This is a genomic window from Streptomyces sp. NPDC006435 (assembly GCF_040612315.1).
Classification (GTDB): Bacteria; Actinomycetota; Actinomycetes; order Streptomycetales; family Streptomycetaceae; genus Streptomyces.
The window spans coordinates 1-57671 of sequence record NZ_JBEXPY010000027.1 but is presented as its reverse complement, the minus strand read 5'-3'; the positions used below and the strand labels follow the sequence as shown (position 1 = coordinate 57671).

General features: G+C 71.8%; 45 protein-coding genes (1 of these 45 running past the window's edge). 27 read left to right on the top strand and 18 right to left on the bottom strand.

Translation table 11 applies throughout. From position 1 onward, the window contains the following. On the bottom strand, positions 1 to 894 hold the 5' portion of the coding sequence (locus ABZZ04_RS24735) for an oxygenase MpaB family protein (RefSeq protein WP_356934386.1). 261 nt of this gene lie to the left of the window's left edge; only the first 894 of its 1155 coding nucleotides appear in the window; its start codon is at positions 892 to 894; its stop codon lies beyond the left edge, outside the window. Between the two features lie 653 nt (positions 895 to 1547). Between ABZZ04_RS24735 and ABZZ04_RS24730 the strand changes: the two genes are divergently transcribed. From ABZZ04_RS24730 to ABZZ04_RS24685, 10 genes are all read left to right on the top strand, one after another. Beyond that, positions 1548 to 2381: a class II glutamine amidotransferase gene (locus ABZZ04_RS24730; RefSeq protein WP_356934385.1), complete on the top strand. Its 834-nt coding sequence runs from the start codon at positions 1548 to 1550 to the stop codon at positions 2379 to 2381. 33 nt (positions 2382 to 2414) lie between these two features. Then, entirely contained in the window at positions 2415 to 3542 is a 1128-nt protein-coding gene (locus tag ABZZ04_RS24725; RefSeq protein ID WP_356934384.1) for a glutamate--cysteine ligase, read from the top strand. Positions 3543 to 3689: 147 nt separating this feature from the next. Further along, positions 3690 to 4073 (top strand): gas vesicle protein, encoded by a 384-nt coding sequence (locus tag ABZZ04_RS24720; protein WP_356934383.1) that lies wholly within the window; start codon positions 3690 to 3692, stop codon positions 4071 to 4073. An 80-nt stretch (positions 4074 to 4153) separates the two neighbouring features. Further along, positions 4154 to 4609, top strand: coding sequence for a gas vesicle structural protein GvpA (locus tag ABZZ04_RS24715; RefSeq protein WP_356934382.1), 456 nt, complete (start codon positions 4154 to 4156; stop codon positions 4607 to 4609). 3 nt (positions 4610 to 4612) lie between these two features. Next, entirely contained in the window at positions 4613 to 5326 is a 714-nt protein-coding gene (locus tag ABZZ04_RS24710) for a GvpL/GvpF family gas vesicle protein (RefSeq protein WP_356934381.1), read from the top strand. A 28-nt stretch (positions 5327 to 5354) separates the two neighbouring features. Then, positions 5355 to 5606 carry a gas vesicle protein GvpG gene (locus ABZZ04_RS24705; RefSeq protein WP_356934380.1) on the top strand — a complete coding sequence of 84 codons (252 nt, stop codon included), beginning with the start codon at positions 5355 to 5357 and terminating at the stop codon, positions 5604 to 5606. Positions 5607 to 5690: 84 nt separating this feature from the next. Further along, positions 5691 to 6116, top strand: coding sequence for a gas vesicle protein (locus ABZZ04_RS24700; protein ID WP_356934379.1), 426 nt, complete (start codon positions 5691 to 5693; stop codon positions 6114 to 6116). After that, positions 6113 to 6919 (top strand): GvpL/GvpF family gas vesicle protein, encoded by an 807-nt coding sequence (locus ABZZ04_RS24695; RefSeq protein ID WP_356934378.1) that lies wholly within the window; start codon positions 6113 to 6115, stop codon positions 6917 to 6919. Before ABZZ04_RS24700 ends, ABZZ04_RS24695 begins: the two co-directional genes overlap by 4 nt. Positions 6920 to 6924: 5 nt before the next feature. Further along, positions 6925 to 7161 (top strand): gas vesicle protein, encoded by a 237-nt coding sequence (locus ABZZ04_RS24690; RefSeq protein WP_356934455.1) that lies wholly within the window; start codon positions 6925 to 6927, stop codon positions 7159 to 7161. Positions 7162 to 7170: 9 nt separating this feature from the next. Continuing rightward, positions 7171 to 7584: a gas vesicle protein K gene (locus ABZZ04_RS24685; RefSeq protein ID WP_356934377.1), complete on the top strand. Its 414-nt coding sequence runs from the start codon at positions 7171 to 7173 to the stop codon at positions 7582 to 7584. Positions 7585 to 7733: 149 nt separating this feature from the next. Here ABZZ04_RS24685 and ABZZ04_RS24680 read toward each other — a convergent pair whose 3' ends face one another. From ABZZ04_RS24680 to ABZZ04_RS24670, 3 genes are all read right to left on the bottom strand, one after another. Then, complete coding sequence (locus ABZZ04_RS24680) at positions 7734 to 8678, bottom strand: SRPBCC family protein (protein WP_356934376.1); 945 nt, start codon at positions 8676 to 8678, stop codon at positions 7734 to 7736. Between the two features lie 6 nt (positions 8679 to 8684). After that, positions 8685 to 9338, bottom strand: coding sequence for a histone protein (locus ABZZ04_RS24675; protein ID WP_356934375.1), 654 nt, complete (start codon positions 9336 to 9338; stop codon positions 8685 to 8687). A 288-nt stretch (positions 9339 to 9626) separates the two neighbouring features. Next, entirely contained in the window at positions 9627 to 9755 is a 129-nt protein-coding gene (locus tag ABZZ04_RS24670; RefSeq protein ID WP_356934374.1) for a hypothetical protein, read from the bottom strand. A 287-nt stretch (positions 9756 to 10042) separates the two neighbouring features. Here ABZZ04_RS24670 and ABZZ04_RS24665 point away from each other — a divergent pair, with 287 nt between their 5' ends. Beyond that, a complete protein-coding gene (locus ABZZ04_RS24665; protein ID WP_356934373.1) occupies positions 10043 to 10369 on the top strand; it encodes a plasmid stabilization protein in 327 nt (108 codons plus the stop codon). Between the two features lie 139 nt (positions 10370 to 10508). Here ABZZ04_RS24665 and ABZZ04_RS24660 read toward each other — a convergent pair whose 3' ends face one another. Together ABZZ04_RS24660 and ABZZ04_RS24655 are read right to left on the bottom strand one after the other, a co-directional pair. Next, a complete protein-coding gene (locus ABZZ04_RS24660; RefSeq protein ID WP_356934372.1) occupies positions 10509 to 11693 on the bottom strand; it encodes an alcohol dehydrogenase catalytic domain-containing protein in 1185 nt (394 codons plus the stop codon). Positions 11694 to 11944: 251 nt separating this feature from the next. Further along, positions 11945 to 12892, bottom strand: a complete 948-nt coding sequence (locus ABZZ04_RS24655; protein ID WP_356934371.1) for a methionyl-tRNA formyltransferase — start codon at positions 12890 to 12892, stop codon at positions 11945 to 11947. Positions 12893 to 13139: 247 nt separating this feature from the next. Here ABZZ04_RS24655 and ABZZ04_RS24650 point away from each other — a divergent pair, with 247 nt between their 5' ends. The 8 genes from ABZZ04_RS24650 (at position 13140) to ABZZ04_RS24615 (ending at position 33396) form a co-directional block, all read left to right on the top strand. Then, positions 13140 to 14489 (top strand): lysine N(6)-hydroxylase/L-ornithine N(5)-oxygenase family protein, encoded by a 1350-nt coding sequence (locus tag ABZZ04_RS24650; RefSeq protein WP_356934370.1) that lies wholly within the window; start codon positions 13140 to 13142, stop codon positions 14487 to 14489. A 104-nt stretch (positions 14490 to 14593) separates the two neighbouring features. Then, positions 14594 to 15667 carry an iron ABC transporter permease gene (locus ABZZ04_RS24645; RefSeq protein ID WP_356934454.1) on the top strand — a complete coding sequence of 358 codons (1074 nt, stop codon included), beginning with the start codon at positions 14594 to 14596 and terminating at the stop codon, positions 15665 to 15667. After that, a complete protein-coding gene (locus ABZZ04_RS24640; protein ID WP_356934369.1) occupies positions 15664 to 16782 on the top strand; it encodes an iron chelate uptake ABC transporter family permease subunit in 1119 nt (372 codons plus the stop codon). The genes ABZZ04_RS24645 and ABZZ04_RS24640 overlap by 4 nt, the downstream gene beginning before the upstream one ends. 25 nt (positions 16783 to 16807) lie before the next feature. Then, positions 16808 to 17701, top strand: coding sequence for an ABC transporter ATP-binding protein (locus ABZZ04_RS24635; protein ID WP_356934368.1), 894 nt, complete (start codon positions 16808 to 16810; stop codon positions 17699 to 17701). Positions 17702 to 17843: 142 nt separating this feature from the next. Beyond that, a complete protein-coding gene (locus ABZZ04_RS24630) occupies positions 17844 to 18899 on the top strand; it encodes an iron-siderophore ABC transporter substrate-binding protein (RefSeq protein WP_356934367.1) in 1056 nt (351 codons plus the stop codon). Positions 18900 to 18939: 40 nt separating this feature from the next. Continuing rightward, entirely contained in the window at positions 18940 to 20727 is a 1788-nt protein-coding gene (locus tag ABZZ04_RS24625) for an ABC transporter ATP-binding protein (RefSeq protein WP_356934366.1), read from the top strand. Positions 20728 to 20783: 56 nt separating this feature from the next. Further along, positions 20784 to 31709, top strand: coding sequence for an amino acid adenylation domain-containing protein (locus tag ABZZ04_RS24620; protein ID WP_356934365.1), 10926 nt, complete (start codon positions 20784 to 20786; stop codon positions 31707 to 31709). Between the two features lies 1 nt (position 31710). Then, a complete protein-coding gene (locus tag ABZZ04_RS24615) occupies positions 31711 to 33396 on the top strand; it encodes an ABC transporter ATP-binding protein (RefSeq protein ID WP_356934364.1) in 1686 nt (561 codons plus the stop codon). A gap of 54 nt (positions 33397 to 33450) precedes the next feature. On the opposite strand, the gene ABZZ04_RS24610 is transcribed toward ABZZ04_RS24615, so the two are convergent. Next, entirely contained in the window at positions 33451 to 34542 is a 1092-nt protein-coding gene (locus tag ABZZ04_RS24610; RefSeq protein WP_356934363.1) for an alpha/beta hydrolase-fold protein, read from the bottom strand. Between the two features lie 165 nt (positions 34543 to 34707). Here ABZZ04_RS24610 and ABZZ04_RS24605 point away from each other — a divergent pair, with 165 nt between their 5' ends. Then, on the top strand, positions 34708 to 34917 hold the full coding sequence (locus ABZZ04_RS24605) for an MbtH family protein (RefSeq protein WP_356934362.1): 210 nt from the start codon (positions 34708 to 34710) through the stop codon (positions 34915 to 34917). 24 nt (positions 34918 to 34941) lie between these two features. On the opposite strand, the gene ABZZ04_RS24600 is transcribed toward ABZZ04_RS24605, so the two are convergent. Next, complete coding sequence (locus ABZZ04_RS24600) at positions 34942 to 35724, bottom strand: TioE family transcriptional regulator (RefSeq protein ID WP_356934361.1); 783 nt, start codon at positions 35722 to 35724, stop codon at positions 34942 to 34944. 58 nt (positions 35725 to 35782) lie between these two features. Between ABZZ04_RS24600 and ABZZ04_RS24595 the strand changes: the two genes are divergently transcribed. After that, entirely contained in the window at positions 35783 to 36988 is a 1206-nt protein-coding gene (locus tag ABZZ04_RS24595) for an erythromycin esterase family protein (RefSeq protein WP_356934360.1), read from the top strand. A gap of 59 nt (positions 36989 to 37047) precedes the next feature. Here ABZZ04_RS24595 and ABZZ04_RS24590 read toward each other — a convergent pair whose 3' ends face one another. The 3 genes from ABZZ04_RS24590 to ABZZ04_RS24580 form a co-directional block, all read right to left on the bottom strand. After that, complete coding sequence (locus ABZZ04_RS24590) at positions 37048 to 37407, bottom strand: peptidoglycan-binding domain-containing protein (protein ID WP_356934359.1); 360 nt, start codon at positions 37405 to 37407, stop codon at positions 37048 to 37050. A 301-nt stretch (positions 37408 to 37708) separates the two neighbouring features. Beyond that, positions 37709 to 38095, bottom strand: a complete 387-nt coding sequence (locus ABZZ04_RS24585; protein WP_356934358.1) for a VOC family protein — start codon at positions 38093 to 38095, stop codon at positions 37709 to 37711. After that, a complete protein-coding gene (locus tag ABZZ04_RS24580) occupies positions 38092 to 38385 on the bottom strand; it encodes a metalloregulator ArsR/SmtB family transcription factor (protein ID WP_356934357.1) in 294 nt (97 codons plus the stop codon). The genes ABZZ04_RS24585 and ABZZ04_RS24580 overlap by 4 nt, the downstream gene beginning before the upstream one ends. A gap of 171 nt (positions 38386 to 38556) precedes the next feature. On the opposite strand from ABZZ04_RS24580, the gene ABZZ04_RS24575 reads away from it, so the two are divergent. Next, positions 38557 to 39117, top strand: a complete 561-nt coding sequence (locus tag ABZZ04_RS24575; protein ID WP_356934356.1) for a hypothetical protein — start codon at positions 38557 to 38559, stop codon at positions 39115 to 39117. A 157-nt stretch (positions 39118 to 39274) separates the two neighbouring features. Here ABZZ04_RS24575 and ABZZ04_RS24570 read toward each other — a convergent pair whose 3' ends face one another. From ABZZ04_RS24570 to gcvPA, 5 genes are read right to left on the bottom strand one after another with little or no spacing between them, the layout of a single operon-like run. Then, complete coding sequence (locus tag ABZZ04_RS24570; protein ID WP_356934355.1) at positions 39275 to 39916, bottom strand: GntR family transcriptional regulator; 642 nt, start codon at positions 39914 to 39916, stop codon at positions 39275 to 39277. A 48-nt stretch (positions 39917 to 39964) separates the two neighbouring features. After that, on the bottom strand, positions 39965 to 40711 hold the full coding sequence (locus ABZZ04_RS24565) for an SDR family oxidoreductase (RefSeq protein ID WP_356934354.1): 747 nt from the start codon (positions 40709 to 40711) through the stop codon (positions 39965 to 39967). Between the two features lie 46 nt (positions 40712 to 40757). Next, positions 40758 to 41969, bottom strand: a complete 1212-nt coding sequence (locus ABZZ04_RS24560) for an NAD(+)/NADH kinase (RefSeq protein WP_356934353.1) — start codon at positions 41967 to 41969, stop codon at positions 40758 to 40760. Further along, positions 41966 to 43564 (bottom strand): aminomethyl-transferring glycine dehydrogenase subunit GcvPB, encoded by a 1599-nt coding sequence (gene gcvPB / locus ABZZ04_RS24555; RefSeq protein WP_356934352.1) that lies wholly within the window; start codon positions 43562 to 43564, stop codon positions 41966 to 41968. The genes ABZZ04_RS24560 and gcvPB overlap by 4 nt, the downstream gene beginning before the upstream one ends. Next, positions 43561 to 44940: an aminomethyl-transferring glycine dehydrogenase subunit GcvPA gene (gene gcvPA, locus ABZZ04_RS24550; protein ID WP_356934351.1), complete on the bottom strand. Its 1380-nt coding sequence runs from the start codon at positions 44938 to 44940 to the stop codon at positions 43561 to 43563. Before gcvPA ends, gcvPB begins: the two co-directional genes overlap by 4 nt. Before the next feature lie 226 nt (positions 44941 to 45166). On the opposite strand from gcvPA, the gene ABZZ04_RS24545 reads away from it, so the two are divergent. The 5 genes from ABZZ04_RS24545 to ABZZ04_RS24525 are packed head-to-tail and all read left to right on the top strand — an operon-like array spanning position 45167 to position 52412. Beyond that, on the top strand, positions 45167 to 46423 hold the full coding sequence (locus tag ABZZ04_RS24545) for a sugar ABC transporter substrate-binding protein (RefSeq protein WP_356934350.1): 1257 nt from the start codon (positions 45167 to 45169) through the stop codon (positions 46421 to 46423). 4 nt (positions 46424 to 46427) lie between these two features. Next, complete coding sequence (locus tag ABZZ04_RS24540) at positions 46428 to 47351, top strand: sugar ABC transporter permease (RefSeq protein ID WP_356934349.1); 924 nt, start codon at positions 46428 to 46430, stop codon at positions 47349 to 47351. Next, a complete protein-coding gene (locus tag ABZZ04_RS24535; RefSeq protein WP_356934348.1) occupies positions 47348 to 48205 on the top strand; it encodes a carbohydrate ABC transporter permease in 858 nt (285 codons plus the stop codon). The genes ABZZ04_RS24540 and ABZZ04_RS24535 overlap by 4 nt, the downstream gene beginning before the upstream one ends. Beyond that, positions 48202 to 50235 carry a beta-galactosidase gene (locus ABZZ04_RS24530; protein ID WP_356934347.1) on the top strand — a complete coding sequence of 678 codons (2034 nt, stop codon included), beginning with the start codon at positions 48202 to 48204 and terminating at the stop codon, positions 50233 to 50235. The genes ABZZ04_RS24535 and ABZZ04_RS24530 overlap by 4 nt, the downstream gene beginning before the upstream one ends. After that, positions 50232 to 52412 (top strand): trehalase family glycosidase, encoded by a 2181-nt coding sequence (locus ABZZ04_RS24525; protein ID WP_356934346.1) that lies wholly within the window; start codon positions 50232 to 50234, stop codon positions 52410 to 52412. The genes ABZZ04_RS24530 and ABZZ04_RS24525 overlap by 4 nt, the downstream gene beginning before the upstream one ends. A gap of 72 nt (positions 52413 to 52484) precedes the next feature. On the opposite strand, the gene ABZZ04_RS24520 is transcribed toward ABZZ04_RS24525, so the two are convergent. Together ABZZ04_RS24520 and ABZZ04_RS24515 are read right to left on the bottom strand one after the other, a co-directional pair. Further along, positions 52485 to 53489, bottom strand: a complete 1005-nt coding sequence (locus tag ABZZ04_RS24520; RefSeq protein WP_356934345.1) for a helix-turn-helix domain-containing protein — start codon at positions 53487 to 53489, stop codon at positions 52485 to 52487. Positions 53490 to 53702: 213 nt separating this feature from the next. Continuing rightward, positions 53703 to 57473: a S8 family peptidase gene (locus ABZZ04_RS24515; RefSeq protein ID WP_356934344.1), complete on the bottom strand. Its 3771-nt coding sequence runs from the start codon at positions 57471 to 57473 to the stop codon at positions 53703 to 53705. Positions 57474 to 57671: the final 198 nt, after the last annotated feature.

Below are 57671 nucleotides of genomic sequence, written 5' to 3'. Positions count from 1 at the left end.
GGTGAGCGCGGTGCGGACCATGGCGATGAAGGCGTCGTGGGAGGGGCCGGGCAGGAACTTCCTGTAGTACTCGACGGCCTGCTCGGTCATGAAGACGCCGTCCTCGGACTTCTGCCACTCCTTGTCGCGTTCCTGGTTCCACAGGCGCTCGACCTCGTCCGCGTCCTTGGGCAGGAGCCACTTGTCCGGGGTGCCGAGGTAGTGGCCGACGTAGTGCCAGGCGCAGATGAAACCGTGCGCGTCGTCCTTGGAGACGTCGATGCCGAGGTTGCCCATGGCCTGCAGGATCTGGGTGGAGAAGACGCAGGCGGCGCCGGTCGTGTACTTCTGCGAGACCGGCTCGCCCCACTTGGCGTAGTCCCACTTGCCGCTCTTCTTGTGCAGTTGGCGCACCGAGGCGTGCACCAGGCGCACCTTGGTGACGTTCGCGGCCAGTGTGCCGTCCGTCATGGCGCCCTTCTTGTCCATGTCGATGAACAGACGCGAGGACTGCGACAGACGGCGCCCCGGTCCCTTCACACCGCCCAGACGGCCGGTGGAGCGCAGGGTGAAAGCCCCGGTCGGGGACAGATAGGTGCCGATCAGTCCGACCGTGCCCTGGAGCATGGAGACCTCGCCGCGGTGGCGGTCGAAGAACTTCTCCGCGGCCCTGACGTCCGCCGCGGTCCAGCCGGGCGGCTCGGCCTCGGCCTTCTTCAGGAAATCGGCCAGCCTCGGGGGCAGATGGGAGTGGTCATCGCCGGGCTTGAGCGTGCCGATCGTACGGAACAGGGCGTTGACCCCGTCGACCTCGCGGTTGTCGATCAGGTCCGACACGAGCTCGTCGGCCTCCGGGTCCCCCGCCTTGTTCGCGGCCTCGAGCTCCTGGGCGACGTACTGAGCCGTCAAGGGCATGGCACTTCTCCGTTCCTCGGTCATCGGATGGTCGAACACCCGATTTCCGAAAGGGGCATGAAGATGTTCGGGCGTCTTGCGGGACACGGCGGCAGGGCGCGGCCGGTCTCGTACCGGACGTGATGCGCGCGGGCCCGGGGCCGACGGCGGACAAGCCCGACGGGGGGCGGGTCCGACAACCCGGTCGCCGGACGGGAACCGCTCGGGCAAGATCACCGCGGGCAATCCTTCCCACTGCCCTGTACGGCCACAATTCCCCGTTCGAGTTACGGAGGCGTGCGCAGGGGTTGTGCGCAGGCGCACTGCTTTTGGGGCCGAACAGTCCGGTGGGCCCCGCCGCCGGAGCGGTACCGTTCACCCGCTCCCTTCCCCGCCGATGGCCCCGTACGGGTCGACGTACTCGTCGACGAGGGCCGTGGCGCCGCCTTCGGCGGCCGGGACCGTGTGCGGGCGGGCTCCCGCGGCCCATCGCCCCTCACCGCGCCAGCCTCTCCGGCCCACCCGCGGTGGTGCCACCGGCACCCGGGGCCGCAGCCGCTCTCCCGACCGCTGCCCGGGGACGCGCGAGCGGGGCCCGGCAGCGGTCGGTACCGTGAACAGAGGGGGCGGCAATGCGCCGGAAACGTCCGTGTGCGCGGGGGAAGGGGCCGCTCATGTGCCGCTGGCTCGCCTACTCGGGACAGTCCGTGCTGCTCGGTGACCTGCTGTACAAGCCGGAGCACTCCCTCATCGACCAGAGCCTGCACGCACGCATGGGCGTCGAGACGACCAACGGCGACGGCTTCGGCATCGGCTGGTACGGGCCCCACGCCGAGACGCCCGCGGTGATCCGCGACACCGGCCCGGCCTGGAACAACCGCAACCTCCGCGAGATCGCCGCGCACGTGCGCTCGCCCCTGTTCTTCGCCCATGTGCGGGCCTCGACGGGGACGGCCGTGCAGCAGACCAACTGCCATCCCTTCCGGCACGGCCGCTGGATGTGGATGCACAACGGAGCGATCACCGACTTCTCCAGGCTGCGCCGGGATCTCGCCCTCGCCGTCGACCCCTCGCTCTTCTCCGCGCTCGAAGGCTCCACCGACTCTGAGGTGATGTTCTACCTGGCCGTCACGTTCGGGCTGGACCAGGACGCGCCCGGCGCCGTCGCCCGCATGGCGGGCTTCGTCGAGCGGGTCGGCCGGCGGGCGGGCGTGGAGCATCCGCTCCAGATGACGGTGGCGGTGGCCGACGGGGAGCGGTTGTGGACCTTCCGTTACTCCAGCAGCCGCGCCTCCAGGTCGCTCTTCTACAGCAGCCGGGTGGACAGCGTGCGGGCGCTCCACCCCGACCTGGAAGTCCTCGGGGGCGTGTCCGACGAGACGCGGCTGGTGGTTTCCGAACCATTGGGGGACCTGCCCGGCCTCTGGAACGAGGTGCCGGAGAGCAGCTACGGGGTGGTGCAGCCCGGCACCGACGAATTCCTTCCCTTCGAACCGGTGGCCGCCTGAGGGCAGGACCTGCGGCGGGGGTGATTCCGGTGGATGCTTGGAGAAGGCATCTGCGAGCGGAGGTACGGTGTCGTGCGGACCGTGGGTGTCGAGGAGGAACTCCTTCTCGTGGACGCGGAGAAGGGCGAGCCCCAGGCCCTGTCGACGGCGGTGCTGGCCAGGGCGGACTGCCGGGCCCGGGGAGATTCCGCCTTCGAATCCGAACTCCACCGCCAGCAGCTGGAGTTCGCCACGACGCCGCAGGCCTCGATGCACGACTTGACGGAGGAGATCCTCCGCTGTCGTGCGGAGGCCGCCGAACACGCCGCGGACTCGGGCGCGGCCGTGGTCGCGCTGGCCACGTCGCCGCTGCCCGTCAGCCCGTCGATCGGCCGGGGCGAGCGGTACCAGTGGCTGGAACGGAGATTCGGCCTGACCGCGCAGGAGCAGCTGACCTGCGGATGCCATGTCCATGTGGCCGTGGCCTCGGACGACGAAGGCATCGGCGTACTGGACCGGGCGCGGCCGTGGCTGTCCGTCCTGCTGGCCCTGAGCGCCAACTCACCTTTCTGGCAGGGCCGCGACAGCTCGTACAGCAGTTACCGGAGCAGGGTCTGGGACCGCTGGCCGTCGGCCGGCCCGGTGGAGACGTTCGGGACCGCCGAGCGCTACCACGCGCACGTGCGGGAACTGCTCGACACCGGGGTGCTGCGCGACAAGGGGATGGTCTACTTCGACGCACGGTTGTCGCACCACTACCCCACGGTCGAGATCAGGGTGGCCGACGTCTGCCTCGATCCGGCGGACACGGCCCTGCTCGCCTCTCTGGTCCGTGGTCTGGTGGAGACGGCGGCCCGCCAGTGGCGGGCCGGTGAACCCCCGGCCCGGTTCGGTGCCGGGCTCCTGCGGATGGCCGCCTGGCAGGCCGGCCGGTGGGGGCTGGAGGACGGCCTGCTCCACCCCCGCACCATGCGACCCCGACCCGCCCCGGAAGTGGTGGACGCCCTGTTGGAGCACGTTCGCGAGGCCCTGGACGCCCACGGGGACCTGGACCGGGTCGAAGAAGCGCTGAGATCCCTCCTGGCGCGGGGGACGGGCGCCCGGACCCAGCGCGAGCTGTTGCGCCGTACGGGCAGCCTGCGAACCACCGTCCACGAGTGCGTCGGCATCACCCGCGGGTGAGCGGGCACCACCCGGCGAGATATGTCCGGGCCCCGATTCCGCCTGCGAGCGAGACTCCGGCAAAAGGCCTATACCATGAAATAGTGCCTCGCGTTGCGACGCGGGCACCACAGGGCAACATGTCGTCTCCGCTTTCGGAGAGTAAGCATGGTCGCAGCCGAAGAAGACGAGACCGGACGTCCTCGGCGCCCCTCCGGCAAGAAGACGGGCAGGAAGGCCGGCGACGGATCCGACGAGGACCGAAAGGGCGGAACCGGACAGGCCGCCCACGGCGTTTCCGCACCACAGGCCATGCGACGCGCGGCCGAGCAGCTGCGGGGACTGCTGGGCCGGGCCCCGGAATCGGTATCGGCGGTCAGACCGACCGACGACGGCTGGCAGGCGGACATAGAAGTCCTGGAACTGGAACGCGTTCCCAGCACCACGAGCATCATGGCGAGCTACCGGGTGCTGTTGGACGAGGAAGGCGAGCTGGTGGCGTACGAACGCACTCGCCGTTACACGCGGGGACAGATTGACCGCAGCGGCTGAACACCGGATGCCGCCGGCACGTGAAGGAAGGACGAGACGGCCGTCCCGGACCGGGGCGAGCCACTGAAGGGAGGCACCCCATGACTGTGGTGCCGCAAGGCGGAGGACCCGTCGCCACGGGGGGAGGAGGCTCCGCCAACCTCTACGACATCCTCGATCTGATCCTCGACCGCGGCCTCGTCATCGATGTCTTCGTACGGGTCTCCCTGGTGGGCATCGAGATCCTCAAGATCGACGCCCGCGTCGTCGTGGCCAGTGTGGACACCTACCTGCGCTTCGCGGAGGCGTGCAACCGCCTGGACCTGGAATCGGGGCGCAAGGCGCCCTCCCAGCTGACCGACCTGGTCGGAGAAGTGACCGAGGGCGGTTCCCACGGCAAGGCGAAGGGCGCCCTGAGCGGAGCGGCCGAAGTCCTGAGCGACGCCCTCAAGGGGAGTGGGAGTGAGGACGACGAGGACGAGGAGGAGGCCGAGGAGGTCGAGGAGCGACGGGAGCGGCCGCGACGCCGGCCCGCCGCCCGGCGCCGGAAGGAGTGAGCCATGGCCGTGTACGTCTACGCCATCGTCGCCAGGACGCATCCACAACGGCTGAACGGCCTGGTAGGAGTGGGGGATCCGCCCACGACGCTCCGCACCGTGCACGAAGCGGAGCTGTCCGCGGTCGTCAGCGACGCCCCGGAGGGGCTGCGGCCCAAACGTCGTGACCTCGCCGCCCACCAGGCGGTCCAGGAACACCTGATGGCCGAGGGCACGGTTCTCCCGCTGCAGTTCGGCTTCACCACGACGGACGACGACGCGGTGCGAGCGGTGCTGGAGCAACGCACCGAGCAACTCCTCGAACGCCTCCGGGTACTGGAAGGGTGTGTCGAGTACAACCTGAAGGTCGCCCAGGACGAGGACGCGCTGCTGCGGCGGATCCTCCAGGAGTCCGAGGAGGCGCGCAGGCTCAACGAAGAGATCAGGAGCGGCCTCGGCGGTCCGCAACTACCCCTCGCACTGGGTGAGTTGGTGGCCGGGGAAGTGCGGGAAAGACAGAACCGGACGGCCGAAGCGATCGTGGAGGCGCTGGGCGGCTTTGCGCGGGAGCACAACGTGGCGCAGCCGACGGGCGACGACTTCCTCAATGTGTCCTTCCTGGTGGCCCGGGACGACGAGAAGCCCTTCCTCGCCGCCGAGCGGGGCCTCGTGGAGGAACTCGGCCCCGACCACGAGCTGCGACTGCGCGGTCCGCTGGCCGCCTACAGCTTCGTCTAGCCGCCCACAGCTTCGTCCAGGAGATGCGATGGGACTGCTCACCCAGCTCGTCACCCTTCCGCTGGCGCCCGTGCGCGGAGCGGCATGGGTGATCGAGCGCGTCGTCGACGCGGCGGAGAACGAGTACTACGACCCCGGTCCGGTCGAGCGGGAACTCGCCGGCCTCGAACGACAGCTCCTGTCGGGAGAGATCGATGAGGAAACCTTCGACCGGCGTGAGGACGAACTGCTGGACCGGCTGGACGAGATCAGGGCCCGTATCCGGGGGAGCACCGGCTGATCGCGGCCCCCACGGCCCGGAGGGAACGCGGACCGGCACGTTCGCCGACGTGCCGGAGAACCAGGGAATCGAGGTGCGGCGACCGTGAGCGAACCCGTCGCCAGGAGGCTGGGAGACCTGCCGTCCCGGACCGGCCCCTATGCCCAGCAGTCTTCGGCCAACCTCGCCGACATACTGGAACGGGTCCTGGACAAGGGTATCGTCATCGCGGGCGACATACGCATCAACCTCCTGGACATCGAACTGCTCACCATCAAGCTGCGCCTGTTGGTCGCCTCGGTGGACAAGGCCAAGGAGATGGGCATCGACTGGTGGGAGCACGACCCGTCGTTGTCCTCACGTGCCCATGACGGGTACCGCTCGCTCACCGAGGAGAACCGGCGCCTGCGCGCCGAGGTCGAGGCGCTGCGCCGGGACACGGGGGCGCTGACGGACGGGCGCGCGGAGCCCGCCGACGTGCCTTCCCGCGACGAACGGCCCGACCCGGCCGACGAACGGGACGAGCCATGACCGCCGTCGTCAGCTACGCGTACGCGGTCGCGCGGGACACCCCGGCACTGGAAGAAGCGCTGACGGGTCTCTCCGGGGTGTCCGGGGCACCGGTCCACCTGGTGCGTTCGGAATCCTGCGACGGCCTGGCGGCCGCCGTGAGCCCGGTCTCCGGAAGCGAATTCGGGGAGGACGCCCTGCGCTCGCACCTGGAGGACCTGGACTGGCTGGAAGCCACCGCCCGCGCCCACCACCGGGTGGTCGAGGCGCTCGCGGAACGGACGACCGTCCTGCCGCTCCGGCTGGTGACGGTGTACCTGGACGACGAGCGCGTGCGGTCCGTGCTGGAGGGCCGGCGCGACGCGTTCGACTCCCGGCTCGACGAACTGGCCTCCCACGCCGAGTGGGGCGTCAAGGTCTTCGTCGACGAACCCACGGACCAGCCCCCCGCCACCCGGTCGCCCGCCGGGGAACCGAGCCCCGGACGGGCCTATCTGAACCGCCGCAGGACCCAGCGGGCCGCCCGCGAGAAAATCTACCGCCACGCCGGAGAAGCAGCCGAACGCATCGAGTCCGCTGCCCGGCCCTACGCGGTCGGCCGCGTCAGGCACCGCCCGCAGCAGGGCGGCATCGCGCCCCGGACGGGGGAGAACGTCGCCAACGACGCCTACCTGGTCCCGTTGCGGCACACCGAGGAATTCCGGACCGGTGTCGCATGCGCGGCGGACGGACTCACGGGCGTGCACATCGAGATCACGGGCCCGTGGGCCCCGTACTCGTTCGCCGCCCCCGATGGCCCGGAGGACCGGGAGGAGACGCCGTGAGGTCCGTGGGCGGTCCGTCGGACCCTGCGGGTCGGGAACCGTTTCCCGAGGAACCGCTTCCCGACAGGCAGGTGGCTCTCATCGACCTGCTGGACCGGCTGCTCGGCGGAGGCGCCGTCCTCACCGGGGACATCGTGCTGTCGATCGCCGACATCGACCTCGTACGCATATCCCTGCGGACCCTGATGGTTTCCATCAGCGAGCAGAACCCCGCACCGTGGAACACCCGACCGCACCCGTAGGAGACGACGATGACCGGCGAGGAGCACCGGCCCCCCAGCCGCCTCGGCGAGATCACCGAAGCCGCCGACCGCGCACTCCGGTCCCTGCCCGCCCCGGGGGAGGGCACACCGAACGGCCTCCGGCCACCGGCCCGCAGGGTGATCGCGGACCCCGACACGGTGGAACGCGACCTCATCAAACTCGTCCTCACCCTCGTCGAGTTGCTGCGGCAGCTCATGGAGCGACAGGCCCTGCGAAGGGTCGAGGCGGGGGACCTCACGGAGGAACAGGAGGAACGGCTGGGGATGACACTGATGATCCTGTACGACCGCATGAACGAACTCTGCGCCCGGTACGACCTCTCGATGAGCGACCTCAACCTGGACCTCGGCCCGCTCGGCACCCTGTTGCCTCCCCCGAATGAGCCCCCGGGCCCCGGATGAGCCCCAGGAACGATTCTCCGAGGGCATGGACCCGGACTTCCGCCGATGGGTGAAGCGACCGCCCACCGGCGCCGCCGTGCCACTCCGGTGGTTGCGGGGGCAGCGGAGTCATGCGGGGGAGCCGGGGGCGTCCGGGCCGGACCGGCGCCTCATTCCTCCTTTTCCTCGGCTTCCTCGGAGTCGTCCTCCTCCCATTCCTCATCCGCCTCCGGCCCCTCATCCGGTTCGTCCTCCCCGCCCTCTTCGCCTTCCTCCTCGTCCTCCTCGTCCGTTTCCCCGGATTCCTCATCCTCGACAGCCTCTTCGTGGGTCCGTACGACCTCGCCGTCCCGGATCTCGCCCCGCCAGCCCTCGGGCGCCTTGTCGGTGAGGCTGACGTAGCGCTGGAAGTGCTTGAGGTCCAGCCGCAGCCGTCGGCCCTGTGCGCGCCAGAGGTTTCCCGTCTTCTCGAACAGCCCGGACGCGTAGTACTCCACGACCAGCACGATGCGGGTCAGACCGGGGGCCAGCTCGTGGAAACTCACGACGCCCCGCGTCGAGCCCTTGCTCCCCTCGGAATTCCAGACGATGCGTTCGTCGGGCACCTGTTCCCGGACGGTCGCCTTCCAGCCCCGGGTCGAGGGGCCCACCTTGACCTTCCAGTCACTTGTCGTCTCGTCGGACGCCGAGACGCTGCGCACGCCCTTGGTGAACTCGCTGAACCTTTCGTACTGCGTCCAGTGGTCGTAGGCCGTGCGCAGGGGAACACCCACGTCGATCACTTCAACCATGTTGGTGACCTTCCGGTCGCCCGGCCCGTTTCCCCCACCGTCGCCGGAGGAGCCCTTCACCTTGTCCAGGAGCTTGTCCTTGACGCCCTTCACCGTGCCGGACAGAACCGCCTTGACGGGGGAATCACCGCCGAGGAGGCCCGCTCCCACCCGGGAGAGCGATCCGCCGTTGGCCGCGACGTCGGTCAACTGGTCCGTCACGTCGAACAGCTTGTCGCTCGCCCGCTCCGCCAGGTCTCCGACCCGGGCCGTCAGGTAGTCCGTCAGCTCGTCACGGAGCCGGTCCAGCCCCGACTCCGCGGTCTCCTGCTGCCGTTGTGTCATGACTGGTCACCTTCGGTGCTCGGTGCGGGACGATGCCTTCTTCCCGGTGGAAGCCGCCTTCTTCCGCGGTGCGGTCCTCCCGGTGGTTTTCCCCTTCGCCGGGGGCTTCCCGGAAGGTGCTGTCTTCTTGGCCGCTCCCCGTTTGCGTTCGCTCGACTTCCCGGCACCCCCGCCTCCCGCGCGACCGGAGGGGGACTTCTTCGGGGCAGGGCTCCTGCTCCGTCCCGAGGAACCGCGCGAACTGCGGCTGCGCGACTTCTTCTTGTCCTCCTCGGGTTCCTCGTCCTCTTCTTCCTCCTCCTCGTCCTCCTCCGACGCGTATTCCTCCTCGTCCTTCTCGTCGCCGGTGCTCTCCAGCCGGAGGGTCCGTTCCCGGACGGAATCGGCGAGCGCGGAGAGACGGCGGTCGGCGGCCGCGGAGACGGCCTCGCGGCCGGCCGTCATCAGTTCCCCGCGCAGCTGGTCGCCCAGATCCGCGACCTGCGGAATCTCCGCGAGCTTTTTCGCGCCCTGGGTCACGAGACTCCGTGGGTCGACCCCGAGTCGGCGGCCGACCAGGTAGGACGCTGCGGTGAGGGCGAGGCGCCCTTTCTTGGTGCGCCCCAGGACATAGCCGCCCGCCACCGCTGCGGCGAGCAACAGTTTGTTTCCTTCGGTCATGGGTGATTCACCCTCTCGTGGGCATCGAGCAGGAATCGCACCGCGACGGAACCGGTTTCTCGCCGCGGGCATCGCCGCGCACTTTCCGGAGCCCTGGCCGGCCACCTCGCGCAGTGTGAAACGGACTCGTGGCCCGAAGCGACGAGCGGGCCGGATCCCCCAGGGGCCGGACGGGCCTTGTCAGGCGGTTCTTCCCACCCCGTCGGCTGTCTCCGGTCATGTGACGGAAGGGCGGTCATGGCCGGTGGGTGGGTGGTACCTGCGGCGGGGTGCGGTCGAGGACACCACTCATCCTCTTCGCCCCGCCCCGGCCCGCCCGATCCCGCCCTCGGCCTCCTTGCGCCGGTCGCCCGCCGACTTGCCTGCGGCTTCTTTCGTCTTGCCCTTGATCCTGCCCTTACCGCTTCGGTGAGTCATGACGAATCCTCCGATGGGGGATTTCGCTCTCCCTATCAAAATTAGTTCCTTCCAGGGGCATCGGCGCGGTGTGGTGGGGGCGGCGATGCCAGGGACCGCAGGGAGGGCCGGACACGCCGCGGCTCGCTCCCGGCGTTCTGCGACCACGTGATCGGCCCAACGATCGTCCTGACCAGGGCCCGAGTTCCTGTGGCGTGGCACAGGCATCACTCGTGCAATGGGAAGAGGTTTCCCCTCCCGTCGCCGCGGCCCGAATTTCGTGATCGCGGCCAGTCCCAGGAGCTGCCATGCCGGCCGGATCGAACAAAAAGCGTGAGCGTCAGTACGAGCACGTCAAGGAGAGCGCCGAAAAGCGCGGCGCCTCGAAGGAACGGGCGAAAGAGCTCGCCGCACGTGTGGTGAACAAGGAACGCGCGCGGTCGGGTGAGGCCCGCACGTCGAGCAGGACCTCCACCCGCGACCCGAAATCCTCGTCCCGGCGTGGTGGGGAACGCTCTCACAGCGGGGCCCAGGGCCCCACACGCGATCAGCTGTACGAGGAGGCGAAGAAGAAGCACATCGAAGGTCGTTCGTCCATGAACAAGCAACAACTGCGCGAAGCGCTCGGCCGCTGAATCGCTGAACCGTGGAACTCGCGGACCAGGACCAGGACCCGAGGCTGGCCGACGAGCACGGATCGGTCACATGGACCAGTCGGCTGCGGGTACACCGGTGGTTCTTCAACTCCGGGGATCGGCATCGGGCTCGTTGCGGCTACGGTCGCAACAGGGTCTTGACCATGCCGTTCTCCTTGGCCTGGAACATCGCGTATGCCTTCGGGCCGTCCGACAGCGGGAAATGGTGGGTGGCGAAGCCGTCCACGCCCAGCACGTCCGTGTCGTCGAGCAGAGGCAGGATCTCGGGCACCCAGTGCCTGACGTTGGCCTGCCCCATCCGCAGCTGGATCTGCTTGTCGAACAGGGTCAGCATCGGCAGCGGATCCGCCGCGCCCCCGTAGACCCCGGACAGCGAGACGGTGCCGCCGCGCCGCACCACGTCGATCGCGGTGTACAGGGCGGCGAGACGGTCCACACCCATGTGTTCCATGAGCCTGCGGGCGACCAGGTCCGGCAGGAGGCCGGTGGCCCACTGAGCGGTCCTCGCGAGGGGCGCACCGTGGGCCTCCATGCCGACCGCGTCGATGACGGCGTCGGTTCCCCGGCCGTGGGTGAGCTGCCGGATCGCATCGGGCAGGTCCTTGCCGCAACGGTTCACATCGAACACCTGGACCCCGTGTGCGGCGGCCCTGGCGATCCGTTCGGGCACCAGGTCGACTCCGATCACCAGCCCGGCGCCCAGATGACGGGCGACCCTGGTGGCCATGTCGCCGATCGGGCCGAGCCCCAGCACCGTGACGCTTCCGCCGGGAGGGACCGCCGCGTACCGGACGGCCTGCCAGGCCGTCGGCAGCACGTCGGACAGGTAGACGTACCGGTCGTCGGGCGGCCCCTCGGGAACCTTGATCGGCAGTGTGTTCCCGAAGGGAACGCGCAGCAGTTCCGCCTGCCCGCCGGGCACCTGTCCGTACAGCTTGGTGTAGCCGAACAGCGCGGCCCCCGTGCCCTGTTCGTGGACCTGGGTGGTCTCGCACTGCGAGTGCAGACCGCTGTCGCACATGAAGCAGGACCCGCAGGAGACGTTGAAGGGGACCACGACGCGGTCTCCCGCCCGCAACGCCGTGACGTCGCGGCCGACCTCCTCGACCACTCCCATGGGTTCGTGGCCGAGGACGTCACCCGGGTCCAGGTACGGCCCGAGCACTTCGTAGAGGTGCAGATCGGAACCGCATATCCCGGTCGAGGTGATCCGCACGACGACATCGGTGGACTCTTCGATGCGTGGGTCCGGGATGGTCTCCACCCGCACGTCCCGACGCCCCTGCCAGGTGAGTGCACGCATGCTGTCCCTCCTCGCTGCGGTGCCCGGGAGAGGCCGGGTTCTGACGCGACGGCCCCTCGTCCGGCATCGCTCTGCCGTTCCGCTCGGTACGGGCCGACTCATCCAGCGAACCAGTGACCCGGCCGTCTCGCCTCCTGTGGCGGAAACCTCCACGGGCGGCAAGGACCCGGGCGGCACTCCGGCGGCCTCCGGGACCACCGGACGGGTGGGTGGGACGTGGTCGGTCGGCTGCGTCCGCCCGGAGAGGCGTGTCAGGGGCGGCCGGTCAGGTAGCCGCCCATGGAGGTGAAGTACTCCGTCGCGGGCATCTCGCGGCCGTCCTCGGTCCGCACCCGGGTGATGGCCAGTCCGCGGTTGCGGCCGGTGCGGGCGTCGGCCCCGGCGACGATCACCACGCCGTCGCCCTCGCGGTAGAAGATCCGGCCGGGCGTACCGCCGTAGCGGTTCTGGGACACCACCGCGGCGAGGACCTCCAGCCGCCTGCCCCGGTGGTGGGTGAAGGCACTGGGGTACGGCTCGGACTGGGCCCGCACCAGGCGTTCGAGGTCCTCCGCCGGCCAGTTCCAGTCGATGCGGATGTCCTCGGCGGACCGCTTGTGGAAGAAGCTCGCCAGGGAGCGGTCCTGCGGGGTGAAATCGGTCCGGCCGGAGGCGATGAGGTCGAGCGCTCCGATGGTGACCGGGGCGATGAGCTCGACGGTCCGGTGGAAGAGGTCGGTGGCGGTGTCCGTCGGGCCGACCGGGACCGCTTCCCGGCGGACGATGTCACCGGCGTCGAGTTCGTCGTTCATCAGGTGCGCGGTGACGCCCACCTCGGTCTCGCCGTTGATCAGGGCCCAGATCAGCGGCGAGAAGCCGGCGTACTTCGGCAGCAGCGAGTCGTGGATGTTCAGCGTGCCGTGGCGGGGGAGACCGAAGACGTGCGGGGGGATCCACGTCCGCCAGTTGTTGGCCACGATGATGTCCGGATCCGCCTCCTTGAGGCGCTCGAACAGCTCGTCGTCGTCGGGACGGTTGCGGATCAGCACCGGGACGCCGTGCTCCTCGGCGAGGTCGGCGACGGAGTCGCTCCAGATCTTCTCGTACGCGTGCTCGCTCCGGGGATGCGTCACCACCAGCGCCACGTCGTGCTCGGAGTCCAGGAGGGCTCGCAGGGTGCGGTGCCCCCAGGTCTGGTAACCGAACATGACGACTCGCATGGGTTCCTCCTCGGTCAGGGACGGACCGAAGCAAGTAAAGCGAGGCTTACCTTAGTTGGCAACAGGGCAGTTTTGAGCCGAAGTTGATGACGGGTCAGCGGTCGATTGTCCCGTCGGCCCTGTCGACAGCGTCATGCAATTAGCTTAGGCTCACCTAAGTTCAAATGGGCCGCTCCGTCGGCGTGCCCGTCTCCCGCACACCTTCCTCCATGCCGGACAGGCGGCTTTCCCGAGCGATGGGAGTGACATGTCACAGGCTCTTCCCGACGACGCACCACCGGTCCACGACCTCATCGGCATCGGTTTCGGCCCCTCCAACGTGGCCATGGCGATCGCGCTCGGCGAGCACAACGCACGCGTCGGCGGGCGGGAGCCGGTCACCGCCCACTTCTTCGAACGGCAGCCGGGGTTCGGCTGGCACCGCGGCATGCTGATCGAGGACGCCACCATGCAGGTGTCCTTCCTCAAGGACCTGGTGACGCTGCGGAACCCGGCCAGCGAGTTCAGCTTCCTCTGCTACCTGCGGAGCAAGGGCCGGCTGATCGACTTCATCAACCACAAGAACCTCTTCCCGCTGCGGGTGGAGTTCCACGACTACTTCGAGTGGGCCGCGGCCAAGGTCGACGACATGGTCTCCTACGGCCGGGAGGTCGTCGCCGTCACGCCCCTCGTCCACGACGGCGTCGTGGAACACCTGGACGTGACCGTCAGGTCGGAGGAGGGACTCGAGGTCCACCGGGCCCGCAACCTCGTCATCGGCACCGGGCTGCGCCCCTTCGTGCCGGAGGGCGTGGAACGCGGCGACCGCATCTGGCACAACTCCGACCTGCTGCGGAAGATCGACGCGCTGGAGGGCACGTCGCCCTCGCGGTTCATCGTCGTGGGCGCCGGGCAGAGCGCCGCCGAGAACGTCGCCCACCTGCACCGCTGCTTCCCCCGGGCCGAGGTCTGCGCGGTCTTCTCCCGCTACGGGTACAGCCCCGCCGACGACAGCGCCTTCGCCAACCGGATCTTCGACCCGGACGCCGTCGACGACTACTTCGCCGCCCCCGAGAGCGTCAAGAAACAGCTGATGGACTATCACGGGAACACCAACTACTCCGTGGTGGACATCGATCTGATCGACGACCTGTACCGGCGGGTGTACCAGGAGAAGGTCCTCGGCACCGAGCGGCTGCGCTTCCTCAACGTGTCCCGGGTCACCGGCGTCGAGGAACGGCCCGACCACGTCCGCGCCACCGTGAAGTCCCTCGTCACGGGCGAGGAGACGCATCTGGACGCCGATGTCGTGGTGTTCGCCACCGGCTACGGTCCCGCCGACCCCCTCGGCCTCCTCGGCGAGGTCGCCGACCACTGCCTGCGCGACGAGGAGGGGCGGGTCCGGGTCGAGCGCGACTACCGCGTCGCGACGGACCCCGACCTGCGCTGCGGGATCTATCTGCAGGGCGGTACGGAGCACACGCACGGCATCACGACGTCCCTGCTGTCCAACACCGCGATACGGGTCGGCGAGATCCTGGACTCGCTGCTCGACCGGGGCGTCAAGTCCGCCTCCGACGAGGCCCGGCCGGTCGCCGACGGCGCCACCGCCCGCTAGGCCATGGCCCCGGACCCGTCGACGGCACGGACACCGCGCCCCGGGAGCGGGGCACCCGACTCCCCACGTACCACCGGTGGATCGAAGGAATGACGTACATCGACATGCGCACCACTGCGGTTGAGCGCCCGACACCCGAGGGCCCGAGGCCCGAGGGCCCGACGGAGGTCCGCCGGCGGCGGGCCGTGGGGCTGGCGGTGCTCGGGGCCGCCCTCGTCCTCGCGGCGGCGGTGTCCCTGGCCGTCGGCGCCCGCGCGCTGAGCCCCGCCGAGGTCTGGCACGGGCTGTCCGCGGACCCCGGCTCCGACCGGCAGCTCAACGAGATCGGGCTCATCGTGCAGACCGTGCGGGTGCCCCGGACGGTGCTCGCGGTCGTGGCGGGCCTCGCGCTGGGCATCGGCGGGGCGCTGATCCAGGGGCACACGCGCAACCCCATAGCCGACACGGGCCTGTTGGGGGTGAACGCCGGTGCCTCGTTCGCGGTGGTGTCGGTGATCGCGGTCTTCGGGTTCGCCGACCCGTTCCAGTACGTCTGGTTCGCCTTCGTGGGGGCGGCGGTCGCCGGGGTCGTGGTCTTCGGCCTGGCGAGCATCGGCCGGGGCGCGGGCAACCCGTTGACGCTCGCCCTGGCCGGGCAGGGGATCACGGTGTTCCTCGCGGCGATGACCACGGCGGTCGCGCTGTCCGACCAGAAGTCGCTGAACGCGCTGAGGTTCTGGAACGCGGGCTCCGTGGCCGGTGTCGGATTCGACGTCATCTGGCCGGTGACCGCCTTCGTGGCGATCGGAACGGTGTCGGCGCTGATCACCCTGCCCGCCCTCAACCTGCTCAACCTGGGCGACGACGTGGCGCGGGGGCTGGGAGTGAACATCGCGCTGAGCCGGACCGCCGGCATCGTCGCCGTCACCCTGCTGGCGGGCGCGGCCACGGCGGCGTGCGGCCCCATCGCGTTCCTCGGGCTGATGGTGGCGCATGTGGCCCGGTACCTGACCGGCCCGGACTACCGCTGGCTGGTGCCGTACGCGGGCCTGCTCGGCTCCGTCGTCCTGCTGGTCTGCGACATCGTGGGGCGCCTGGTGGTGCGGCCGGGGGAACTGGACGCGGGGGTCGTGGTCGCTCTTCTGGGTGCCCCGTTCTTCGCGGTCCTGGTGTGGCGCGGAAAGTTCAGGAACACATGAGCGGGGCGGACGTGGGATCGAGCGGGGCGGAAGCAGGTCCGAGCGGGGCCGGGACGGGACCGGGAGTGGCGCCGGGGGTGCGGATCGGCGCGGTGTCGTTCGTGTGGCGGCCCCGACTCGTCCTGGTCACGGCGGTGTTGGCGGCGGTGACCTTTCTGGTGTTCTGCCTCTCCATCGCGGTCGGGGACTTCCCCGTCGGCCTGCCCCGGGTGATCGCCACCATCCTCGGCCGGGGCGAACGGGTCGACGAGTTCGTGATCATGGATCTGCGGATGCCGCGCGCGCTGGCCGGGCTGGTCGTGGGGATCGCGCTGGGGATGTCCGGGGCGATCACGCAGTCCGTCGCGCGCAATCCGCTCGCCAGTCCGGACGTCCTGGGCATCACCGGGGGCGCGAGCGCGGTCGCGGTGTTCCTGGTGACCGCGTCGGGCGGTGCCGCCGCGGTGGTCACCGGCGCGGTGGGCCTGTCCGCGGCGGCGCTCGCGGGCGGTCTCGGCACCGGGCTGCTGGTGTACTTCCTGGCGTGGCGGCGCGGGATCGACGGCTTCCGCCTCATCCTCATCGGCATCGCGGTGAGCGCCGTGGCGCAGGCGATCACTACCTGGCTGCTGGTCTCGGCCGACATCAGGGACGTGGCCAGGGCCCAGGCATGGCTGGTGGGTTCGCTGGACGGCCGGTCGTGGGACGAGGTCCGGGTGGCGTTCTGGTGCGCGCTCGTCCTCGTGGCCGTCGTCGCCGGTGCCGCGTTCCAGTTCGGGCCGATGCACCTGGGCGACGAGATCGCAGCCGGGCTGGGCGTCCGGTACACGCGGGTGCGGGCGGTGCTGCTGCTGTGCGCGGTGCTGCTGGCCGCCGTGGCGGTGAGCGCGGCCGGCCCGGTTCCGTTCGTCGCGCTGGTGGCGCCGCAGGTGGCGATGCGGCTGGCGGGGTTCCCGACGCCACCGCTGGTGGCCTCCGGGCTGACGGGGGCGTTGCTGCTGATCGGCGCGGACCTGGTCGCGCGCACGGCGCTGCCGATCACCCTGCCGGTCGGCGTGGTCACCGCCGCGATCGGCGGCCCGTTCCTGGTCTGGCTGCTGGTGCGGGCGAATCTGAGGCGGACGGCACATGCGTAGGAGAGAACTCGAAGGAGGGAGGCCCGTGGCCACTCAGTTCATCACCGGGGCCGGGGCGGAGGACGGGACCACGGCCGGGGGCACGTCGCGGCTGGCGGCCCGGGGCGTCACGGTCGGGTACGGCGGCCGGGCGGTCATCGACGGTCTCGACGTGGCGATCCCGCCGGGGGTGGTCACCACGATCATCGGCCCCAACGGCTGCGGGAAGTCCACCCTGTTGCGCACCCTGGCACGGCTGCTCAGGCCGACCGGGGGGACGGTCGTGCTGGACGGCGAGGACATCGCCGGGCTCAGGACCAGGGACGTGGCGAAGAAGCTCGGGCTGCTGCCGCAGGCGCCCGTCGCGCCGGAGGGGCTGACGGTGGCCGACCTGGTCGCCAGGGGACGCCATCCGCACCAGAGCTGGCTGCGGCAGTGGTCGTCGGACGACGCCGGCGTCGTGGAACGCGCGCTGGCCATGACCGGGGTGTCCGAACTGGCCGGCCGTCCGGTGGACTCGCTCTCCGGCGGGCAGCGCCAGCGCGTCTGGATCTCGATGGCCCTGGCCCAGGACACCGACCTGCTGCTGCTGGACGAGCCGACCACCTATCTGGACCTGGCGCACGCCGTCGACGTGCTCGACCTGGTGGACGACCTGCACGAGGCGGGGCGCACCGTGGTCATGGTGCTGCACGACCTCAATCTGGCCGCGCGCTACAGCGACCATCTCGTCGTGATGCGGGCGGGATCGATCCTGGCGCAGGGGCACCCGCGCGAGGTGATCACCGCCGAGCTGCTGAACGAGGCGTTCGGGCTGCGCGCCGAGGTGATCGACGACCCGGTGGGCGGCCGGCCGCTCGTCGTACCGATCGGCCGCACCCACGTCCGGCCCGGCGGGCTGACCCTCGCGGGACGCGGCGACGAACCGCCGAGCCGGTGAGATCGGATGAATATGTGACTTCAACTCGGTTGAAATAAAGGTGAGTTGGGAAGTTAGGATAGGCTGGCCTCACTCATTTGGGCCAAGGTGTGACCGCCCTTGTACGGGGCGCCGTGGACAGCCCGAGAGCAAGGGGTTCTGGATGCTTCTCCATCGAACGGGGCCCATGGGGCCATGGCGGCGGACGGCGGCGGTCCTGTCCGCCGCGGTCCTCGGTCTCGGCCTCCTCGCGGGGTGCGGGTCCGGCTCGGCGGACAAGGAGGGCGACGACGCCCCGGCCGGCGCGGGCGGCACGTTCCCGGTCACCGTGGAGCACGCGTTCGGATCGACGGAGATCACCGAGGCCCCCCGAAGGGTCGTCTCCGTGGGCTACACGGACGACCAGGCCGTCCTGGCACTCGGCACCAAGCCGGTCGGCATGGTCGACCAGTACCCCAACCCGGCGGGCCGGTCCCCCGACATCAACACCCAGTGGCCCTGGGTGAAGGACAAGTGGGGCGACACCCGGCCCGAGGTCGTCATGAAGAACGGCGACCAGGGCCCCAACTACGAGAAGATCGCCGCCCTGCGGCCGGACCTGATCATCGCGGTCTACTCCGAGATCGACGAGGCCGCCTACGAGAAGCTCTCCAGGATCGCCCCGACGGTGGGCCGCACCAAGGGCGAGAAGGAACCCTTCAGCGCCCCGTGGCAGGACAACGCAGTGCACATCGCCAAGGCGCTCGGCAAGGAGGACGAGGGCACCGAACTGGTGCGGGGCATCCAGGACAAGCTCGACGCGGCCGGGAAGGCGCACCCGGAGTTCAGGGGCCGGACCGCCGTCGCGCTGTCCTGGTACAAGGACTCGCTCGCCCCGTTCACCTCCACCGACGTGCGCGGACGGCTGGTGACGGGCATCGGCTTCACCTACCGGACCGGGATCGACGAGGCCGCGGACGGCAAGTTCTTCACCGTGCTGTCCCCCGAGCGCGTCGACCTGGTCGACGCCGACCGCATCTTCGTCATCAACGACGAGGCGGACACGGCGGCGCTGAAGAAGTTCGAACTGTTCACCAACCTGCCCGCCGTCAAGAACGGCAAGGTGTCCTACCTGCTGGACAGCGAGGGACCGGCGGTCGGCGCCGCCATGTCCCAGGGAACCCTGCTGTCCCTGCCGTACGCGATCGACGAGCTCGTCGCATCGGCCGGCCGGGGATGAGGCACGAACCGCCGCGCCTGCGCCCGGGCCCGGTCGCCGCGTGAGCGCCACCGGCACCCGGGCCACCCCGGCGACCCTGCGCACGGCGACCGGGGGCGAGGCCACCCGATGGGTCGCGGCACACTGCCGCCGGACACCGTGGCTGACCGCCGCCACCCTCCTCGGCACGGTGGCCGGGGCGGCGCTCCAGGTGCTCCCGGTGCTCCTGCTGGGCCGGGTGGTCGACGGTGTGGTCGGGGGCGAACCCCGCTCGGTCCTGGTCACGATCGGGGTGTGGATGGCGGGAGCCGCACTGCTCGGCGCGGCGGCCACCGCGGCATCGACGTACCTGATCGGACGGCTGGGGGCGGACCTGCTCGCACGGCTGCGGGAGGGCGCCGTCCGCGCGGTGCTGGGAATGCCGAGCGCCCGCGTCGAACAGGTCGGCCGGGGCGACGTGCTGTCCCGGGTCGGCGACGACGTCGCCGTGCTGTCCAAGGGCATGAGGACGGCCGTCCCCACGGTGTTCTCGGCGGGAGTGCTGGTCCTCATCGCCACGGCCGGCATGTTCGGCCTGGACTGGCGGCTCGGCCTGGCCGGAGCCGGCGCGCTGCCTGCGTACGGGCTGGCCCTGCGCTGGTACCTGCCCCGGTCCGCGCCGCTCTACCGGAAGCAGCGGGTGGCCCAGGCCGACCGGGCGCAGGCACTGATCAGCGGTCTGAACGGCATCGACACGGTACGGGCCCACCGGCTGGAGGGCGCCGTCCGAGAGAAGGTCACCCACGAGTCGTGGCGGGTGCGCGAGCTCGGCATCGAGGTGTTCCGGCTCTTCGGCCGGTTCGTCGGCCGGGAGAACCGCGCCGAGTTCATCGGACTGGTCCTGATCCTCGTGGTGGGCTACGCCCTGCTGGAGGCCGACGCCGCCAGCCTGGGCGAGGTGTCGGCGGCCCCGCTGATGTTCCACCGGCTGTTCACCCCGCTGGGCGCCATCATGTTCACCTTCGACGAGGCGCAGAAGTCGGGCGCGAGCCTCACCCGGCTGGTCGGGGTGCTGGGGGAGCCCGCAGAGGAACGGCTGGTGGGCGACGGGGCCGTCGCCCCGGCGGACGCCGCACCCCACCCGGTGACGGTGGAGGGGCTGACGTTTTGCTACCCCGGCGCCGACGAACCGGTCCTGCGGGACGTGAACCTGTCCATCCCGGCCGGTGGCTCGCTCGCCCTGGTGGGGGCGACGGGCGCGGGCAAGTCGACCCTCGCCGCGCTGATCGCCGGCATCGGGACCCCGCAGGCCGGGTCGGTGCGCATCGGACCGCACGACCTCGCCGGTCTGGACGAGGCCGGGGCGCGGGCCCTGGTGAGCATCCTGACGCAGGAGACGCACGTGTTCTCGGGGCCGCTCGCCGAGGACCTGCGGCTCGCCGCGCCCGACGCGGACGACGGACGGCTGACGGAGGCGTTGCGCACGGTCGGTGCCGACCGGTGGGTCGAGCTGCTGCCCGACGGGCTGGACACCGTGGTCGGCGAGGGCGGCGAACGCCTGGACGTCACCAGGGTCGCCCAGATCGCCCTGGCCCGGCTGGTGCTGCGCCACTCGCCGGTGATGGTGCTCGACGAGTCGACCGCGGAGGCGGGCAGCGCGGGCGCCGCCGAGCTGGAACGGGCCGTTTCGGCCGCCTGCGCGGGCCGGACCACGCTGTTCGTGGCACACCGGCTGACCCAGGCGATGGCGGCGGACCGGATCGCCGTGCTGTCCGCGGGGCGCGTGGCGGAGGAGGGGACGCACGAGGAACTGGTGGCCCTGGGCGGCCAGTACGCGCGGCTGTGGCGCGCCTGGCGGGAGGGCAGTTAGGCACATCCGGGTCAGTTGGGCCAACGCGTATGCCACGGAAGGATGCTGAGTCTTCGATGAGGGAATCGGGCGCTCCCCGCGTACTTTTTTCTCCCACCCGGCTGGCGGCCCTGCGCCGGCGAACCGGCGACCACGACGACCGCACCCTCGTCGAGGCGTGCGCCGTCGCACTGGCGTACTGGGCGACCGGCCGCGGCCCCGAGGGCATGGACCTCACCCCCGGCACACCGTTCGCCGACGTCCTCGTACGGGTCGACAACGGGGGCTTAGGGAAAGGGAGCTGGGAGATCGGCCCGGACGGCCGGAGCATCCTCGTCCCCGACGGCGTCGCACCGGCCGAGGCGCAGCTCGCGCTGGACGACCTGGCCGACTTCCCGGACCGGCCCATCGGCACCGTCGGCCCGTCCAGTACGGCGGAGCGGATTGAGACCCTCGCCGGCTGGAACGACACCCGGGCCGACCGGGACCGTCCCACCGTCGTGGAGATGTTCCGCGAACAGGCCCGCGCCAGGCCCGACGCGGTCGCCGTCGTCGACGAGAAACTCACACTGACCTATCGTCAGGTCGATGAGTACTCGGCTCAGTTGGCCCACCACCTGAACGGTCTGGGGATCTCCTCCGAACAGGTCGTCGGCATTTCGCTGGACCGCTCCGCCGAGATGGTCGTCGGGCTCCTCGCCGTGCTCCGGGCGAACGGCGCGTTCGTGCCGCTCGATCCGCGCTGGCCCGCCGCGCGCCGGGCCGTCGTCATCGAGGACGCCCGGGTCGTGCTCCAGCTCAACGCCTCGGGCGGGCACGACGCGGACGAACCGGACGCCGTGGCCGTCGACCTCGACGACTGGGGATTCGCCGACCACCCCGTCGAAGGGCCCGAGGCGGCCGTCCCGGGCGCCGCGCTGGCCTATGTGATCTTCACGTCCGGATCGACCGGGCGGCCCAAGGGCGCCATGATCCGGCACGAGGCGATCAGCGAGCGCCTGCTGTGGCAGGTCCACGAGATCCTGGGCTTCGGCCACGACGACGCGTCCCTGTTCAAGGCACCGCTTTCCTTCGACATCTCCATCAACGAGATCTTCCTGCCCCTGGTGTCCGGCGGCAGACTGGTGGTCCTGCGGCCCGGCGGCGAACGCGACCCGCACCACCTGCTGAACGTGATCGCCGAACAGCGCGTCACCTTCACCTACCTGGTGTCGTCCATGCTGGACGTGCTGCTGGAGATCGCGGGCGACTCCGGCGGCCTCGACAGCCTGCGGCACGTGTGGTGCGGCGGCGAGGTGCTGACCCCGGAACTGTACGAGCGGTTCCGCACCCGCCTCGACATCCCCATGTACCACGGCTACGGACCGGCCGAGACGACCATCGGGGTCTCCCACGTCGTCTACCGGGGCGCCGCCGAACGCCTGTCGACGTCGATCGGCAGGGCCAACCCCAACACCCGGCTGTACGTGCTGGACGACGAACTCCGCCCGGTCCCGACCGGGGTCGGCGGCGAGCTCTACGTGGGCGGATTCCTCCTGGGCCGCGGATACGTCAACGCCCCCGGCCTCACGGCCTCCCGGTTCGTGGCGAACCCCTTCGCCGATGACGGGTCCCGGCTGTACCGGACCGGCGACCTGGCACGCTACGCCCCGGACGGCTCGCTGGACTTCCTCGGCCGCGCCGACAACCAGGTCAAGATCCGCGGCATGCGGCTGGAGATCGAGGACGTCGAGGCCGGTCTCGCCGAACACCCCGGCGTACGGCACACCTGCGTCGTCGCGAGGAAGAACCCGGCCGGCGGCACCCACCTGGTGGGGTACGTGATCCCGGCCACGGGCGACGAGGACCTGCGGGCCGAGGACGTCCGGGAGTGGGCCGCCCGGCACATGGTGGAGTACATGGTGCCCGCCCACCTCGTCGTGATGAAGGAGTTCCCGCTCACCGCGAACGGCAAGCTCGACCGGGCCGCGCTGCCGGAACCCGGCATCGGCACCGGCCCGTTCGCGGAGCCCGCCACCGACGAGGAACGCGCGGTGTGCGCGGCCGTCTCGGCGGTGCTGCGGCTGGAACGGGCCGGCGTCGACCAGGACTTCTTCCGGCTCGGCGGGGACAGCATCCTGGCCATCTCGCTGCTGGGCGCGCTGCGGGAGGCGGGCCTCCACGTCACCGTGCGGCAGATCTTCACCCACAGCGTCCTGGGGGCCCTGGCCGCGGTGGCGAGCCGGCAGGAAGCACCGGCCGCGGACCGCGACGACGTCGCGACCGGTCCCGTCGTGGGACCGCCCGTCGTGCAGTGGCTCGGCGGGACCACGGACGCGATCGACGGCTTCGTGCAGTCGGTCGTGCTGAACACCCCGGCGGAGCTGACCGCCGACGCCCTCGACGAGATCCTCGCCGCCGTGCTCCGGCACCACGACATGCTCCGCGCCGAACTGGTGCGCGGCGACCGCTGGGGCTTCGTCGTCCCCGAGGCCGGGCGGGCCGTCGTGGGATGGCAGGAGAGCGACCGTTCACCGCAGGAGTGCGTCGCGCTCGCCACCGAGGCGCTCGACCCGGAGAACGGCGTGATGCTGCGCGCCGTCTGGCGCCGCGGGGCGCGGCAACTGGTCCTGGTCGCACACCACGTCGTGATCGACGGCGTGTCCTGGCGGATCCTGATGGACGACCTGGCCACGGCATGGCGCCGGTACGCCGCGGGCGAACCGGTCGGACTGCCGCCCGTCGGCACGTCGTTCAGGCGCTGGACACAACTGCTGGAGCGCACGGCGTCCGCCACGGACCCCGCCCGCTTCCGGTGCTCCCTGCCGGGGACGGACGCACCGGTGGGCAGGCGCGCACCTGCCGGGACCGACACCGTGGCCAGGGAACGGACCCGGACCGTCTCCATCGGCGCCGAGGAAACGGCCGCGCTGCTGGGCACGATCCCCGCGAAGTTCCACGCGGGCGTCAACGACGTGCTGCTGACCGCGCTCGCCGTCGCCCTCGCCCGCTGGCGCCGTGACCGGGGACAGGACCAGACGTTCGCCCACATCGAACTCGAAGGACACGGCCGCGAAGGACGCTTCGTGGCGGACACCGCCGGATTCGAACCGGAACTGTCCCGGACCGTGGGCTGGTTCACCACCCTCTTCCCGGTCGTCGTGGACCCCGGAACGGCGGTCGACCTCACCTCGCCCGCCTACCTGACCGCCGCGCTCAAGGCGGTCAAGGAGGACCTCGCCCGGGTGCCGGACAACGGCATCTCCTACGGAGCCCTGCGGTACCTGACCGACAACGGGCCGACCGGCCCCGCCCCGCAGGTGCTGTTCAACTACCTGGGCCGCTTCGACGCCGGTACCGGAGGGGACTGGCAACTGGCAGGTCCCGCAGGGCAGTTGGGCGAGAAGCGCGATCCCCGGATGCGTCTGCCGCGAACCCTGGAGTTCAACGCGATCGCCGAACCCGGCGCGAGCGGCGCCCACGAGCTGGTCACCACCGTCTCCTGGCCCGACGGGTTGTTCACCGACGAGGACATCACCACCATCGGCCGGTACCTCCGGACCACCCTGACCGCCCTGGCCGCACTCGAACACGGCGGCCACTCGCCCAGCGACTTCCCCCTGGTACCGCTCACCCAGGCCGATGTCGACGAACTGGACGGCCCGGCACTGCGGGACGTCCTTCCGCTCACCCCGCTCCAGGAGGGCCTGTACTTCCACTCCGTCTTCGACGGCGACGCGACGGGCAGCTACGTCGAACAGCAGCTGCTCACGCTGGAGGGCGAGGTGGACGCCGACCGGCTCGCGGCGGCGGCGACCCGGCTGCTCGTGCTGCACCCCGACCTGGCCGCCCGGTTCACGGCCCTCGCCGACGGCCGGGTCGTCCGCGTCCTGGAGAGCGGCGCGACGGCACCCTTCACCGTGCTGGACCGCCCCCTCGCCACCGACGACGAGATCCGCGACCTCGCCGAACGGGACCGCCGCACCGGATTCGACCTGGCCACCGGGCCGCTGATGCGGTACACACTCGTACGCACCGGCTCCGGCCGCGACGTCCTGGTGCAGACCGTGCACCACATCGTCGCCGACGGCTGGTCGGTGCCGCCGATGCTCCGCACGCTGCTGGCCGAGTACCACGCGCCGGGAAGCGGCCGTCCGCGCGGCGACCACCGCGACCACGTGCGCCGCCTCGCCGCGCACGACCACGAGGAGAGCGACCGGGTGTGGCGCGGCGAACTCGCCGGCCTGCCCGGCCCCTCGCTGGTCGCCGAGGGGCACATCCCCTCCGGACGGTTCGCCGATGCCGTCGTCGAACCGTCCGGCGACATCGACGCCGCCGCCCGGTCGGCCGGCGTACCCCTGAGCGTGGCCGTGCACAGCGCGTGGGCGGTGACACTGGGCGGCGTCCTGCACCGCCGGGACGTGGTGTTCGGCTCCACGGTGTCCGGGCGCGACGCGGCGGTGCCCGGCATCGAGGACCTGGTGGGCCTGTTCATCAACACCATTCCCGTACGCGCCCGGTGGACCGACGGCACCACCGCCCGAGAACTGCTCGCCTCGGTGCGGGAGCACCAGGGCAGGGTGCTGGCGCACCAGCACGTCTCGCTGGCGAGGATCGGCCGGCAGGCCGGCACGAGTCCCCTGTTCGACACCCTGGTGGTCTTCGACGTCGCGACCGACGTGGCGGACCTGCGCGGACCCGACGACACCCTGGTCGTCACCGGCATCGCCAACGAGGGCGCCCCGCACTACCCGTTGACCCTGGTGGTGGAACGCACCCCCGACGGCCGCCCGCGCTTCAACCTGATCCACGACGGGGAACTGCTGCGCGAGGAGAGCGCCGAGGCGATCCTGCACACCTTCACCCGGACCCTCACCGGCCTGCTCGACCGGCCGGACACCCCGGTCGCCGCGGCGGCCCCCGGCCCCGTCCGGCCCCCGGCGCGGTTCGCCCCGACGACCCTGGGCGAACTGTTCGACGCCGCCGCGGACCGCGACCCGGCGGCCACCGCCGTCACCGGGTGCGCCCTCGACGGCTCCACCCGCTCCCTGACCTACGGCGAACTCGCCCGGGAGAAGGACGAGTTGGCCTCCACCCTGCGCGCGGCCGGGGCCGGTCCGGGCGAGCTGGTCGCCGTCGCCCTGCCGCGCTCCCCGGAACAGGTCGTCGCCCTGGTCGCGGTCGTCACCGCGGGCGCCGCGTACGTACCGCTGGACCCCGCGTACCCGGACGAACGCCTGGCGTACGTCCTCGCCGACACCGCCCCGCGGGTCGTGCTCGTGGACCGCGAACAGCGGGGCCGCTTCGCCCGGCTGCTCGACCGGGCGGGCGTGCCGGCCCGGCTGCTCGTCCGGGACGACGAACCGGCGCCGCCCACCACCGGACCGAAGGCCGGCCCGCACGACCCGGCGTACGTGATCCACACCTCCGGCTCCACCGGCCGACCCAAGGGCGTCGTCGTCCCGCACTCGGCCGTGGTGACCCTCCTCGCGAACACCCGGTCCGACATGGAATTCGGCCCGCACGACGTATGGGTCCAGTTCCACTCCTCCTCCTTCGACTTCGCGGTCTGGGAGCTGTGGGGCGCGCTGGCGCACGGCGGCGAACTGCTGGTGCCGGAGTACGGTCTGACCCGCTCCCCGGTCGACTTCCACAAGCTGGTCCGCGAACGCGCGGTGACCGTGCTCAACCAGACCCCGTCGGCCTTCCACCGGTTCGTCGAGGCCGACCGGCACTGCGCCGAACCGGTCACGTCCCTGCGCCGGATCGTCTTCGGCGGCGAGGCGCTGGACCCCGGACGGCTGCGCGGCTGGGTCGAGCGGTACGGCACCGCCTCGCCCCTGCTGGTCAACATGTACGGCATCACCGAGACCACCGTCCACGTCACCCACCGGGTGCTGACCGACGAGGACTTCGGGCCGGGCCGCGACGTCAGCCCGATCGGCGGCCCCCTGCCCGGCCTGGTCACCCATCTGCTCGACGACCGGCTCCGGCCGGTGCCGCCGGGCCGGGTGGGCGCCGTCTACGTCGCGGGCGACCAGGTGGCGCTCGGCTACCTGGGGCGGCCGGGACTCACCGCGGGCCGGTTCGTGGCGGACCCGTTCGCCGGCGACGGCTCCCGGATGTACCACACGGGCGACCTCGCCCGCCGCACCCTCGACGGCGAGCTGGAGTTCGCCGGCCGGGCCGACGACCAGGTGCAGCTCATGGGCTTCCGCGTCGAGCCGGGTGAGGTGGAGTCGGCGATCAGGGAACTCGACGGCGTCGTCGACGCGGCCGTCACCGTCGCGGACAGCGGCGACCACCTCGTCGCGCACGTCGTGGGCCGGGCACCCGGCGACCTCGTCGACCGGCTGTCCGCCGCGCTGCCAGCGCACCTGGTGCCGGGCCGGGTGCTGACGGTCGCCGCCCTGCCGCTGACGGTCAACGGCAAACTGGACCGCGGGGCCCTGGCCGCGAACGCCGCACGGACCGGCCCCCCGACGGCCGCGGAACCCGCCGTACGGAACGAACTCACGGGGAACGGGGGCGACTTCGCGCTCGACGCCCTGGTCGACGTCTTCGCCCGGACACTGCCCGGCGCCGCCGTGGACGCCGACACCGACTTCTTCGGCGCCGGGGGAGACAGCATCGTCGCCATCACCGTGATCAACCGGGCCAGGGCGCTCGGCCTGCCGCTCACCCCCCGGGACGTGTTCCTGCACAAGACACCACGAGCCCTCGCCGACCACCTGCGCACACACCTCCCGCGGCCCGCGGAGCCCGCACCGGCCCGCCGCGAGAACGGCCCGCTGCCGGCCACCCCGATCATCCTGCGCCAACGGGAACTGGGCGGATCACTCGCCCGGTTCGCCCAGGCCAGGGCGCTTCCGGCGGCCGAGGGCACCGGACTGGCCGACGCCCGGCGCGCCGCGAACGCCGTCGTGGCCGCGCACCCGGCCCTGCGACTGCGGCTGCGCGTCGAACACGGCGTGTGGGCCCTGAGCACCGAACCCGCCCGCGAGGCCGTCGTCGTCCCCACGGACGCCGCCGACGCCACGGCAGCGGCGAACGAGGCCGCCGACCGGCTCGACCCCGAGGCCGGGGACGTCATCGCCTTCTCCTGGCTGGAGGCGAGCCGCACCCTGGTCGTCACCGTGCACCACCTCGCCGTCGACGCGGTGTCCTGGCTGATCCTCCTCGACGACCTGGCCACGGTCATGGGCGGGGCGGACCCGGCACCGCCGACCACGCCCTACGCCGAGTACGCCGAGGCGCTGGCGGCGCGGGCCGTCCGGGAGACCGACGGCCTCGGGCACTGGATCACCACGCTCCGGGCGCCCGTGCTGCTGCCCGAGGTCCGGTGCCTGCGCGAGAGGGCGGTCGTGCTCGGCCCCGGGGCGAGCGATCGCGTGACGCGCGACGCGCCCGCAGCCCTCGGCACGGGCCTCACCGAACTGTTGTGCGGAGCGCTGCGCACCGCCCTGACACATGTTCAGCCCGTGCCCACCGACCTCGCGGTCGAACTGGAACGGCACGGCCGCGTCCCGGTCCTGGAACACCACGACTACACCCGCACCATCGGCTGGTTCACCGCCATCGCACCGGTACGGCTCACTGCGCACACCGACCCCGTCGCGGCCGCCCGCGAGGTCGCCGAACGCCTGCCGGACGAGCACGCGCACCTCGCCCACGGCCGGCTCAGGTACCTCAACCCGCAGACGGCACCCCTGCTGGCCGCCCGCCCGCAGGTGCTGTTCAACTACCTGGGCCGGGGCGGCGAGTCCCGGGCACCGCACATCACCGGCGCCGACCGGAACGACCGGTACGCCGTCGAGGTCAACGCGTGGACCGACGACACCACCGGCAGCCTGCACGCGGTCTTCACCCTCGCCGACGGAGTGCCCGACGAGATCACCGGACACTGGCTGGACGCGCTGGAACACCTCGCGGACGCCGCCGCGACGGCCGAGCGCACGGCACCGGTCACCCCGCTCCAGCGCGGTCTGTTCTTCCAGGCACAACTGACGGGCCCGGCCGGACACTACGTCGCACAGAACTGGTTCACCTTCGACCGGCTCCTGGACACCGACGCCCTGGCCGAGGCGATGGCGTACGTGATCGCACGACACCCGGCCGCGGGCGCCGGCTTCACCACCGACGACGACGGCGACCCGGTCCAGGTGCTCGGGGCGGGCCGGCGCGTCCCCGTCCGCACGGTCGCCCCGGCGACGGACGCGGAGGTCGAGGCGCTGCGCGTCCGGGACCGGGAGACGGGATTCGACCCGGCCGAGCCGCCGCTGATCCGGCTGACCGCGGTACGGCTGCCCGACGGCCGGGACGGCCTGCTGCTCAGCCACCACCTGCTGCTCTGGGACGGCTGGTCCCGCGAGATCGTGCTGCGGGACCTGTTCGAGGCGTACGAGGCCTTCGCCGCGGGCGAACCGCCGACCGCCGTCCCCGCCGTGCCGGGCTTCGAGGACTACGCCCGGGAGCTCGCCGCCAGGGACCCCGGGGCGTCGAACCGCTTCTGGGCGGAGCACCTGGCCGCGCTGCCGGGCCCGACCCTGCTCGCCGGACCGGCCCCGGCCCTCCCGGACGGACTTCCGCACGCCCTCGTGCACACCGTGTCCGCCGAACTGTCGGACCTGCTGCGGGAAGCGGCCAGGACCCACGGCGTCACCCTGAACACGGTGCTGACCGGCGCGTTCGGCCTCCTTCTCGGCGCCCGCACGGGCCGCGGCGACGCCGTGTTCGGCGTGACCGTCTCGGGCCGGGAGGGCGAGGGCCACGACGGCATCGTCGGGGTGCTGCTCAACACGGTGCCCATGTGGACCCGGGCCCGGCCCGACGACCGGGTCGGCACCTACCTGGCGGCCGTGCAGGCGGCCAGGGTCGAGGCGATGGAGCACGAACACCTGGGGCTCGGCGAGATCCAGCGGGCCGCCGGGCACGACACCCTGTTCGACAACCTGTTCGTGCTCCAGAACTTCCTGGACCTGGACGCGTTCGCCGAGATGAACACCCGGCACGGCATCACCTCGGTGACGGCCGACGACTCCACGCACTACCCGTTCACCTGGGTCGTCACGCCGGGCGACCGCCTCACGGTCAAGCTGGAACACCGCGACGACGACCACGCGGGAGCCCGCCGCCTCCTCGACGACTACCTGCGCGTGCTGGAGGACCTGGCCCGGTCGACGGGACCGGTGGGCGCGCTGCCCGGCCCGGTGCCCGCCCCCAAGCCCGCGGAACGCACGGACATCGGCACGGACACCGTCGTCGACCGCTTCGACCGGGCGGCGGACCGCGACCCCGGGCGGGTCGCGCTCGTCGCCCACGGCTCGGCCCTGACCTTCGCCGAACTCCGGGACCGCAGCCGGGCCCTGGCGGGCGTGCTCGCCCGGCGGGGCATCGGCCCCGAGAGGACCGTGGGCCTGGCGATCCCGCGCTCGCCGGACTCGATCGTGGCCCTGTTCGCCGTGCTGCGCGTCGGCGCCGCGTACGTACCGCTGGAACTGGACCACCCGGACGAACGGATCGCGACGATCGTCGCGGACGCCCGGCCCGAGACGATCCTCACCGTGAGCGCCGTGGCACCCCGGCTGAGCGGCGACCTGATCGAACTGGACCGCCCGCTGCCCGGGGCCGACCCGTACGTGACGTTCGCACCGGACGACCCGGACCGCCTGCGCCACCCCGCGTACACGATCCACACCTCCGGATCCACCGGAAGGCCCAAGGGCGTGGTGACCGAGTACGCCGGGCTCACCAACATGCTGATCAACCATCAACGGCGGATCTTCGAACCGGTCCTCGCCGAGCACGGCCACCGGGTCTTCAGGATCGCGCACACCGTGTCGTTCGCGTTCGACATGTCGTGGGAGGAACTCCTGTGGCTCGCCGACGGTCACGAGGTCCACATCTGCGACGAGGAACTGCGCCGCGACGCCCCCCGCCTGGTCGAGTACTGCCACGAGCACGGCATCGACGTCATCAACGTGACCCCCACCTACGCGCAGCAACTGGTGGCGGAGGGCCTGCTCGACGACCCGGCACGGCGGCCCGCCCTGGTGCTGCTGGGCGGCGAGGCCGTCGGCCCGGCACTGTGGCAGCGGCTCGCCGACACCGGGGGAACGGCCGGCTACAACCTCTACGGGCCCACCGAGTACACCATCAACACCCTCGGCGTCGGCACCTTCGAGTGCCAGGACCCGGTGGTGGGCGTGGCGATCGACAACACCGACGTGTACGTACTGGACCGGTGGCTGCGGCCCGTGCCCGACGACGTCCCCGGCGAGCTGTACGTGTCGGGCGTCGGCATCGCGCGCGGCTACCTCGGACAGAGCGCCCTGACCGCGCACCGCTTCGTCGCTTGCCCGTTCGGCGGACCCGGCGAACGCATGTACCGCACCGGGGACCTGGTGACCCGCCGGCCCGACGGGAACCTGACGTACCTGGGCCGCACCGACCAGCAGGTCAAGATCCGCGGACACCGGGTCGAACCCGGGGAGGTCGAGGCCGCGTTCACGGCACACCCGGCGGTGCGGTTCGCCGCCGTGGTGGCCCAGCCCGACCCGCAGGCCGACGGCGCGTACCGGCTGGCCGCCTACCTCGTGCTGGAGGACCCGGAGGGCGCGGACCTGGCCCGGGTCGCCGCCGAGGCGGGCGCCGGACTGCCGGACTTCCTGCGCCCGACACATTTCGCCAGGGTCGACGGCATCCCGCTGACCGTGAACGGGAAGGCCGACACCGGGGCGCTTCCGGAGGCCAGGCCGCTCGGCACGCTGACCACGACGGGAGAACGCGGCCCGGGGACGGAGACCGAGACCGCGGTGTGCGAGTTCTTCGCCGAGGCCCTGGACCTGGACGACGACGAGGTGAGCGCGGTGAGCGATTTCGTGTCCCTGGGCGGACACTCCATGCTGGCGGTACGGCTGACCGGGCTGCTCCGCCGGGAGTACGGTCCCGTGATCACGATCCGCGACCTGCTCACCCTGCGGACCCCCGAAGCGATTGCCCGTCACCTCGATGAGAGCTCCTGACATGCGAAATTCCCGGCCGGGAGCGGACATCCTGCGGACCGCGCTGCGCCGCAACGTCGGCGCCATGGTCCGGGGCACCGTCCTCATGGGCCTGTACCAGGCGGGGGAGACCGCCTTCCCCATCGCGCTCGGCCTGATCGTCGAGCACACCATGCGGGACCGCGGCCCGGCCGCGCTCGGCCTGTCGATCGGGGCGCTGGCCGTGATCATCACGACGGTGTCGCTGTCGTGGCGGTTCGGGATGCGCGTCCTGCAGAAGGCCAACACCACCGAGGCGCACCGGTGGCGGGTGCGGGTGGCCGCCCGGGTGCTCCAGCCGGTGGCCGGGGATACGGATCTGAAGTCCGGCGAGGTGCTGACCATCGCCACCGAGGACGCCGACCAGACCGCCGACATCATCGAGGTGGTGCCGCTGCTGGTCAGCTCCCTGGTCGCGGTGGTGGTCGCGGCGCTCGCGCTGGGACTTGCCGATGTCCGGCTCGGCCTGCTGGTGATCGTGGGGACCGTCGCGATCCTGTCGGTCCTGGCTGTGCTGTCCAGGCGGATCGGGGCCAGTACCCGCGAACAGCAGGCCCGGGTGGCGCGGGCGGGCGCCAAGGTCGCCGACCTGATCGTCGGCCTGCGCCCGCTGCACGGCTTCGGCGGCAACCACGCGGCGTTCGGGGCCTACCGGAGGGTCAGCACGGACGCGCGGCGCCAGGCGATCACCGTCGCCGGGGTGAACGGCACGTACGAGGGCACCGCGCTGGCCCTCAACGCGGTGCTCGCCGCCGCCGTGTCGCTGACGGCCGGCTGGCTGGCGTTCGGTGGCGGGATCACCGTCGGGGAACTGGTCATGGCCGTGGGCCTCGCGCAGTTCATCATCGAACCGCTGAAGATGTTCTCGGAGATGCCCAAGTACGTGATGATCGCGCGGGCCTCGGCCCAGCGGATGGCGCTGGTGCTCGACGCCCCGCCGGTGACGACCCCGGGACCGCGCCGCCCGGCGAAGGGCGGCGGCCTGACGCTCGACGGGGTCCGGTACGGGGCCCTGCGCGGGCTGGAGTTCGAGGTGGAGGCCGGTGCGTTCGTGGCGATCACCGCCTACCGGCCGCGCGAGGCGGCCGACCTCGCCTCGGTCCTCGCGGTGAACGTGCCGCCCGACGCGTACGGGGGAGCGGTGCGGCTCGGCGGGCAGTCGCTCGCGGAACTGTCGATCGAGGCGGTCCGCGAACACATGCTGGTGAACCCGTACGACGGGGAGATCTTCGCGGGCACCCTCCGCACGAACATCGACCCGTCGGGCACCGGCCGGATGGTCCCCGAGGCCATCGAGGCGTCCATGCTGACCGACGTCGTCGCCCTGCACCGCGAGGGACTCGACCACGAGGTCCGCGACCGCGGGGCGAACCTCTCCGGGGGGCAGCGTCAGCGGCTGTCCCTGGCCCGCGCCCTGGCCGCGGACGCCGAGGTGCTGGTCCTGCACGACCCGACGACCGCCGTCGACGCGGTCACCGAGCAGCTCATCGCGCGCAACGTCGCGAAGCTGCGCCGCGGCCGCACCACGGTGGTGCTCACCAGCAGTCCGGCGCTGCTGGACGCCGCCGACCGGGTTCTGGTCCTGGACGGCGGCGTCATCACCGCCGAGGACACCCACCGCAACCTCCTCGCCGGCAACGAGGAGTACTGCCTGGCCGTGGCCCGCTGAGGCGATCGGTCGGGCGGTGGGGGCGGTGCGTCCGGACGCACCGCCCCGGCCGGTTCAGGCCAGTGCCCAGGCGACATCCCTGAGCAGGGCGTGCCGCCAGCCCGCCCGGTCGTGCCCCGAGGCCGAGCGGGAGACCCGCACGGTCGCACCGGCACGTTCGGTCAGGGCCTCGGTCAGCTCGCAGTGGGGCAGCATCCGCGTCTCGTGCTCCCCCACGTCGAACGCGCACCGCAGCCCGGACAGATCGGGGCCCCGCCGCAGACGCGCGGCGACGGTGCCCCCGACCGGTCCGCCCAGGGGGTCCGCCAGGTCCACGGCGCCGGGCGTCCACCAGAAGGAGGCCGACTGACAGGCGACGCGGGAGACCAGCTCCGGGAACTCCAGCGCCGCGTACAGCGCGCTCAGCCCGCCCAGGCTCTGCCCGGCGACCACCAGCCGGTCCGGATCGGCCGGTACGCCGGACTCCGCGACCAGCGGCAGCAGTTCGTCCCGGACCGCCTCCCACAGCTCGGGCCGGCACCCGAACTCGGCCTGCCGGTCCCCGGCCGGGAGGAAGACCAGGGTGACGGGAGGCACATCACCGGCGGCGACGGCCGATTCGAAGGCGGTCATGGCCGGGTGCAGGTACAGCCAGTCGTCCCCGTCGAGCAGCAAGACCACCGGACCGCCGCCGCCCACCGGATGGACGCGCACGGTGCGCCGCCGCCCGCCGAGCCGCCCGCCGGCCCAGCGGAGCCGGGTGCGGGGGAGGGGCAGGACGTCGTCGGCGCCGACCGGGGGCCAGTGCGGCTGGGCCGGGGCGTCCGGGGTCGCGGCGATGGACCGGTCGCCGCCGGCACCGACCGGGTTGAACGGGTCGGCGTGTGCCGCGCCGTCCGCGAGGATCCGGTAGGTCACCCGCAGCCGCGCCGGCATGCGCACCAGGGCGTACCAGCAGTCCGTGGCACCCCACCGGCGCAGGGGAACCGGTGGCGACCAGCTCTCGAACTCGATGACGGCCGGGGAACCGCGCCACAGGAACAGGGCCGGCCGGCCACCGTCGTCGGCGGGCACCGGAACGGGCGTCCGCGCCGCCGCCCAGAACGCGTCGGTGCCCGGTTCGCCGGGCGGTCCGAATGCGGCGAGGGCTTCCTCCGCCACGTGCATGAACGTCTCCTTGTGAGGGGGAGGGGGAGCAACTAGGCTCGTCATGCATTAGGTGAGCCTAACCTAATGCACCTTCTTCCCGGTGCGGGGCTCCGGTACGCCGACCTGACGGTCGGTCATCAGGGGTTCACTGCCGACGTGTTCACCCCGAGGAGGAACCGAAGCATGAGCACCAACCCGTTCGACGACCCCGAGGGCCGCTTCCTGGTCCTGGTGAACGACGAGGGACAGCACTCGCTCTGGCCGTCCTTCGCCGAGGTCCCCGGGGGATGGGCGGTCGCCCTCGGCGAGAACACCCGGGAGGCGTGTCTGGAGTTCGTCGAGACCAACTGGACCGACCTGCGCCCCCGGTCCCTCGCGGCCGCCACCGACTGACCCCGCGCGACCGGCGGCCGGGATTCACCGGTCGTGGCGGGTGGCCGGGGCTCGGCCGCGCTCGTGGAGGTACGCCTCCAACTCGGCGGCCCCGGCCAGCATCGCCCGCCCGCGAGCGGACACCCGGTCGTGCCAGTTGCGCAGGGCGGCCTCCAGGGGCTCCAGTCCGCCCGCCGACCGCACCTGGGCGATCAGCGGGGCGATCTGCTCCAACAGGTAGCCGCCCCGCCTGAGTTGATGGGCCATCCGGGCATCCCGTACGTCGGCCCCGTCGTAGACGCGGTATCCGGTCAGCGGATCGCGGCGAGGCCGAAGCAGCCCGGCGCGCTCCCACTTGCGCAGCGTCGCGGGCCGGATTCCGAGCCGCCCCGCCAGATCCCCGACGAACATGCCACCGGATCCGGGTGCCACCGCGCCGGATCCGGGTGTCGCCGCGCCGGGTCCGGGATCGGGGGCGGACGCCAGGTCGCGCAGGGCGTCCTCCACGGCCCGGAGCGTTCGCCGGTCGTCGAGCAGTTGGGCATGGCTCTCGTCGATGAGACGGAACGCCTCGTCGGTCTCGCCCCGGTTCACGGCCCGCATGATCGACGTCGCCGTCCGGTGGCCGTGGCCGGGCACCAGGGCGAGGAACGTGCGCAGGGCCCGCGCGTGCAGCGGGGCGTAGGTGCGGTGGCCGTGCGGTGTGCGGTCGGCGGCCGGAAGGATGCCGGCCTCCTCGTAGTTCCTGACGGCCTGTGTGGACAGACCGTGCCCGCGTGCCAGGTCGATCGGCCTGAGACGTTCACGGCTTTGAAGCTTTCGTCCCATCGAGCCCCTCGCATCGCGCAAAAGTTTCAACCGAAGGTTCAACGATACCGTTCAGGGCATGGCAACCGACATCAAGGAAACCATCCATGCCGTCGAGGCCGCCGCCATCATGCGGCTGCTCCCGAACCGGCCCCGGATGCTCGCCCTGGGCGAGCCCACCCACGACGAGGACACCCTGCTCGACCTGCGCAACGAGCTCTTCCGGCAGCTCGTCGAGCAGGAGGGCTACCGGACAATCACGGTCGAGAGCGACTGCGTGAGGGGCCTGGTCGTCGACGACTACGTCACCTCGGGCACGGGCGTGCTCGACGAGGTCATGGAACACGGATTCAGCCACGGCTGGGGCGCCCACGCGGGCAACCGCGAGCTCGTGCGCTGGATGCGCGCCCACAACGACGGCCGACCCGCCTCCGAACAGGTCCGCTTCGCCGGTTTCGACGGCCCGCTGGAGATCACCGCGGCGGAGAGCCCCCGGCAGACCCTCACCGCACTCCACGACCACCTCTCGGCCCGGGTGGACGCGGACCTGCTCCCCTGCACCGCGGAAACGCTCGACCGCCTGCTCGGCCCCGACGACCGGTGGACCGAGCCCGCCGCGATGACGGACCCGTCCCGGTCCGTGGGGCGGTCGGCCGATGCCGACCGGCTGCGGCTGATCGCCGACGATCTGGTGGCACTGTTCGACGCGCGGACGCCGTACCTGGCCGAGGAGGTCCCGCAGGACGAATGGGACCGGCTGCGGCTGTACGGGCGCACCGCGACCGGCCTGCTGCGCTACCACCACTGGATGGCCGACACCTCACCGGCCCGCATGAACCGGCTGGTGGGCCTGCGGGACCAGATGATGGCCCACAACCTCCTCGCCCTCGCCGAGCGGGGCCCGGTGCTCGTCCACGCCCACAACTCCCACCTCCAGCGGGAGAAGAGCTCGATGGGGATGTGGCAGGGGCCGGTGGAGTGGTGGAGCGCCGGGGCGCTGGCGGGTGCCGGGCTCGGCGGCGAGTACGCCTTCGTGGCCACGGCCCTCGGCACGATCCGCCACCGGGGCGTGGACGCACCGCCGCCGGACACCCTCGAAGGGCTCCTGCACGCACTTCCGGAGGACCGTTGTGTCGTCGACGCCCGGCGGCTGGCGGCGGTCCTCGGTGACACACCGCCCGCGCCCCGCGTGTCCCCCTGGTTCGGTTACGCCCCGTTCGACCCGGCCCATCTGGCGGACAGCGACGGCATCGTGTTCGTCAAGGACGTCCCGGGTGGGGCCTGACGCCCGGAGCGCTGTCGGGCGGGGCCCCGGGCCCCGGGCGTCGGGCGTCGGGCGAATTCCTATCCGGGGTAGGGGTCGTAGCAGTCGAGGGCGGGGTTGTAGAGGACGTTCCAGGTCCTGGCGCCGACGATTCCGTCCTTGGTCAGACCGTGGCACCCCTGGATCCACTTGATCTTGGCGCGTGTCTTGCTGCCGAAGGCGCCGTCGACGCCCAGTTTGGGCACGCCGCCCCAGATGTTCGACAGGCACTGGGCCTGTTTCACCGCCGCTCCGGTGTTGCCGTACTGAACGGTCGGGCGGTGGGTCGACGAGACGTGGGCGCAGCCTCCGGGTGCGGCGCCGGCCGATGGCGCACCGACTCCCAGGAATCCGGCGGCGAGTACAGCGGCACCCAGGACGGACGTGATCCGGTTTTTCATGGCACCTTCCCCCACTCAAATAGTCACTATGTGTGACATTTTGTGAATGTAAGGATGTGAAGGTTCTCTGTCGAGAACGCCGGGACGAATTTCGGTCGGCAACCTTGTCTCGCGTGCCGTCTGCCGGGCGGGATCGGCGGGGGCGAACCGGTCCGTGTGTTCGAACCCGAGGTCGGGATGCGCCGTCGGGAGGCGGCGTGCCCCGGCTTCCCGCGCCTGCTCCCGACGCCAGTTCGAGAGCGGCCCGGCGGTGAGACTGGCCGGATTTCGACGAGGCCCCGCCGCCTCCACCCGGGGAGCCCTATTCGCTGTGCACGATCTGGATCAGGTTGCCGCAGGTGTCGTCCAGAACCGCGGTGGTGACCGGTCCCATTTTCAGCGGTTCCTGGGTGAAGCGCACCCCGAGCCCGCGCAGCCGGTCGAACTCCGCCCGCACGTCGTCCACGGCGAAGGAGGCGGCCGGGATGCCGTCCGTCACCAGGGCCGTCTTGTACGGCTTCACGGCGGGGTGGCCGTCGGGCTCCAGCAGCAGCTCGGTCCCGTCGGGGGCCTCCGGCGAGACCACGGTCAGCCAGCGGTCCCTGCCCAGGGGGATCTCGTTCTTCTTCACGAAGCCCAGTACGTCGGTGTAGAAGCGCAGGGCCTTGTCCTGGTCGTCGACGAAGACGCTGGAAAGGTGGATCCTCATGGGGTGCTCTCCGGTGTGTCGGGCCTGAGCCACCGGGCCACGATGTGTTCGAGGGGTTCGGTGTCCAGGTCGTGGAACTTGTAGCGGCCCTGGCGACGGGAGAGGACCAGGCCCGCGGATTCGAGTACGGCCAGGTGCTGACTGATCGCCTGACGGGACAGCCCCAGGCCGTGCTTGGTGACCAGCCGTGAGCAAATCTCGAACAGGGTCTGGCCGTTCCGCTCCGTCAGCTCGTCGAGGATGAGCCGGCGGGTGGGGTCGGCCAGTGCCTTGAAGACATCTTCCGCCATGACCGAATCATAGGCAAGCATCGACTTGCCTATCAAGTCGGGCGGCTGCCGCCACCCGCCGGACCCGTCGCGGTGATCCCCGCCTCCCCGGCCCGTTCCCGCACGGCGGCGACAGCGGCTGCGGCACGGCAACGCGCGGTGCGTTGTCCGGCAGTTGGTAGCGTGAGCGCCGTGACAGAGCTGGAAGAAATGGTCCTGACCCCCGACGAGCGGGCCCGGGGAGTCCAGGCCGACAGTGTGTTGTTCGTGATGGACTGGACCGGCGAGGACCACCCGGGGCAGCTGGCGGAGTTCGTGGCCGGTCGGGTACGGGCCTTCGGGGCGGACCCGGCGGACGTGGACACGAGCGCCGTCCGCCGGGCGGCCGAGGCCGACCCGGCCCTGCGCCGGGGCGACGTCCCGGTCCGCCAGCTCGACCACCTGGCCGGTGTGCTGGCGGATCTCGGCTGCACGCTCGTGGTGCTGGACAGTGGCACCGACACCTACGAGGTGATGGTCGCGCTGACCGACGGGCACGAGCCGGCCGGGCTGACGCACCAGGGCGTCCCGGTACGGGCCTGGGGCTCGGCGCCCGCGCAGACCCTGGTCAGCCTGGACTGCCCGGGCTGCTCGCAGATGCTGGTCTGGGAACTGCCTGCGGACCAGACCCTGGCCGGTGAACACTGCGACTGCGGAGCCGCGTTGTTCGACGCCGCGGGCCACCCGCTGCCCGGCGTCACCCTCCACGACTGAACCGCTCGGCACCCCGGCCCGCTCGCGGCTGCCCCGCACGGCGTGCACGGGCGACGGCGCGGCCCGGGCCGGTCCGCGGACCCGGCGGGCCGGGTTCCGGTGCTTCCGGCCCGCCGTCGCCGTGTTCATGCTGCGACGGCGGGTCCGCCGCCCGCGGTCAGTCCTTCAGATGCTCCAGGATGCGGTGCATCCCGCTGTTCCAGTTCTCCTTGAGCGCCGCGACGGCCGAGTCGAGGTCGCCGCGCTGCAGGCACTCGGCGATCCGCTCGTGCTCCACCGCAGAACGTTCCAGGATGTCCTGGTCGCCCAGCGCCACCCGTTCGTAGCGGTGCATCGTCACCTTCAGGGAGGTGATCAGCTTCATCAGGCGGTCGTTCGTGCAGCCGGACAGGAGCAGGTCGTGCCACGCGTCGTCGTAACGCTCTATGACGTCGTGCGGCGCCTGCGGTGCCGAGAAGGCGCGGGCCTCCTCCAGGAGGCGCGGGGCGATCTCCGCCAGGTGCCCGGGATCGCTGGACTCCAGGGCGAGTGCCTCCAGCGTCGCGACGATCGCGGACAGGTCGCGGAACTCCTGCGCGCTGAGCGGTGTGAAGCGGAAGCCCTTGCCGCGCTCGCTGGTGATGACGCCCTCGCGCTCCAACGTGATCAGCGCCTCGCGCAGCGGTGTGCGGCTGACGCCGAGTTCGGTGGCGAGCTGCCCCTCGTTGATCGGTGAGTTGGTCGCGATCGTGCCGCGCCCGAGGCGCTTGATCAGTTCCTCCTTGACCTGTTCGCGCAGCGGGCGGTTTTCGATTGGCATGTGAGGCTGCCCTCCCTTCGGTCCGGTCGATTATCCGCTACCGGCAGATCACGCGGTACCGGCGCCGTCGACCGGGATGATCGCCCCGCTGAGGAACGCCGAGGCGTCGGAGGCGAGGAACGCCACGGTCTGGGCGATGTCGCGGGGCTGCCCGATCCGGCCGAGCGGCCGGTCGGCGGCGTCGGCGTAGAACGCGTCGGAGCTCTCACCGAGCTGGCGGGCCTCCTCGGCGAGCATTCCGGTCGCCGTGTCACCGGGGCAGACGCAGTTGACGCGGATGTTGTCGGGGCCGTGGTCGATGGCCATGGCACGGGTCATGTTGACGACGGCGCCCTTCGACGCGCAGTACGAGACGGCCCGGCCGCCGCCGCGGATGCCCCACCCGGAACCGGTGTTGATGATGGAGCCGCCGCCCCGGGCCACCATCCCCGGGATCACGAGACGGCTCATCAGCATCACCGAGCGGATGTTCACGGCCATCACCAGGTCCCAGTCGTCCTCGGTGATCTCGCAGACCGTGGAGCGGCGGATGATGCCGGCGTTGTTGAAGAGGACGTCCACCCCGCCGAACCGCTCCTCGGCCGTGCGCACGACGGCCTCGCAGTCCTCGCGCCGTGACACGTCGCAGCGCACGAAGACCCCGCCGGTGTCCTTCGCGGTGCGTTCGCCGCCGTCCGCGTCGATGTCGGCGATCACCACACGGGCGCCGAGCTCCGCGAGGACCTGGGCGGTGGCACGGCCGATCCCGGCTCCGCCACCGGTCACGATGGCGCGCTTGCCGTCGAGGGAGATCATTCTGGGCTCCTTCTGGAAGAGGGGAGGGAGATTACGGAGGTACGGGTCATCCGGTCAGGCGGTACAGCGAGGTGCGCCGCCTGCCGGTGATGACGGGGAGATAGCCGGACAGCTCCGCGTCGAGCGCGTCGTCGCCGGTGTCGAGGAGGAGCGGACGGCCGCCGAGCGCGGCCAGTTTCTGTTCCGTGCACAGCACGAGCAGGCGCTCGCGACCGCCCGCCGTGCGCAGGACGCGCGGCGAGATCTGCTGGTTGCCGCGGCCGAGGAGGAAACCCTGGCCGCCGATGGGGGAGAGGGCGATCCAGGCGGGGCCGGCCGAGAGGAGGGCGGCCTCGCCCGCGTCGCGGGCCACGACGCACGGCGGCCGGTCCGGCCGCAGGCGGAGCACGTCGACCCCGGTCAGGGAGACGTCCGCGCCGAGCGCCGCAGCGACCGCCCGGGTGGTGGTGCCGGGGCCGAGCACGAGCAGCCCGTCCCCGACGCGCTCGGCGACATCGGCCGCGATGCCGCCGACCGCGTCGGGCGCGGCGACGGTGCTGCCGGACTTGCGCTGCTGCACCCGCACCGGTACGTCGGGGACCGGCAGCCAGCCGAACAGCCGCGAGGCGACACGGCCCTCGCCCAGGGCGTCCTCGTCCCGGTCCATCACCTCGGCGTCCCGCAGCCGGACGGCGCCCCCGCGGGCGAGCCACGCCGCCGCGACCTCACCGGCGGCGCGCGGGCCGACGGCGAAGACCGCCGAGTGCATCTTCACCCCGGTCGGCACGCCGAGGACCGGGCAGGGCGCCCCGCCGAGGGCGCCGAGCACGTCCCGCGCGGTGCCGTCGCCGCCCGCGAAGAGCAGGAGGTCCACGCCCTCGGCGACGACGGCCCGCACCGCGGCGTCCGTGTCCGCGGCCGAGGTGTCCCGCCCGGCCCCGGCGGCGTACACGACCTGCCCCGCGAGCCCCGCGGCGGCCACGGAGTCGGCGCCCAGGGGACCGGCTGCGGTGACGACGAGGAGCCCGGCGCCCGGTGTCCCGGACCTCGCGCCGTCGGGACCGGCCGGCGCGAGGTCCCCGCCACCCGGCTCCTTCCCCGCCGACCGCCCCGAACGCGCCGCCAGTTCGCTCAGGGCGGCGGTGGCCCGCGCCCCCGCCGAGGGGAGCGCGCCCAGCGAGCGCGCCAGGCGGAGCCGGTCCGGGCCGTCGGTGCCGCCCAGGCCCACCCGGCCGCCGAGACCGGCGACCGGGTTGACCACCAGGCCGACCTTCCTCACCGCTCGGCCTCGCCGAGCACCTTGCGGCGGTAGGCGCGCCAGGAGACCGCCCAGACCGCCGGGTCGTCCAGGGCCTCCGGGCGGACCCGGTGGATGGTCGAGCGGTGCGGCGCCGTACGGACGGTCCCGGGGTCCTCGTACGCCTCCCGGGCGACCTCCGCGAGGATCGCCGCGTACTCGTCGAGGTCGGCGCGGGTGTAGGACTCGGTCGGCTCCAGCGTCATGGGCTCCGGCACGACGTACGGGTGGTGGCTGGTCCAGTAGTGCGTGCCGAAGTCCGCGGCGCGCAGACCGAGGTCCTCGGAGTGCAGGCCGGTGTCCTGGTGGAGCTTCTCCCAGCTGTAGCGGACCTGTTCGACGCGCGGACGTCCCGCCGCGTAGGGGACCGAGACCCCGGGGATCTGCCGCACCTTGTGGAGCAGGTAGTTGTTGTTGAGGACGGCCGTCTCCGCGGCGGCCCGAAGCCCCGGTGCGCCGAGCGACATGATCCAGGCGTACGCGCGGACCAGGTTCGGCACGACCCCGTAGAACGGCCGCATCTTGCCGACCGACTCGGGCCGGTTGTCGTCCAGCCGGTACCTGCCCGTCCCCGGGTCCTTCTCGACCGTCGGGCGCGGCAGGTACGGGGCGAGTTCCCCGGTGACCGCGCACGCGCCCGCCGCCGGGCCGCCGCAGGCATGCGGCGTCGAGAACGTCTTGTGCAGGTTGAAGTGGCACAGGTCGAAACCCGCGTCCCGGGCCCGTGTGATGCCGAGGATGCCGTTCGCGTTGGCCTGGTCGTACGAGCACAGGCCGCCCGCCTCGTGCACGATCCGCACGAACTCCTCGATGCGCGGGTTGTAGATGCCCGTGTCCTCGGGGTTGGTGATGAGGAGCGCCGCCGTGCGCGGACCGACCGCCGCCCTGAGCGCCTCGATGTCCGGGTAGCCGTCCGCGTCCGGGTGGAGCGTGATGACCTTGAAACCCGCCGTCTTCGCACAGGCCGCGTTCGACGGGTGGGAGAAGATCGTCGTGATGATCTCGTCGCGCTGCTCCAGCTCCCCGCGGGCGGCGAAGTAGGCGCGGATCATCGCCACGTTGGTGTAGATCGCGGCGGAACCGGCGCCCGGCTGGAGCGAGACCCGGTCCATGCCGGAGATCTCCTTCAGGAGCTGCTCCAGAGCGTGGATGATCCCGAGGACGCCCTGGACCGTGTCCTCGTCCTGGAGCGGGTGCAGCGCCGCGATCCGCGGGTCGCGGACGAACTGGTCGTTGACCTTGGGGCTGTACTTCATGGTGCAGGTGCCCTGGCCGACGTCGATGTTGAGGTCGGCGCCCAGGTTCTCCTGCGACAGGCGCAGGTAGTGCCGCAGGACCTGCTGCTGGGACATCTCCGGCAGGGCGGGCGGCTGGGCCCGGCGCAGGACCGCGGGCACCTCGGCCGCCGGGACGGACGGGTCCGGGGCCGGTACGAGGACACCGCGCTCACCCGGCGAACCGAGCTCGAAGATCAGCTCCTCGTCCCAGGACGCCTGCCGGAAACGGCGCAGGCGCGGCTTGCCGGCGATGCGTGCCTGATCGGGGGAGACGGACACGGGCGTGTGCGGGGCGGTCACTTGACGATCTCCTCCAGGGTCGCGGCGAGCCGGTCGATGTCGGCCTTGGTGTGGACTTCGGTGACGCAGTACACGGCCTCGTGCTCGCCGGTCGGCACACCGCCGAAGATGCCCCGCTCCTTCAGCGCGGCACGGATCTCGGCGGCGGTCCTGCCGCCCGTGTAGCGGACGGTGAAGTCGGCGAAGTGCAGGGCGTCGCGGTACGGGACCTCGATGCCGGGCACCTCGGCGAGACGGCCGCGGGCGTACGCGGTGAGCGCGAGGATCGTGTCACCGATCTCCCGCATGCCCTGCGGCCCCATCAGCGCGAGGTAGACCCCGGCGCCGATGCCGTGCAGCGCGGCGGCCGTGCCGACCCACTCCTTGCCCTCCTCGCGCAGTGCGAAGGAGGTCCGTTCGTAGGCGACGTCACCGAAGCCGTACTCGCCCTCGACGGCGGTCGGCACCAGGCCGAACAGCCGCGAGGGGTACTCGGCGACCAGCCTCTCCTCGTCGCGGGTGGCGATGAAGCCCGCGTTGCCGCCGCCGAAGCTCTGGTGGATGCCGAGCGGCTGGATGTCGCCGCAGGTGATGTCGGCGCCGTGCGCGGAGGGCGGCGCGAGCGCGCCGAGCGCGATCGGGTTGCAGCCCACGACGAACAACGCCCCGGCCCCGTGCGCGAGTTCGGCGAGAAGGGGCAGTGCCCCGTCGACGATGCCGAGCGCGGACGGCATGTCCGCGTACACCGCCGCCGTGTCACCGGCGGCCAGTTCCCCGCGCACCGCGGCGAGATCGGCGCAACCGGTGTCCGGATCGACCGGGACCACCACCACGTCGTGGTCGGGGCGCACGTAGTCGCACACCCGGGAGAGCTTGTCGGCGTCGATCGCGGTGGCGACGAGCACCCGGCGGCGGCCGGTGATCCGGCCGGCCATGCGCAGGGCGGTTCCCGCGGCCTGGAAGCCGTCGTACACCGGGACGTTGACGACCTCGACGTCGAGCAGCTCGGCCATCATCGACTGGTACTCCCACAACGCCTGGAAGCGGCCGTGGTCCTCGTAGGGCTCGCCCGCGTACGCCGTGAGGAACTCGCTGCGGTTGACCACCTCGTCCACGACCGCCGGCACGTGGTGCTGGTAGCAGCCGGAGCCGAGGAAGCTGAGCACCTGCCGGGTGGAGGTGTTGTGGCCGAGCAACCCCTCCATGTGGCGGGTGAGTTCGGCTTCCGAACGCAGCGGGTCCGGGAGATCGAGGGGGCGGTGCAGCCGGATGCCGTCCGGGATGTCGGCGTAGAAGTCCTCGACGCTCGCCGCGCCGATCTCCGCGAGCATCGCCTGCCGCACGGCAGGGACCGCGTTGGGGATGTAGGGGTGGACGAAGTCCTGGGGTGACGTCATGCCGCGCCTTTCGCGTGAGCCGGCCCGGCCGGGCCGGTCGTGAACCACAGCAACGAAAGTCTTTGGGTGTACACCTCTTGACGGGAAGCGCCGTCATTCAGTGTTCTGAATACAGCATTAGGCATTCAGGCTCCAGGAGGCAAGAGTGTCAACACGGCCCACCCGACGGGTTGTTCTGGCCACGGGTCTCGCGACCGCGGCATCGTCACTGGTCAGCGGATGCGCCATGGGGGGCACGGGCGGCGGGGACGCCCGTGACATCGGTGGCGGGAAGAAGGAGAAGGAGGGCAAGGTCAGCGGGAAGATCACCGTCTGGTCGTGGGACGTGGCCGCCAACGCCCTGAAACGCCTCGCCCGCGCCTTCGAGGAACGCCACCCCGGGGCCACCGTCGACGTCACCGACATCGGCTACGACAACGCCGCCGACAAGATCACCGTGGGCCTGCGCGGCGGCTCCGGCCTCGCCGACGTCCTCACGATCGGGGGCACCCAACTGCCCCGCTACACCGGCAACTTCCCCCAGGGCTTCTACGACCTGAGCAGCCTCGGCGGCCGCTACGGGGGCGACTTCGACCGCGCCTCCTGGCGCACCGTCACCGGACCGGACCACGAGGTCTTCGCCCTGCCCTGGGACATCGGCCCCTGCGCGCTCTACTACCGCAAGGACCACTTCCGCGCCGCCGGGGTCGACCCGCGAAAGCTCCTCACCTGGGACGACTACGTGGAGGCGGGCGTCCGCATCAAGAAGGCCACCGGCCACAAGCTGCTCATCATGGACACCACCGACACCGGAATCCTGTCCATACTCCTCCAGCAGCAGGGCCAGTCCTACTTCAAGAACGGCCGGGTCGCGGTCGACAGCCCCGAGGCCGTGAAGGCCCTCACCCTGATGAAGACCCTGCACGACCGGGGCCTGATCGACTACGAGAAGGGCTGGAGCGGACTGGTCACCGGCACCAAGGAGGGCAAGGCCGCCACCACGCCCACCGCCGCCTGGTGGACCGGCACCCTCACCGAGGAGATGCCGGAGCTGAAGGGCAGGTTCGGCGTCGTGCCGCTGCCCGGCTTCACCGCCGACGGCCCCCGCACCTCGAACGAGGGCGGCTCCACCCTCTGCGTCCCCGCCCAGAGCAAGAACCCCGAACTGGCCTGGGCCTTCATCGAATTCGTGCTCACCGACCGGGCCAACCAGATCTCCATGCTCAAGCGCGAGGGCCTCTTCCCCGCCTACCTGCCCGCGCTCGAGGACCCGTACCTGAGCGCCGGCCAGGAGTACTTCGGCGGGCAGCCGGTCCTCGACGTGTTCGCCCGGCTCGCCCGCAGCATCCCGCCGGTCGAATACACCAAGGACGACGCCAAGGCCGTCGACATCATGGTCTCCGCCGTCACCGGCGTGACGCTCCGCGGCAAGGACCCGCGCGCCTCCCTGGAATCGGCGGCCCGGCAGATCGCCGCGGCCACCGGCCGCGAGAGGATGAAGTAGCCCGATGGCCGTCACCACCGCCCCCGAGCGGCCGGTCGCCCCCGCCCGGGCCCCGGCCCGCCGCGTCCGACGACGACGCCCCACCGCCTGGATCTTCGCCGGGCCCGCCGCCGTCCTCTTCGCACTCTTCTTCGCCTACCCGCTGGGCGCGAGCCTGGTGCAGAGCTTCACCACCGAGGAGGCCGGAACCACCCGCTGGGCCGGACTCGACCAGTACCGGCGGATGATCGACGACCCGGTGTTCCTGAAGTCCCTGCTCAACACCGGGGCCATCCTCGCGATCCAGGTCCCCGTCATGATCGGCCTCGCACTCGTCCTCGCCGTCCTGCTCAACCAGTCCTGGCTGCGCTTCCGCGGCACCTGGCGCGCCGTCTACTTCCTGCCCGCCGTCACCACCCTCGTCGCGTACGCCGTCGTCTTCCAGGTGCTCCTCAAGACCGACGGCGGACTGGTCAACCAGATCCTCGGCGCCGTCGGCGTCGGACAGATCGACTGGCTCAACAGCCCCACCTGGGCCCGGATCTCCCTGATCGTCTCCCTGACCTGGCGCTGGACCGGCTACAACGCCGTCATCCTGCTCGCCGGACTCCAGGCCATCGGCAAGGAACAGTACGAGGCCGCGGCGATCGACGGCGCCGGCACCCTGTCCACGTACGTCCGTGTCATCCTGCCGCAGTTGCGCCCCGTCGTCCTGTTCTGCGTGATCACCTCCACCATCGGCACGCTCCAGCTCTTCGACGAGAACTACGTCCTCACCCGGGGCGGCCCCGACGACGCCACCCTCACCCCGGTCCTCTACCTCTACCGGGTCGGCTTCCAGCAGTTCGACTTCGGCTACGCCGCCGCCATCGCCTGGGTCGTCGTGCTCCTCATCGCCGCGATCTCCGCCCTCCAGTACCTCGCCTTCGGAAGGGAGCGCCGCCGGTGACCGCCCTCCCGCAGGCCCCCGTGCGCGTCCACCCGGCCCGGCGCGCGGGCCGCGTCCTGGTCCGGCTGTTCCTCGTGGCCGGCGCCGTCGTCAGCCTGGTGCCGTTCCTCTGGATGGCGATCGCCTCGACCCACTCCACCTCGGAACTGTTCCGCTCGCCGCCGCCCTTCCTGCCCGGCGGACAACTGCTCGACAACCTCGTCCGGCTCCAGGACACGATCGGCTTCGGGCGGGTCCTGCTCAACAGCGCCGGCATCGCCGTCGTCCACACCGTGCTCAGCTCGCTGATCTCCGCCATGTGCGGCTACGGCCTGGCCAAGTTCCGCTTCCGCGGCCGGGGCCTGCTGCTCGGCGCGGTGCTCGCCACGATGATGATCCCCTTCCAGGTCCTGCTCGTACCGCTCTTCCAGATGATGGCGAGCATCGGCTGGATCGACTCCTACCAGGCCGTGGTGCTGCCCTTCCTGGTGAACTCCTTCGGCATCCTGCTGATGCGGCAGAGCTTCGTCGACTTCCCCGACGAACTCCTCGAATCGGCCCGCATCGACGGCTCCGGCGAACTGCGCACCTTCTACCAGGTGGTACTGCCGTGCGTACGACCCCAGCTCGGCGCCCTGGTCATCTTCACGTTCATGGCGCAGTGGAACAGCTTCATCTGGCCCCTGCTCATGCTCAACTCCGAGGACAAATACACCGTGCCCGTCGCACTCAACACCCTCACCGGGCTCACCCACGTCGACTACTCCGGCCTGATGCTCGGCTCGCTCCTCGCCACCCTCCCGCTGATGCTCCTCTTCCTGCTCTTCCAGCGGCAGTTCGTCGCCGGACTCCTCGGCGGGGCGGTGAAGGGATGACCCCCCTGACCCGCGTCCCCGGCATCCTCTACGGCGGCGACTACAACCCCGAGCAGTGGCCCGAGGAGGTCTGGGCCGAGGACGCCGCGCTGATGCGCGAGGCCGGCGTCACCATGGTGACCGTCGGCGTCTTCTCCTGGGCCAGGATCCAACCGGGGCCCGACACCTGGGACTTCGGCTGGCTCGACCGGCTCATGGACCTGCTGCACGCGCACGGCGTCGCCGTCGACCTGGCCACCGCCACCGCCTCACCGCCCGCCTGGCTGATCCGCGCCCACCCCGACATCCTGCCGGTCACCGCCGACGGCGTACGCCTCGAATTCGGCTCCCGCCAGCACTACTGCCCCTCCTCGCCCGAGTACCGCGCCGCCGCGCTCCGCCTCACCCGGGCCGTCGCCGAACGCTACGCACACCACCCGGCCCTCGCCCTGTGGCACATCCACAACGAGTACGGCGACCACGTCACCGAATGCTTCTGCGCCCGCTCCGCCGACCACTTCCGCAGCTGGCTCACCGACCGGTACGGCACGATCGACGAACTCAACCACGCCTGGGGCACCGCCTTCTGGTCGCAGCGCTACGGCACGTACGACGAGATCGAACCGCCCCGCACCGCCCCGGGCCCCGTCAACCCGACCCAGCTCCTGGACTGGCGGCGCTTCTGCTCCGACGCCCTGCTCGAATGCCACCGCGCCGAGCGCGAGGCCCTGCGGGAGGCCGGCCCGGACATCCCGGCCACCACCAACTTCATGTCGATGTTCAAGGCACTCGACTACTGGAAGTGGGCCGAGCACGAGGACCTCGTCTCCGACGACGCCTACCCCGACCCCGCCGACCCGCGCGCCCACGTCCACGCCTCCCTCAACTACGACCTGATGCGCTCCCTCAAGGGCGGCCGGCCCTGGCTGCTCCTCGAACAGGCGCCGTCCGCCGTCAGCTGGCGACCGGTCAACGTCCCCAAGAAGCCCGGCCTGCAACGCCTCTGGTCCCTCCAGGCCCTGGCCCGCGGCGCCGACGGCATCATGTACTTCCAGTGGCGAGCCTCCCGCGCGGGCGCCGAGAAGTACCACAGCGCACTGCTCCCGCACCGCGGCACCGCCTCCCGCGGCTGGCGCGAGACCGTGCGCTTCGGCGCCGAACTCGCCCGGCTCGGCGAGATCGCCGGCACCACCTCCCGCGCCGACGTGGCGATCGTCCTGGACTGGGACTCCTGGTGGGCCCTGGAGGCCGAGGACCACCCCTCCTCCCGCATGCGCTGGCCCGACCTCCTGCGCCCCTGGTACGCGGCGCTCCACGCCCGCGCCGTCGCCGTCGACTTCGTGCCCCCGCACGCGGACCTCGACGGCTACCGGGCGGTCCTCGCACCCAACCTCCACCTGCTGCGGCCCGGGAACGCCGCCCGCATCGCCGCCTACGTGCGCGGCGGCGGCCACTTCGTGTGCGGCCCCTTCAGCGGCGTCGTCGACGGCCACGACCACATCCACGACGGTGGCGCCCCGGGTCCGCTGCGGGACGTGCTCGGCGTGTCCGTCGACGAGTTCTGGCCGATCCCCGACGGCGAGGAGGTACGGCTCGCCTCCGGCGCCGGGGCAACCATGTGGAGCGAGTGGATCGAACCCGGGGGTCCGGACACCGAGACCGTCGACACCTACACCTCCGGGGAGCTGGCCGGCCGCCCCGCCGTCACCCGCCACCCGTACGGCACCGGCACCGCGTGGTACGTCGGAGCCCACCTCGGCACCGGCATCGCGGCGGTGCTCGACGAGGCGCTGCGGGCGGCCGGCGCACGCCCCGTGCTCGATGTCCCCCACGGCGTCGAGGCGACCGTGCGCACCGGCCCGCGGGGCACGTACCTCTTCGTCCTCAACCACAACGACCACGACACCCGGACACCACTGACCGGCCCCTGGGCGACCGGCGGCACCGACCTGCTCACCGGCGCCGCCGTCCGCGACCGCATCGACCTCGGCCCGCTCGGCGCCGCGGTCCTGCGCCTCACCACCGACTCCCCTGGAGAGACCGACAAGTGACCGCACACAGATACCTGGGCGCCCTGACCGCGCTCCTCCTGGCCACGGGCACCCTCGCCGTGCCGCAGACGGCCGCCGCGCACACCCGCCCCGGGCCGTCCCCCTCGTACGCCGACGTCCTCGACCTGCACGGCACCCCCACCACCGCCGAGCCCGGCGACGGCGAGGACAACAACCCCGTCACCGTCTTCGCCGACCGGGGCGCCTGGCACGCCTACGCCCTGCCGGAGGACGGCGACACCGACGCCTACGGCGGCTTCTCCGGGCCCCTCTACATCGCCCAGGAATATCCCTGGTGGCTCAGCAAGTCCTTCAGCCGCATCAGCCTCACCGAACGCGGCCGCACCCTGGACCTGGCCGGCGGGGGCAAACCGCGCCTCACCTCGCTCCCGGGCCGGCTCCGCCAGTCCTACGACCTCGGCCGCGGGCTGCGCCTCACCCTCGAACTCCGCTTCGCCACCGACCGCAGCGCCCTGTTGCGGGCCGAGGTCCGCAACACCGGCCCGGCGCCCCGCACCCTGGGCGCCGAATGGAACGGCAGCCTGCTGCGGCCCGCCGACCGGCCGATGCGCGACGCGCCCTCGCTGGCCGCCACCCGCTCGGGCGTCGGCGTCGGCTTCGCGAAGGTCCGCGAGACCTGGGACTACCTCACCGACGGCACGGAACGCTTCGACGTCACGCACAAGGAAGCCGTCCGCACGACGGTGGACGGCGACACGTACCGCACCGAGGCGGTGCGGCCGGTGACCCTCGCACCGGGCCGCTCGCACAGCTTCGACTGGACCGAGTCCTACACCTTCACCGCCGCCGAGCACACGAAGGAGCAGGCGCGGGTCCGCGCCGTGCTGGCCCGCCCCCACGCCGTCGTCTCCGCGGCCGACACCCGCTGGCGGGGCTACGTCGCCGGGGTGACCCGGGGCGTCCCGGCCGACCGGCGGCGCACGGCCGTCAAGTCGCTGGAGACCCTCGTCACCAACTGGCGCAGCGCGGCGGGGCAGATCAGGCACGACGGCATCACACCGTCGATCTCCTACAAGTGGTTCACCGGCGGCATCTGGGCCTGGGACACCTGGAAGCAGGCCGTGGGCACGGCACGCTTCGCCCCCGGACTGGCCGAGTCGCAGATCCGCGCCATGTTCGACTGGCAGGTCAGCCCGGACTCCGCGACCCGCCCGCAGGACGCCGGGATGATCCCCGACGTCATCTTCTACAACGACCCCTCGCGCGGCGGCGGCAACTGGAACGAACGCAACTCCAAGCCCCCACTGGCCGCCTGGGCGGTCTGGAAGGTGTACGAGAAGTCGGGGAACCGGGCGTTCCTGCGCGAGATGTACCCGAAACTCGCCGCCTACCAGTCCTGGTGGTACCGCAACCGGGACCACGACCGCGACGGCCTCGCCGAGTACGGTGCCACCGTCGACGCCGCCAACGACTCGCCCGAGCAGCAGCGGCTGGCCGCGGCCTGGGAGAGCGGCATGGACAACGCGCCCCGCTTCGACGCCGCCCTCGGCACCGGCGTCGTCGCCAACCGGGCGGCCGACGGAACACTCCTCGGCCACTCCCTCACCCAGGAGTCCGTCGACCTGAACTCCTATCTCGCCGCCGACCAGGGCTACCTGGCACGCATCGCGGGCACACTGGGACGCACCGCCGACGCCGAACGGTGGAAGCGGCGGTCCGCCGCCACGTCCGCCGCCGTCCGCACGACGATGTACGTCCCCGCGGACGGCTGGTTCCACGACATCGCGCTCGATACCGGCGCACCGCTCACGGCCCGCGGACGCGGCATCGAGGGCGCCGTCCCGCTGTGGACCGGCACGGCGTCCGGAGCGCAGGCCCGTGCCGTGCGCGACAGGCTCACCGACCCGGCGGAGTTCGCCACCACCGTCCCGTTCCCGACCGTGGCGAAGAGCTCCCCGTACTTCTCGCCGACCGCGTACTGGCGCGGCCCCGTCTGGCTCGACCAGGCGTACTTCGCCCTCGGCGGCCTGCGCCGCTACGGCTACGACAAGGACGCGGACGCCCTGCGGGACCGGCTCGTCACCCACGCGGCGGGCCTCGCGGACGACGGACCGATCATGGAGAACTACGACCCGACCACCGGGGCACCGCTCAACGCGCCCGGTTTCAGCTGGTCCGCGGCACTGCTGCTGCCGATCCTGACCGGGGACGAGTAGCCGACGGGCGCCCCGCACCGGGGCGCCCGCGCACCGGGACACCGCCCGGCGGACGTCCCGGTGCGTACGGCCTCAGCACATCCAGTTCCGCTGGGCGGCCTGCCACGCCAGCTGCATCCGGGTGGTCGCGCCCGCGAGGGCCATCATCGACTGGACCCGTCGCTGCACGGTGCGCCGGCTGAGCCCCATCTGACTGGCTATGGCCTTGTCCGCGACACCCGCCACGAGCAGCGACAGCAACTGGCGGTCCGTCGCGGACAGTTCGTGACTGCCGGACGAGCCGTCCGTGCCGCTGACCGTTCCGGACTCGCTCACGTGGAGCGGCACCGCGTCCTCCCAGTAGCGCTCGAACAGGGCGACCAGCGCCTCCAGCAGACTGCTGTCGCGGACCAGCGCAGTGGTGGGCTCCTCGGTGCTGCCGCTCGGTCCGCCGGGGACCAGGGGACAGATGGCGATGGACCGGTCGGCGACCGCGAGGCGCAACGGCAGGTGCGGGACCGCACGGGCCGTCTCCCCGGCCCGCATGCCCCGCACCACGTTCGCGACGGCACCCGAGTCGTCGAAGAAAGCCCGCTCGTACAGGACGCGGTAGCGCACCCCGCGCGCCAGGGCGTCGTACTCGGCCTCGTTGCTCCCCGAGGGCATGGCCACGTACTGGGCCTTGCAGAACCACAACATCTCGTGGCGCGTGTCGTCCTGGATCCGGCGCAGGTGCTGGCGCAACGCCTCGGCACCGGTGATCACTTCGATGAGCTGGTCGGGATCCCGGCGGCGCCGGGTGCGCCGGTAGGTCTCCAGCAGATCGGTGACCGCCAGGCGCGCGTGGTCCAGGGCGTCGGACTGCTTCTGGAGGTGTGGCAGCAGGGCGACGTCCGGGGGAGTGGCCGCGAAACTGCGGGGCGCCCGGTCCGTCGCGCTGACCAGCCCCTTCGCGGTGAGTACCGTCAGTACCCGTTCGACCTCCGCCGCCGTCAGACCGGACTGCTCCGCGATCTCGTCCGCCGAGGCGGTGAGCAGGGTGACGAGAAGCCGGTACACGGTTTCCTCGGCCGGGGCGAGCCCCACTGCTTCCAGCATCGTGATCCTTTCCGCCCCCGCCGAACGTGCGGCGAGCGACGGAACGGCCCGGTGGGAACGGCAGGCGACAGGGACTCGCCGGGACAACCGCCGGTGGGCAACCGCACTATACGCCCCGGACATGTCCGGACCGGAAGGGGAAAGCGGCGGGTACGGAGGATTCGACCGCCTCCGTACCCGCCGCCCTTCAAGCCTTCGGGACCCCTTTCCCGCCTACCTGCGGAGCTCGTAGGCGCGTTCCACGGTCTGCTGGACCTTGTTGCCGGCGCTGTCGGTCGCCGTGACCCGAAGCGTCACGAACGTGTCGCCGTGGGTCCGTTCCGGCCGGCCGACGGCGGCCGTGAAGCGGTTTCGGCCGTGGTCCTCGGCCCGGGCCTCCTTCGACCAGGTCCTGCCGTCGTCGTAGGAGACCGCGAACCGGACGGAGACGCCGCGCGGTGCGGACAGTCCCTCCTGGTTGCGGACGGCCAGGCCCACGGTGTGACCACGCCGCGCGGCCACGGTGTTGTGCGCGTCGACCGGTACGTCGTAGTCGACCTGGAGCAGCGGGAGCACCGTCTTCCCGGTGGCGGTGTCCGAACGGAAGGACCAGGAGGTCCGGGTACGCGTGCCGAACCGCCACTCGGGGGAGACCCGGGAGGCCGACACGTCCAGCCGGTAGTCGGCCTTCCCCGGCGCCACCTCGAAGTCCTCCCAGGCATCCGTGGCGTCGGCGACCTTCTTGCCGTCACGGAACAGGCCGACGGAGACGGTGTCGCCCTCGGAGCCTTCGTCGCTCGTGCCGAAACCGCCGGTCCAGGCCTGGGACCAGTGGCCCGTTCCGGAGTCGTTGAACTCGGGGACGCGGAACGAGAGCACGTCGTTGGAGCGTACGGACGGTGTCGTGGTGCCGAGCGGGACGGACGGCCGCACCACGGCCCCGAACCAGTTGTCGGCCGGCTGCCTGCCGGGCCGGTAGGTCCGCAGGGAGTCGCGCATCCCGTCGAGCAGGGGCGCGTCGACGGTGCGGACGAGCGCGTTGCTCACCACGTGCAGCCACTGGGTGTCACCGGCGCTGACGTACTCGGTGCGCTTCGCCCCGGTGGGCACGTACCGGCTGTACTGGTTCCAGAAGAAGTTCTGGTAGGGACGGCTGCCGAAGCGCTGCTCGCTCGTCCAGGGGACGCCGCCGGCATCGGCGTACGTGGACTCGACGACGGCGCTGTTGCGGTCCGAGACGGTGTGCACGACGCGTTCGGGGATGCGGTCCTCGGACACCTGCATCACGTCGTACAGGTACGGGCTCCTGGCCGTGCCGGAGATCGCCACCGAGGTCCTGCGCCGCTCGACGCGTTCCAGCAGGGCGGCTCCCTCGGCCGCGCGCACGTTCATGGTGGGCAGGGGAAGGCGCTCGCCGTCCGGGGTCCACCGGCTCCAGGAGTAGTCACCCGGGGGGAAGACGAGCACGAGTCCGGCGGCACCGGCCTCGGACGCCGCCCGGGCGACTTCCACCGCGCGGGTGACGTCGCTCCTGACGACCGCGAGCCTGCCGCGGACACGGCGCAGATCTGGGGCGTCGGCGGTTCCCGCGTCGACGGCGGTCAGCCGGGTGCCCTTCGCGTCGAACAGCGGGGAGTCGTGCATGTAGTACGGGTCGAGGTCGAGCCGTGACCCGGGGACCCGCGCCTCCAGCAGCGGGGCGACGAGCTGCCAGCGGGAGGCGAACTCGAAACGGCCCTCGGTGACCTTCGCCGTGGGGCTGACGTAGAGCCGCCTGGCCAGGTCGAAGTACATCGTGCCCTGGATCAGGCCGTGACCGTCGAGCTGACGGTACGTCTGGTAGCTGACGATGTCGCGCTGCTCGGCGGGACGGGGCGTGCGGATCTCCACCCGGGTGGTCCTGCGGGCGTCCAGTGTGACGGTCATGTCCTTGGTGACCTTCACCTCGGGCAGGACGATCTCACGCAGTTCCTGGCCGTCCTCGGCGTTGTCCAGCGAGGAGTAGTTGAGCTGGTAGGTGCCCTCCTCGACCTCGGCGACGGCCGGCTTGGTGCTGAGGTAGCTCTCGAAGCCGTCGGCGCCCCAGATCGTCGGCAGCTCGGAGACGGGCTTGCCCTCGTGGTCGATGACCTTCACGGTGATCCGGTGCTTGGGGCCGTGGACCGAGAGGCTCGCCGTGGTGTGGACGGTCGTCCTGCCGTCGGCGGTGGAGGCGTTCACGTACCCGTAGTAGTCGCCCCGTTCGAGGACCGACGGGTCGACGCGCAGGGACACCTCGGCCGTGGCACCGGGGGCGACGCGGACCGAGTCGGCGCCGAGCCGTACCGCGCCCTCGGCGACCTCGCGACCGCCGGTGGTGGCGAGCCGGAGCGTCAGGCCGAGAGCGATCTCCGAGCCGGAGGTGTTGGTGTACCGGATGGTGGTGTCCTGGTCCCGCTCACCGCTCTCGCCCGTCACATAGGAGCCGAGCGCCACGGTCGCGGTCGCGGTGACCGGTGCGGAGGTCGCGGCCGCCAGGTCGACGCGGCCGCCGCCCTGTTCGGTCACCTGCTGGCCGGGCACCGGGTGGGCGGTGCTCACCAGCGCGTCCTTGAGGCGCGTGGCGTCCCAGTCCGGGTGCTGCTGGGCGAGCAGCGCAGCGGCGCCGGCGACGTGGGGGGTGGCCATGGACGTTCCGGAGGACGCGATGTAGTCGGCGTCCACCGGGGCGCCCATGGTGGTTCCCTCGGCGCGGGCGGCGACGATGCCGACACCGGGCGCGGTGACGTCGGGCTTGGCCACCCGGTCGGTCAGCCGCGGTCCGCGGCTGGAGAAGGGGGCCAGCGAGTCGTCGCGGTCGACGGCGCCCACGGTGAGTGCCGCTTCGGCCGCTCCGGGCGAGCCGATGGTCTGGCTGCCCTGCTCGCCGTTGTTCCCGGCGGCCACCACGAACAGGGCGCCGCTGCTCCTGGTCAGCCTGTTCACCGCGAGGCTCATCGGGTCGGTGCCGTCGGTGGGATCGTCCGAGCCCAGGCTCATGTTGACGACCCGGGCGCCGCCGGCCGCCGCCCACTCCATGCCGTCGATCACGGCGGACTCGCTGCCGTATCCGTCGTCCCCGAGGACCTTGCCGATCATCAGCTCGGACCGGGGCGCCACGCCCTTGCGCCTGCCGTCGGAGGCCGCTCCGGTGCCGCCGACCGTGGACGCGACATGGGTGCCGTGCCCGAAGGCGTCGTTGATCCCGGCACTGCCGGAGAAGTCCTTCGTGGCCGTGGCCCGGCCGGCCAGGTCCGGGTGGCCGAGGTCGGCGCCGGTGTCCAGGACGGCGACCTTGACGCCCTGGCCCTGGTAGCCGGCCTCCCATGCGGCGGGTGCGTTGATCTGCGCCGTGCTGCGGTCGAGCGTCGGGCTCACCCGGCCGTCCAGCCACACGGTGGCGTCGGTGGCCTCCAGGGCGGAGGGCGACTTGCCCGAGTCGTGGGCGAGTTGCTTCCAGAAACGGCCGAGGTCCTTGTTGCCGATGTGCAGCGAACGGGCGTTGATGCTGTCCAGCCGGCGTGCGGGAGCCGAGTCGTCGTTCAGCGCGGACAGGGAGTCGAGGGCGGAGACCGACGCGCCGGGCGGCCGGGAGACGATCAGCGGGAGGGCGTCGGTGTGCTTCTCGTCGAAGCCCTGCGCGAGCAGCCCGGTCACGTCGAAGAGCCGCCGGTCGACCTTCCCCGAGAAGATCGGGGTGATGGCGTCGGAGGGCAGGACGGACAGGACGCCGTCCTCCTCGGTGGTACGGAAGACGATGTTCTTGCGGCCGGGACCCGGCTGGACGGAGGCGACCTTCTTGCCGTCGGGACCGGCACTGACGGTCACCCGGTCACCCGTGATCAACCGCACCGTGGCGCCCGGGTCCGCGGGGGCCGAGCGGACGGGGCCGCCCTGCGCCGGGGAATCGGCGGAGACCGGCGCCACCGCGCCCGCGGTCAGCAACAAGGCCGTCGGTGCTGCCGCCAGGAGGCGGGCACGTCTCATTTTTCCAACCCTTCTTTCGGCACGACTGGAAACACGCTGTCCGAAAGAATCAGGCAGAGCCGGAAGGACTGTCACGGCTTCCCGGTGTCGTCGTTGGGACATGTCCCAACGACGACACCGGTCACCCAGGAGCGTCCGCCGGTGGCGGGGGCGGGGGCGGGAGTTGTTGTCCGGGGACGGGGCGGGGCGGCCGGAGCC

Bases quoted from the DNA above. Each gene is read 5' to 3' on its own strand.
- ABZZ04_RS24730 (WP_356934385.1), top strand. From the start codon at position 1,548: ATGTGCCGCTGGCTCGCCTACTCGGGACAGTCCGTGCTGCTCGGTGAC.
- ABZZ04_RS24725 (WP_356934384.1), top strand. From the start codon at position 2,415: ATGCTTGGAGAAGGCATCTGCGAGCGGAGGTACGGTGTCGTGCGGACC.
- ABZZ04_RS24720 (WP_356934383.1), top strand. From the start codon at position 3,690: ATGGTCGCAGCCGAAGAAGACGAGACCGGACGTCCTCGGCGCCCCTCC.
- ABZZ04_RS24715 (WP_356934382.1), top strand. From the start codon at position 4,154: ATGACTGTGGTGCCGCAAGGCGGAGGACCCGTCGCCACGGGGGGAGGA.
- ABZZ04_RS24710 (WP_356934381.1), top strand. From the start codon at position 4,613: ATGGCCGTGTACGTCTACGCCATCGTCGCCAGGACGCATCCACAACGG.
- ABZZ04_RS24705 (WP_356934380.1), top strand. From the start codon at position 5,355: ATGGGACTGCTCACCCAGCTCGTCACCCTTCCGCTGGCGCCCGTGCGC.
- ABZZ04_RS24695 (WP_356934378.1), top strand. From the start codon at position 6,113: ATGACCGCCGTCGTCAGCTACGCGTACGCGGTCGCGCGGGACACCCCG.
- ABZZ04_RS24685 (WP_356934377.1), top strand. From the start codon at position 7,171: ATGACCGGCGAGGAGCACCGGCCCCCCAGCCGCCTCGGCGAGATCACC.
- ABZZ04_RS24680 (WP_356934376.1), bottom strand. From the start codon at position 8,678: ATGACACAACGGCAGCAGGAGACCGCGGAGTCGGGGCTGGACCGGCTC.
- ABZZ04_RS24675 (WP_356934375.1), bottom strand. From the start codon at position 9,338: ATGACCGAAGGAAACAAACTGTTGCTCGCCGCAGCGGTGGCGGGCGGC.
- ABZZ04_RS24670 (WP_356934374.1), bottom strand. From the start codon at position 9,755: ATGACTCACCGAAGCGGTAAGGGCAGGATCAAGGGCAAGACGAAAGAA.
- ABZZ04_RS24665 (WP_356934373.1), top strand. From the start codon at position 10,043: ATGCCGGCCGGATCGAACAAAAAGCGTGAGCGTCAGTACGAGCACGTC.
- ABZZ04_RS24660 (WP_356934372.1), bottom strand. From the start codon at position 11,693: ATGCGTGCACTCACCTGGCAGGGGCGTCGGGACGTGCGGGTGGAGACC.
- ABZZ04_RS24655 (WP_356934371.1), bottom strand. From the start codon at position 12,892: ATGCGAGTCGTCATGTTCGGTTACCAGACCTGGGGGCACCGCACCCTG.
- ABZZ04_RS24650 (WP_356934370.1), top strand. From the start codon at position 13,140: ATGTCACAGGCTCTTCCCGACGACGCACCACCGGTCCACGACCTCATC.
- ABZZ04_RS24645 (WP_356934454.1), top strand. From the start codon at position 14,594: ATGCGCACCACTGCGGTTGAGCGCCCGACACCCGAGGGCCCGAGGCCC.
- ABZZ04_RS24640 (WP_356934369.1), top strand. From the start codon at position 15,664: ATGAGCGGGGCGGACGTGGGATCGAGCGGGGCGGAAGCAGGTCCGAGC.
- ABZZ04_RS24630 (WP_356934367.1), top strand. From the start codon at position 17,844: ATGCTTCTCCATCGAACGGGGCCCATGGGGCCATGGCGGCGGACGGCG.
- ABZZ04_RS24620 (WP_356934365.1), top strand. From the start codon at position 20,784: ATGAGGGAATCGGGCGCTCCCCGCGTACTTTTTTCTCCCACCCGGCTG.
- ABZZ04_RS24615 (WP_356934364.1), top strand. From the start codon at position 31,711: ATGCGAAATTCCCGGCCGGGAGCGGACATCCTGCGGACCGCGCTGCGC.
- ABZZ04_RS24610 (WP_356934363.1), bottom strand. From the start codon at position 34,542: ATGCACGTGGCGGAGGAAGCCCTCGCCGCATTCGGACCGCCCGGCGAA.
- ABZZ04_RS24605 (WP_356934362.1), top strand. From the start codon at position 34,708: ATGAGCACCAACCCGTTCGACGACCCCGAGGGCCGCTTCCTGGTCCTG.
- ABZZ04_RS24600 (WP_356934361.1), bottom strand. From the start codon at position 35,724: ATGGGACGAAAGCTTCAAAGCCGTGAACGTCTCAGGCCGATCGACCTG.
- ABZZ04_RS24595 (WP_356934360.1), top strand. From the start codon at position 35,783: ATGGCAACCGACATCAAGGAAACCATCCATGCCGTCGAGGCCGCCGCC.
- ABZZ04_RS24590 (WP_356934359.1), bottom strand. From the start codon at position 37,407: ATGAAAAACCGGATCACGTCCGTCCTGGGTGCCGCTGTACTCGCCGCC.
- ABZZ04_RS24585 (WP_356934358.1), bottom strand. From the start codon at position 38,095: ATGAGGATCCACCTTTCCAGCGTCTTCGTCGACGACCAGGACAAGGCC.
- ABZZ04_RS24580 (WP_356934357.1), bottom strand. From the start codon at position 38,385: ATGGCGGAAGATGTCTTCAAGGCACTGGCCGACCCCACCCGCCGGCTC.
- ABZZ04_RS24570 (WP_356934355.1), bottom strand. From the start codon at position 39,916: ATGCCAATCGAAAACCGCCCGCTGCGCGAACAGGTCAAGGAGGAACTG.
- ABZZ04_RS24565 (WP_356934354.1), bottom strand. From the start codon at position 40,711: ATGATCTCCCTCGACGGCAAGCGCGCCATCGTGACCGGTGGCGGAGCC.
- gcvPA (WP_356934351.1), bottom strand. From the start codon at position 44,940: ATGACGTCACCCCAGGACTTCGTCCACCCCTACATCCCCAACGCGGTC.
- ABZZ04_RS24545 (WP_356934350.1), top strand. From the start codon at position 45,167: ATGGGGGGCACGGGCGGCGGGGACGCCCGTGACATCGGTGGCGGGAAG.
- ABZZ04_RS24540 (WP_356934349.1), top strand. From the start codon at position 46,428: ATGGCCGTCACCACCGCCCCCGAGCGGCCGGTCGCCCCCGCCCGGGCC.
- ABZZ04_RS24530 (WP_356934347.1), top strand. From the start codon at position 48,202: ATGACCCCCCTGACCCGCGTCCCCGGCATCCTCTACGGCGGCGACTAC.
- ABZZ04_RS24520 (WP_356934345.1), bottom strand. From the start codon at position 53,489: ATGCTGGAAGCAGTGGGGCTCGCCCCGGCCGAGGAAACCGTGTACCGG.
- ABZZ04_RS24515 (WP_356934344.1), bottom strand. From the start codon at position 57,473: ATGAGACGTGCCCGCCTCCTGGCGGCAGCACCGACGGCCTTGTTGCTG.